The following is a 55,553-nucleotide window of genomic DNA, read 5'->3' on the forward strand; positions in this document are numbered from 1 at the left end:
CGCTCCCGCGACAGGGCTGCAATCAGCGTCCTCCAGCGTCGCGGACAGCTGCCATGGACGACGCCACCTCAGTGCGCTTCGGAGAGCTGATCCAGGATCGCCGGGTTCTCCAGCGTCGATATGTCCTGGGTGATGGCTTCGTTCTTGGCCACGGAGCGCAAGAGCCGACGCATGATCTTTCCGCTGCGTGTCTTCGGCAGGTTGTCGGCAAAGCGGATGTCCTTGGGCTTGGCGATAGGGCCAATCTCTTTTCCGATCCAGTTTCGCAGCTCGATGGCCAGCTTGCGCGCCTCCTCCCCGGTGGGCCTTGCACGCTTGAGCACGACGAACGCGCAGATCGCTTCGCCGCTGGTCTCGTCGGGGCGCCCCACGACAGCCGCCTCGGCGACCAGATGGGTACAAGCCACAAGTGCGGATTCGATCTCCATCGTACCCATGCGATGTCCGCTGACGTTCAGCACGTCGTCGATGCGCCCCCCAATGGTGAAGAAGCCGGTTTCCGCATCTCTGGCCGCACCGTCACCCGCGAGGTAGTAGCCGCGCAGTTCGGAAGGAAAGTAGCTTGCGGCGTAGCGCGCATCGTCGCCCCACACTGTTCTGATCATGCTTGGCCAGGGCTTCTTGATCACCAGCAGCCCGCTTTGCCCGTTGGGCACGTCACCACCGGTTTCATCCACGATCGCTGCCATGATGCCCGGGAAGGGAAGCGTGCATGAACCCGGCACCAATGTCGTGGCGCCCGGCAGTGGCGTGATCATCTGGCCGCCTGTTTCAGTCTGCCACCAGGTATCGACAATGGGGCAACGACCGCCACCGACGTGCTCGTGATACCACTCCCAGGCTGCCGGGTTGATGGGCTCGCCGACAGATCCGAGCACGCGCAGACTGCTCAGGTCGCTATTGCGCGGATGCACGTCTGGATGGCCCTCCGCAGCCTTGATCAAAGACCGAATGGCCGTCGGCGCCGTGTAGAACACTGTCACCTTGTGGCGCTCGATCATCTTCCAGAATCGTGCGGCATCCGGGTAGGTCGGAATTCCTTCGAACACCACTTCCGTCGCTCCAATAGCCAATGGTCCATAGGCGATGTAGGTGTGCCCAGTGACCCAGCCGATGTCGGCCGTGCACCAGAACACATCGTCGTCATGGATGTCGAAGGTCCATTGCGTGGTCACGGCCGCATGCACGAGATATCCGCCACTGCAATGCTGCACCCCTTTCGGCTTGCCCGTCGAGCCGGACGTGTAGAGAAGGAAGAGCGGGTGCTCGGCCCCCACCCACTCAGGCTCGCAATGCAAAGGCTGCGCCGCAGTGATTTCATGCATCCAGTGATCGCGGTTTTGCCACGAGACCGCGCCGCCGGTACGCCGGTAGACGATCACCTCGCGCACGGTCTCGCAACCGCCCAGTGCCAGTGCCTCGTCGACCAGCGCCTTGAGCGGCAGAGCCTTGCCACCCCGCATCTGCTCGTCCGCGGTGACCACCGCCACTGCGCCGGTGTCCGCAATCCGGTCATGGAGCGATTGCGCGGAGAAGCCGCCGAAGACGACAGAGTGCACCGCACCGATGCGGGCGCATGCCTGCATGGAGATCACGGCTTCGATCGACATCGGCATGTAGATGACCACGCGATCGCCCTTGCCAACGCCCAGCGCCTTTAGCGCGTTGGCCATCCGGGCCGTTCGCGCAAGCAGTTCAGAGTAGGTGATGCGCGTCACGGCACCGTCGTCCGCCTCGAAGATGATCGCCACCTTGTCACCGCGGCCGGCTTCCACGTGGCGGTCGATGCAGTTGTACGACACGTTCAGCGTGCCGTCGGCGAACCATTCGAACATCGGCGCGCGGCTGCTGTCGAGCACCTGCGTGAAGGGCTTCTTCCAAGCCACGAACTCCCGCGCCAGCCGGGCCCAATACCCCTCGTAGTCGGCATCGGCCTCCGCTGCGAGCGATTCGTATGCCGCGCGGCCAGCGACATGCGCCGAGCGAAGAAGCCGCTCCGGCGGCGGGTACTGCTTTGGGGCCTTGGATACGTCGAGCTGACTCATGCATTTCTCCTTGAAGGGTTCGCGGATGTTGGAGGCACTTCAGGCTGCGAACCTTGAGCTAGCGCAAGCTCACGGAAATATCCCTGGCTTCCAATCGCATCGGCCCCCAGTCATTTGCAGGAGACCCCATGGACGACAAACTGGTTCGACGAATCGTCAGCCAACCCAAGTACAAGGAGTTGAAGGCCAAGCGCACGCGCTTCGGCTGGATGCTCACGCTGCTCATGCTGATCGTCTACTACGGCTTCGTGCTGCTCGTGGCGTTCAACAAGCCATTCCTCGCTCAAAGGCTGGGTGAAGGCGTCATGACCGTCGGCATGCCGATTGGCTTTGGGGTGATCGTGTTCACGATCCTCATTACCGCCTACTACGTCCGTCGCGCTAACGCCGAGTTCGACGTGCTCTCAGAAGCCGTTCGCAAGGAGGTGCTGTGATGAACCGGCACACCCATGCACTGCGCGCCTTGCTGGCTCTGGCTGCGCTGCTCGCGCTGTCTTCCGGGGTGATCGCCGCCGGCGCCGACCTCGGCCAGGCGCAAAAGCAGGCAACGAACTGGACGGCCATCGGCATGTTCGGCTTGTTCGTGGTCGGCACTCTTTTCATTACCAAGTGGGCCGCGGCGAAGACGAAGTCGGCCTCGGATTTCTACACCGCCGGGGGCGGCATCACGGGGTTCCAGAATGGCCTGGCGATCGCAGGTGACTACATGTCCGCCGCCTCTTTCCTCGGCATTTCGGCGGCGGTCATGGCAGCGGGCTACGACGGCCTCATCTATTCGATCGGCTTCCTCGTTGGCTGGCCGATCCTCACCTTCCTGATGGCGGAACGCCTGCGCAATCTTGGCAAGTTCACCTTCGCGGACGTGGCTGCGTTTCGTTTCAAGCAATCTCCCATCCGCATCTTCGCGGCTTCGGGCACGCTGGTCGTGGTGGCCTTCTACCTGATCGCGCAGATGGTGGGCGCTGGGCAGCTCATCAAGCTGCTGTTCGGTCTTGAATACTGGATCGCGGTGGTCATCGTCGGCTCGCTGATGATGGTGTACGTGCTGTTCGGCGGCATGACCGCCACCACGTGGGTCCAGATCATCAAGGCCGCACTGTTGCTGGGCGGCGCCACCTTCATGGCGCTGTCGGTGTTGTGGCACTTCGGCTTCAGCCCGGAAGCCATGTTCGCGGGCGCCGTCAACATCAAGACCGACCTCGCACTGAAGGACGGGAAGACCGCGGAAGCGGCCGCGGCGGTCGGACAGTCGATCATGGGCCCGGGCAATTTCGTCAAGGATCCTGTCTCAGCGATCTCGTTCGGCATGGCTCTCATGTTCGGCACGGCCGGCCTGCCGCACATCCTGATGCGGTTCTTCACGGTGCCCAGTGCAAAGGAAGCGCGAAAGTCGGTGATGTGGGCAACGGGCTGGATCGGCTACTTCTACCTGCTCACCTTCATCATCGGCTTCGGTGCCATCAGCTTCGTGCTGACGAATCCACGCTTTCTGGACGCCGATGGGCTGCTACGCGGCGGTGGCAACATGGCGGCCATCCATCTGGCCAGTGCGGTGGGCGGCAACGTGTTCCTCGGGTTCATCTCGGCGGTGGCTTTCGCGACGATCCTCGCGGTCGTCGCAGGACTGACGCTGTCCGGCGCATCGGCGGTTTCGCACGACCTGTTCGCGACCGTCGTGAAGAAGGGAAAGGCCGACAGCAAGTCAGAGTTGCGCATGTCGAAAATCACGACGGTGGCACTGGGCGCGCTGGCAGTGTTGCTCGGCATCGCGTTCGAGAAACAGAACATTGCCTTCATGGTGTCGCTGGCATTCGCGATTGCCGCCTCCGCCAATTTCCCGGTCCTGTTCATGTCGGTGCTTTGGAAGGGCTGCACAACGCGCGGCGCCGTCATCGGCGGCTTTCTTGGGCTCGTCTCTTCGGTCGCGCTCACGGTGGTCTCTCCATCGGTATGGGAAGCGACGCTCGGTCATCCGGCCGGGTCATCCCTGTTTCCCTTCGCATCACCGTGCCTGTTCTCCATGCCCATGGCCTTCCTGGGCATCTGGCTCTTTTCGATTCTGGATGCCAGCGATCGCGCGACCATCGACAAGAACGGCTTTCTGGCGCAGCAGGTGCGATCGGAGACCGGAATCGGGGCGTCAGGCGCCAGCGGGCACTGAGTGGGCGGCGCCCCCGGAGCGCACTGCTGCATTGCGATTGCGCGGTATCCACGACTAACATACCGGGGTGATATCTCCCATACATTTGGCCGTTCTCGATGACGAAATCGAGATCGCCGTACTTCTTGCGACTTATCTGCAAGGCCAGGGCTTTCGGGTCAGCCAGCTGCATTCTGGAAGAGAGCTTTTCCGGCTCATGGAGCGCGACGCCCCGGCACTGGTCCTGCTTGACCTCGGCCTGCCGGGGGAAGACGGATTCTCCATTGCTCGCCAATTGCGCGAACACTGGCGATGCGGGCTGGTCATCGTCACCGGTCGAGGCGATGCGGTCGACAAGGTGGTCGGACTGGAGGTGGGGGCCGATGACTATGTGACCAAGCCTTTCGACCTGCGGGAGCTGGTGGCGCGGATCAAGGCGGTTCTTCGGCGTCTTGCGCCGACCGAAGCGGCCGTTCCCGCCGCCACCGCCGCCGCGGCGCCAACCCATCTGCAGTTCGGGCCATGGGCGCTCGACACCGCAGCGCGGCGCCTGCTGAATGCCGAGCGAGGCGAGGTCTCGCTCACCTCCGGCGAATTCGATCTCTTGCACATCCTGCTCACGCATCCTGGCCGCGTCCTGTCGCGCGACTTCCTGCTCGGACTCACGCGAGGCCGGGAAGCCGGGCCGTTCGATCGCACCATTGACGTTCAAATCGGACGGCTGCGCCGAAAGATCGAAACTGATCCCGAGAATCCCCAGATCATCAAGTCAGTGCGGGGTGCGGGCTACATCCTCGTTCCCAAGGTCGAGGCGGCTTGACCATGGGCGGATTCAATGTGCCAAAGCTCGACGATGGCGCCGTCTTCCGCTCGCTGTTCCTCGCCTACCCCGATGCATTGCTGCTGGTCGATTTGCAGGGCGTCATCGGACTTGCCAATCCGGCAGCGCTCGCATTGCTGGGTTACACGGAATCCGAACTGATCGGCCTGTCGGTCGACGAGCTGGTGCCCAACGCCATCAGGCCCCGCCATTCCGCCTACCGCAAAGCCTATGCGGAATCTCCCCGCGCCCGCCCCATGGGTACGCAGATGGACCTGGTTGCAAAGCGGCGGGACGGCAGCGAAGTGATGGTGGAAATCGCCCTGAGCCCTTTGCAGGATCATGGCCTCCCCTACGTTGTCGCGGCGATCCGCGGCGTCGGCGCCTATCCCCGCGTGAAGCAGGCGCTGCAACGCGCCCGCTACGCCGAATACCTCGCCCAATTCGGTCGTGATGCGGTCGATGCGCCCCATTCGTCCACGCTCGCCGAACTCGTTTCCAGGATCGCCGCCGAAGCCTTGCAGGTCGAGATGGCGAAGGTCCTTCTTCTCAAGCCGAGCGGTCTCGAACTGCGGATCGCCGCCGGTGTGGGCCTGTTGCCGAACGAGCAGATCGGAGACCCTCTTCGGATAGAGCCTGGCACACCCACCGGCTGCGTGGTTGCCGAGGGCAAGCCCATCCTGATCAGCGACTACGCCCACGAGCAGCGCTTCAGAATCCCGGAGCGGTACGTCGGGGCGGGAATGGCTTGCGAGCTCTCCGTGCCGCTGGCTGACCGTGGCCGCACGATCGGTATTCTGGTGGTGCGCTCGCGCACGCCCGGGCGCCTGGGCGACGAAGAGACGCGATTCCTCGAATCTCTTTCGAGCATGCTGGCTACCGTCTTTCAGCGGGAACGAAGCGAAGAGGCGCTGGATCATGCACAGCGGCTCGAGACGGTCGGGCAACTCACGGGCGGTGTGGCGCACGACTTCAATAACCTGCTGACCATCATCTCCGGCAATCTCCAGGTCCTGGAGGACTCCCCTCAATATGCGGGCGATGCATTTCTTCAGCAGCTCGTGGGTGCCGCTTCACGCGCCACGAAGCGCGGCGCCGAGTTGACGGGCAAGCTGCTGGCCTTCTCGCGAAGGCAGGTTCTGCAGCCCACCGTCGTCGACGTGACAGCGCTGCTGAGTTCGCTCAGGGACATGTTGCGCCGCACGCTGGACCAGCACATCGTCATTTCGCTGGAATCCGAGCAAACACTTTGCATGGCGGACCCGATGCAGCTCGAGTCCGCACTGCTGAACGTGGCCATCAACGCCCGTGACGCCATGCCCCGAGGCGGCTCGATTGCATTCGTCTGTCGCTCGGTGGCTTCCCTGCCCGACGGGCTCGACATCGAGCACGAGCAGCCTCCTGAGGACGGATTCGTCGCCATCTCGGTTTCGGACACGGGAGACGGAATGTCCGAATCCGTCAAGGAGCGCGCGTTCGAGCCCTTCTTCACCACGAAGGAAACCGGCCGCGGTACGGGCCTGGGTCTCTCGACGGTCTACGGATTCGCGAGGCAGTCCCATGGTGCCGTCAGCCTCGCCAGCGCACCCGGCGTGGGGACGACGGTGACGATCTACCTCCCGCGGGTGGGCCTGGACCTCGCCGCAGACGACCTCGACCCGACAACGCTCGACGAACTGCCTCCGGGCCTGCGCGTCTTGCTGGTGGAAGACGATGCCGAAGTCCGCGACGTCGTCCGCCAGTTTCTGACTTCGCTCGCTTGCGAAATCGCGGTTGCCAACAACGCCGAGGAAGCGATGCGCGTGCTTGCGCAGAATTCAGGCATCGACCTGTTGCTCACCGATGTCCTGCTCGGCGCGGGCAAGCGCGGCACCGAACTGGCCGATGCTGCCCTCGCGTCTCACCCGGGCCTGCCGGTCTTGCTCATGTCCGGTTTCTCGAGCGAACTGCTCAACGAACCCAGCGGCCGGGAACTGCTTCGCAAGCCTTTCACACGTGCAGAGCTCAGGCAAGCATTGGCACGGGCGCTGGTTACAGTGCCATAGCTTCGCGGTTCGAGGGGCGCCGGATTTGACGGCGGTCAACATCGGCCCGCGGCATGTGCCATACCGTCGCCGGTGTGAAAGGCGCTTCTCCCGCTCTGTTGCATCGTTTGCCTTTTGACAGTCTCTCGGACGCGAGCCCGATTCTGTCGGTGTTCGCGTTCGCCAGGTGCCTGCGCGCCGAAGCGCGGTCGGGTTCGATCCGCCACGCGCTGCAAGGAAAGAATCTCTCATTGCTGGTCGAGACGCCGGGACCGAAGAGTTCGCCGCTTCAACGGGCGGCGATCGACCTCGGTGCTCGCGTCGCCGAGGTGCCTTTCGCCGATGCTGACGGCTCCGTACCTCGCGACCTCGGCGCCCTGGCCCGCATCCTGGGCCGCATGTATGACGCGATCGACTGCGGGTCGCTCGCAGCGCCGGTGGTCGAGCGCATCGAAAGGGAAGCCGGCGTGCCGGTCTATGCCGGGCTCGGCCTGGACGACCGGCCCGCCCGGGCGTTGGCGGATCTGCTCACGCTCTCGGAAGCCGGGCCACCCACCGGGGCCCCGCCAGGCATTGTGTTTCTGGGGGACACGCAGACTCTGCGAAGCCGCGTGTTCCTCGCGTCCGCGCGGCAGGTGGGCTTTGTCGTCAAGCCTGGCAAGCCCGGCCATGAGTCGGCAGCCAGCGAAGCGGACTTCGTGGTCGACGCGACCCATCCCCCCCGATGGTCCCTGCGCAGGGCCAACGTGCCTCTGGACGAGGAACAGCGTTCGGAGAACCACAAGTGCTTGATGCAAACCGTTCTCATGGACACGATGGCCCGAGCTTGAGCCGCTGCATCCGCGTTGGCAGCATCCGGCAACGAATTGCGCTCGTTGCCGGCTAGACTGATCGCCTTCTCACTGGCTCTCGGGAACGGCACTATGCGGCGGCTTCGCTTCCTCACCAACCGGCACCGGGCTCCGTCGACGAACCGGACCCTGGGATTGCTCCTCGCGTTCAATGCCGGCGCCGTCAATGCCGGAGGATTTCTGGTCCTCCACTTCTATACGTCGCACATGACGGGCTTCGCCTCTCAGCTCGCCGACGGCCTGGTGCTCGAAAACTCCACGTTGTTGATGAACGCCCTCGGGGCCATCGTGTCGTTCATGTCGGGGGCTGCGCTCTGCGCCGTGCTTGTCAACTGGGGCCGTAAACATCATCTTCATAGCGTCTATGCCCTGCCGCTCATTCTCGAAGCCGTGTTGATGTTTCCGTTCGGCCTGATGGGCTCCGTGACGCTCAACTGGCGTACGCCTTTTGCGGTGCCGCTCACCGTGCTGCTCCTCTCGTTCATCATGGGCTTGCAGAACGCCGTCGGCTCCAAGACGTCCGGCGGGAGCATCCGAACGACGCACATGACGGGCAACATCACCGACCTCGGAATGGAAATCGGCAAGATGATCTACTGGAACCGCAGCGGAAGGCCCGCTCAGATGTTCGTGCGCGCGGACCGGCAGCGCATGCGCATGGCAGGCGGTCTCGTCCTGATGTTTGTCGTTGGCGGCATTGCGGGCGCGTTTGGATTCAAGAACCTGGGATTCGTCTGCGTGATTCCACTGGCGGCGCTTCTGCTGCTCCTCTCGGTGCCGCCCTTCCGGCGCGACCTTGAAAAGCTGCATGCGCTGGGCTTCACATTCGGTTTCCTGAACCGCCGCGGGCGATGAGTCGTCAGCAATGCTCAGTCCGGCGTGAACTTCTTGTTGAAGATGTCGACATCGGAGGCAAGCTCGAAGGTCGCCACCTGTCCCATCTTGCCGTCACTGAGACGGCATGCCGAGAACAGGCTGTAGCGGCCCTTGAAATAGAACTCGTCCATCACGATGAGCGCATACGGGTACGGCACGAAGACCTGGTGCTCGAACACGATGCGATGCACGTTCCTCGGTGAGGGAAAGAGCTTGTAGTCGGCTGTGTCAATGGATTTTGCGGTGGCCATGGTTTGCTGGCTCCTTCATTTCAATCTGCAAATGCAAGAAAAGCCTTCAATTTAAGGTACCGTTTGCCCGAAACTGGAGGTCCTGATGCGTCGCTTGTTTGCCAACCGGCTTGCTACTGCCACGGGCATTGCGGTGGTGCTGATGTCAGCCGTTTTCGCGCTCGTGCGCGTGCTGTAGAGGCCGTCACGCGAGTTCTCAAAACGTGCGGGGTGCGGCAACGCTCGCACTGAGCCCGGTGCCGTGCTTCAGGCTTTCCTGTTCCTGATCCTGGTCCTGGCTGTCTTCGTCTTGTTGCTGGCTGCAGGCGTTCATCAATGGCCCGGGGCACTCCGAGCGAAACTGCATGAACCCCAGTGTGCTGCCAGCAACTGTCAGGCAGGCGAATAGAAGCCATGCCGCAGCGGAGAGCCCACGGCGTGCGCCCCAGCGACGTCCGAAGTGTTTCTGCAAGCCGCCGCCAGCGACTTGGCCTTCCAGCTCCCGGAGATACCCGCCCACCGCGGCGATGTGCCTGCGGATCGCCAGGGCCTTCAGGCCCCCATACGCGGCAATGGCGACCGGCACCCACCACACCAGACCCGCAAAACCAACCAGCGACTCCGCGTTTGTCGCCACCCAGGCGAAGATCGCTGCGGCGCCGATGACGCATGCACGTTCGAGCATTGCAAGCTCAGACATGCAGCTCGTCGCCTCTTTGTGAAGTGCTGCGTACTCATCGTTCTGCAGCGTGGGCTCAGGCATACATTGCTCCCGTCGTCTTTATCTTTGTCTTTGTCTGCATGCGCATCTATCGCAAGTAGGCCTGCGCCAGCGAGACCCAATAGCTCGCGGTGCTGGGCAGGATCTCATCGTTGAAGTCATAGCCGGTGTTGTGCACCATGCAGCCCGGGCCGCTCCCCGGCTTGCCATCGCCGTTGCCGACAATGAAGTAGCTGCCCGGCACGGCGTTCAGCATGAAGGCGAAGTCGTCGCTGGCCTGCAATGGCGCCATGTCGGGGATGAGCGCCTCCTCGCCCATCGTTTCCAGGGCCACCTGGCGCGCGAAGGCCGTCGCGGCAACATCGTTCACGCAGGGCGGCATCTTCCACTGGTAGTCCACTGTCGCGCTGGCGCCATGCACGGCAGCCTGGGCTTGCGCCATGGCAATGATGCGGTCGCGCAGGAAGGCGCGCACTTCAGCTCTTCGCGCCCGGATCGACAGCTTGAGCTCGGCGCTTGTCGGAATCACGTTGGGCGCCTTGCCCGCGCTCATGGCGCCGACCGTGACGACAGCCATGTCGTTGGGGTCGACTTCGCGCGAGACGAGCGTCTGCAACGCAAGAATCAGGTGCGCCGCGACCATCACCGGGTCCACCGTCGTATGCGGCATAGCGCCGTGGCCGCCCTTGCCTTCGATGGTGATGATGGCCGTGTCCGAAGAGCTGTAGATCACGCCCGGCAGGAACCCGAACTGCCCCGCCGGGAAACCGGGCTCGTTGTGATATGCGTACACGGCATCGCACGGAAAGCGCTCGAACAGACCCTCCTCGACCATCTTCTTCGCGCCCATCAGTCCTTCCTCGGCGGGCTGGAAGATGACGTTCAAAGTGCCGCTGAAGCTCTGGCTGACTGCCAGCAGTTGCGCCGCGGCAAGCAGCGTCGCCGTGTGTCCGTCATGGCCGCAGGCGTGCATGGCGCCGGGCTTGCGGCTTGCCCATGAGAGGCCGGTGGTCTCCGTCATCGGCAGCGCATCCATGTCGGCGCGCAGGCCCAGGCGCCTGGAACCGTCGCCGAGCTTGAGCGTACCGACCACGCCCGTGCCGCCGAGGCCGCGATGGACCGTGTAGCCCCATCGTGCCAATCGCTCGGCCACCAGGTCACTGGTCTGGAACTCCTCATAGCCGAGCTCGGGATTGGCGTGGATTTGCCGCCGCAGTTTGACCATTTCCGCGGTCGAGGCCCGGATGCCGGGATGGATGGGTACTGAAATCATCAAGAGGCCGCCTTCAACGCACTGGGTTCGCATTTTCCACGCCAATAATGCGGGGTGCCGCGATGGCCTCGATATTGCTTCCGAAGCGGCTGCCTCCGAAGGCTTCAACTCCGACGATGACTCACCACTTGCAGACCCCCACCCTCCCCCTCCTGACCCGTCGCCAGCTGACGCTCGGCGCGCTCGCCGCAGCCGGCGGACTCGCGACCACTCGCTACGGCCGCGCCGCGACCGGCAAGGGCACCGCGGTGCTCGCCATCGATGCCGATCCGCCGACGCTGAACCTCGGCACCACCACGGATTTCGCCGCCGGCGACGTATCCGCCAAGATCCTGGAGGGCCTGGTGTGGCTCGACCCCCAGTACAACCCGAAGCCCTCCCTCGCCACGGCCTGGACGATCTCGCCGGATGGCAAGACTTACCGCTTCGCGCTGCGCAAAGGCGTGAAGTGGCACGACGGCAAGGACTTCACGAGCGCCGACGTCAAGTTCACGTTGATGGAAGTGGTCGGCAAGCTGCATCCCCGCGCGGCGCCGGTGTTCAAGAACCTCGGCATCGAGGTCGACACGCCCGATGCCCTGACGGTGGTGGTCAGGCTGCAAAAGCCCTACGCGCCACTGCTCTCGCAGATGACGGTGTTCGACGCACCGATGCTTCCGCGCCATCTCTACGAAGGCAGCAACATCGGTACCAATCCGGCCAACCAGAAGCCCGTGGGCACCGGCCCCTTCAAGTTCGGCGAATGGAAGCGCGGCGCCAGCATCAAGCTTGTGCGCAATGACCAGTACTGGGATGGCGACAAGCCCTTTCTCGAATCGATCATCTTCCAGGTGATTCCGCAGGCAGCCAACCGCGTGCCCGCCTTGCAGACGGGCGAGATCGACGAGTTGCTCGACTTCTACACGCCCAAGCCCGACGTCCCGCGCATCCTCGCGGACAAGAGCCTCGCGCCGCGTCGCGGTGTGAACATCCCGGCGATCTATTTCCTGATGTTCAACACGCAGTCGCCGATCTTCTCGAAACTCGAAGCGCGCCATGCGGCCGCCCTGGCGATCGATCGGCAGCGCCTGGTCAAGCAGGCCATGAACGGCATTGCGCGGCCGGGTGCGGGTGCCTTCGGCGACGGCTTCAAGTGGCTTTTCGACGAAGACGTGAGCTACGCGAAGAAGTACCCGCTCGAGCCGGCACGCGCCAAGGCTCTCTTCGAGAAGGCCGGCGCCAAGCCCGGCACCACGACCTTGCGAATGCCCTTCGACGCAAGCCGTGCGCAGATGCGCGCGCAGGCGCAGATCATCCAGGACAACCTGCGCCAGATGGGCATCGAGGTGAAGCTGGAGCCGTTGGAACGCTCGGTGTACTACGACCGCGTGTTCGCCAAGCGCGACTACGACATGATGCTGGGCTCGTACTTCTCCGCAGGCGACCCGGCCATCGGCTACACGCGCCTGTACAGCACCTACACCGGCACCGCGCCCAATACCAATGCGAGCGGCTACTCGAACCCGAAGGTCGACGACCTGCTGAACCGCGCCGCCACGGCCACCGATCGCGAGGTCCGCGCCAAGCTCTACAAGGAGTTGCAGGTGATCCTGAACGAGGACCTGCCGACGCTGGTGCTGTTCGACGAAGAGACGGTCGATACGGCGAGCAAGAAGCTCACCGGCGTCTTCCCCGCGCTCGACGCACGCGACCAATGGGCCGGCGTGAAGCTCAGGGATTGAAGGGGGCCGCAAGGCGCCTTGGCCTGATTCCACATGTCCTCTTTCATCCTGCGGCGTCTGCTGCACGCGATTCCGCTGCTGCTTGCGGTGGTCGTGCTCAACTTCCTGCTGATTGCCTTCACGCCGGGCGATCCGATCACGCTGCTGGTGGGCGATTTCCCCGCGCCGCCCGAATACCTCGACCAGATGCGCCGCGAATTCGGGCTCGACCAGCCCGTGTGGATCCAGTTGCTGCGCTATCTGGGCAAAGTGCTCCAGGGCGACTTCGGCTACTCATTCGCCAATCAACAGCCCGTGGCGACGCTGATTCTCGAACGGCTCGGCGCGACGCTGGAACTCACGCTGACCGCGCTCGCTTTCGCCAGCGTCCTGGGGATCATGCTCGGCGTGGTTGCCGCGCGTTCGGCAGCGCGCTCCGGCCGCGCTCTGGTTGATTCGGCCATCCAGGGCGCCTCGTCGGCAGGTTATTCAATCCCGGACTTCTGGCTTGGCCAGTTGCTGATCCTGGTGTTCGCGATCGGGCTGGGATGGCTTCCCTCGCAAGGCAACAACCCGGTCCGTGGCACGCTGCCAGGCTTTGATGGATTCGTTCAGCATCTGTCGTATCTGGTGCTGCCGGCTTTCGCTTTGTCGCTGCGCTATCTCACGCTGATCACCCGCATCACGCGCGCTGCAATGCTGGAGGTCATGAATGCCGACTTCATCCTGGCATCGCGATCGCGCGGCGCTTCGGAGTGGACGGTCGTCGTCGTGCACGCCTTGCGCAATGCCGCAGCGCCCGTCCTCACCGTCATTGGCTACAACGTGGGCTTCGTGCTTGCGGGGTCGGCATTGATCGAAGCGGTTTTCGCGTGGCCCGGAATCGGCCGCCTGCTGTATGAATCGATCTCCAAGCGCGACTATCCCGTGATGCTGGCGATCTTGCTGATGGTGTCCGTCACGGTGGTGATCGCGAACCTTGTCACCGACATCGTCCACAGACTCATCGATCCGAGGATCGAACGCGCATGAACGACGCAACGCAAGTCCTGATCGCGGTTCCGACGGCGACTACGGCATTTCGCAAGGCCGGGTTCTGGCGGCGCCTGCTGCGACGGCCGACGACGCTGCTTGCAGTGTCCTTCCTTGTGCTGCTGTTTGCGCTGGCGCTCTTCGCACCGATGGTGACTGCCTACGATCCGCTCGGCGGCGGCGACAGTTCGCTACTCGAACCGCTCTCCCCCGGCCACTGGCTCGGCACCGACGACCTGGGGCGTGACATCGGGTCGCGCGTGGTCTTCGGCACACGCATCTCGCTCACGGTCGGCGTCATGAGCGCCTTGTGCGCAGTCGTTGCCGGCGTGATCGTCGGCGCGCTCGCAGGCTACTTCGGCGGATGGCTCGACACGCTGTTGATGCGCATCGCCGAGTTCTTCCAGACCCTGCCGCGCTTCGTGGTGGCGCTCATCGTGATCGCGCTGTTCGGCACCAGCGTCTTCAAGATGATCGTGGTGATCGCCGCACTTTCATGGCCGCAGCTTGCGCGGGTGGTTCGCGCCTCGGTCGCGACACTCGCGCAATCGCAATTCGTGGATGCGGCACGCGTGGCGGGCATGGGCCATGGCGCCATCATCATGCGGGAGATCTTGCCCAATGTGGCCGCGCCGATCATCGTGCTCGGCTCGCTGGACATTGCCATGGCCATCCTCATCGAAGCCAGCCTGAGCTTCTTCGGGCTCGGCGATCCCAATCATGTGTCGTGGGGGGCGATGCTGAACGACGCACAGCAATACCTGCGCAGTGCCTGGTGGATGTCGGCCTTTCCCGGCCTGGCCATTGCGCTCACGGTGCTGTCGTTCAACGTCTTCGGCGATGCGCTGAACGACGCGCTCAACCCGAGAGGTTCGAAATGAGCGCCACTGCCGAACATCTCTTGGACATTCGCGGCTTGTCGGTCGACATCCGCCAGGGCGCGACTGCCCTGCGCGTGGTGAACGACCTTTCGCTCACCGTTCGCCGCGGCGAGGCGGTAGGCCTCGTGGGTGAGTCAGGCTCGGGCAAGTCGATGACGGCTTTCGCGATCATGAATCTCTTTCCCTCTCCGCTGGCGCGCGTTGCCGCGGGGCAGATCCTGCTCGAAGGCCACGACCTGGCGCAACTGAAAGCGTCCGATTTGCGTGCCGTGCGCGGCGCGCGCGTGGGCATGGTTTTTCAGGACCCGACCAGCTACCTCGATCCGCTCATGCCTGTCGGACGGCAGATTGCAGAACCACTCCGTGCGCATGGGCGAACCGACGGCATGCAAGCGCGCGTGCTCGAATTGCTGGACATGATGGAACTGCCCAACGCACAGCGGGTCGCGCGTCAATATCCTCACGAGCTCTCCGGCGGCATGCGCCAGCGCATCCTGATCGCAACGGCATTGGCGATGCGGCCGGCACTGCTGATCGCCGACGAACCCACGACAGCACTCGACGTCACCGTGCAGGCGGGCATCCTGAAGTTGCTGATGCGGCTTCGCAAAGAGCTTGACCTGGGCATCCTGTTGATCACCCATGACCTCGCGGTGGTCGCCGAGACCTGCCAGCGCGTCAACGTGATGTATGCGGGACAGGTGGTCGAATCGAACGAAGTCGCGGCGCTCTTCGCGGCGCCGCGCCATCCCTACACGCAAGGGCTGCTCGGGAGCATCCTGAGTCCGCAGTCGCGCGCGCATTCGCTGTTCTCCATTCCGGGGAGCGTGCCGATTGCGGGGCATTGGCCGCAAGGCTGCCGCTTTCATCCGCGTTGTCCGATGGCGCGCCGAGGCCTCTGCGACAGCGTCGCACCCGCACTGACGGCGCATGGACTCGGCGCCGACCGCTGCCTCCTGAGCGATGAGCCGCTCGCCGCCGACGCGTGGCAGCGCAACAAGGCGACATCGCCATGAACGCAGCCACGACCACCCCGCTGCTCGAAGCGCGCGACCTGAGCCGGCTCTTTCCAGTGCGCGGGAGCGGAGGATTGTTTCGCGCCCGGCAGATGCAGCGCGCGGTAGATCGCGTGTCGCTCTCCATTCATCCCGGTGAAGTGCTGGCGCTCGTCGGTGAAAGCGGCAGCGGCAAAACCACACTGGGTCGCATGCTTCTGGGCCTCACGGCGCCGAGCGAGGGAAGCATTCTCTACAAGGGCATGGACCTCGCCACGCGGTCCGGCGAAGCGGCGCGCATCTTTCGCCGCGAAGTTCAAGTGGTGTTCCAGGACACCGGCGGGTCGCTCAATCCGCGCCGCACCATCGGCCAGAGCGTTGCACTCCCATTGACCTATCACCGCAGCCTCGACCGTCGCGCCGCCGCAGCTGAAGTCGATGCGCTGCTCGATCAGGTCGGCCTGCCAGCCGCGCACTTCCGCGATCGGCTTCCGCATGAGCTCTCCGGCGGCCAACGCCAGCGCGTGGGCATTGCACGTGCGCTGGCGTCCAATCCTGCGCTGATCATTGCCGACGAGCCGGTGTCTGCGCTCGATGTCTCCGTGCGCGCGCAGATTCTGAAGCTGATGTTCGATCTGCAGCGCGAAAGGAAACTGTCTTACCTCTTCATCACGCACGACCTGGGCGTCGTGCGCGCCATGGCCGATCGCGTGATGGTGATGCACCAGGGCCGTGTCGTCGAAAGCGGCGATGCCGACGCAGTGCTGAACTCACCCCGCGACCCCTACACCCAGCGCCTGCTCGCCGCCACGCCGGTGCCCGATCCTTCGCGCCAGCTCGAAGTGCAATGAGTCGGCGACGACATGATCATGACCCGTCATTTCACTGAAGCCACCACCGACTACTGGCAGCGCATCGTCGCAGCGGATGCGGTTGAACAGCCCGAAGCACCATGGCAGTTCGCCTATCCGGCACGCCTGCCGGACGGCCGCGTTCTCATGCTGCCCATCCGGCAGTTGCCGAGCGAGCCGTCGCACGCCGTTGCTTCGCTGCTGGTCAACCACGCTTCGCTCGAAGTGGTTGAAGCGCTGGGCACCATGCTCGCGCAAGGTCTGTCTGCGCATGCGCCCGATGTGGTCATCGGACTGCCCACGCTGGGGCTCACGCTCGCACCCGTCGTCGCCCATGCGCTGGGCCACACGCGCTACGTGCCGATGGGCTACTCGCGCAAGTTCTGGTATGACGAAGCGCTGTCCGCGCCCGTGCATTCGATCACCTCTCCGACGCCGGGAAAGCGCATCTACCTCGACCCGAATCTCCGCCCCCTTGTCCAAGGCAAGCGACTGGTGCTGGTCGACGACGCGATCAGTACCGGAACCACACTGCTTGCGGCATGGGACCTGATCGAATCGCTCGGGGGCCATGTGGTGGCCTGCGGAGTCGCCATGCTGCAGGGCGGCCGCTGGGTTGACCGGCTCGGCGCAGAACGCGCAACTCGAGTGGTCGGCGTGTTCGAGAGCCCCCTGCTGAAGGCCGTCCCCGAGGGATGGGTCCTGCGGGACTGATCAGCCCGCGGCGCGCGCAAGAGCTTCGAGCACCACGCGCCGCAGCAACGCCTCGTCCGCGACGCTCGCCACCTGCGCATTCGGCGAAGCCCGTTTCGGCACTCGCCATTCAACGACCGTCATGCCGCGCGTGTGCTCCCCCTTGCATTCGGCCACCACGTGCGCCGGCCTGAACGTCATCCCTTGGGGAGCCACCAGCGCCGCCGCGACCGTCGGGTCGTACAGCGACATCGGCAGCGTGCCGGCCGGGCTTGCGATGCGAACATAGCCGAGCAGCAGGTCGGCCAACACTTGCGCCTTGTCGGAGCCGAGCGCGCGCAACGCTTCGGCATCGCTTGCATGTACGCGCACCTGCCGGCAGGCGTCGAGACCCACCATGTGCAGCACCACGCCCGCTTCGAGCACCACGTTGATCGCTTCCGGATCGACCGCCGCATTGAACTCCGCCGCTGCCGTGTGATTGCCCGGCCCTGCGCTGCCACCCATCCACATGAGGCGCCCGATGCGCGCTGCAAGCTCGGGTCGGCGTTGCAGAACGGCGGCGATGTTGGAGAGCGGACCCAGCGCCAGCACAGTCGCCGGATCGCGTGACGAATCGAGATAGTCAATCAACGCAGCCACGGCATCGCGCGATGCCAACGAGCCGCGAGCCATCGGCAAGCTGCGGCCTGCTGACGCCATGCCATCCATGCCGAGGATGTTCTGCGCTGTCACCAGTTCACTGGCCATCGGCCTGGAGCTGCCCGCGTGAATCGGAAAGCCCCACTCGAAGAATGCCGCAGAACGCAGCGCGTTGTCGATCACCACTTCGAGCGGTGCGTTGCCCGCGACAAGCGACATGCCGTCCACACGCCAACCGGGCGTCTGCGTCACGGTCAGCACCGCCGCGAGGTCATCGAAGCCCATGTCGGTGTCGATCCAGATGCTGTTCATTGAGTCAGTCGCGAATCCAGGTGGAACGCATATTGTGCTGGACTGACCTCATACCCATCCGCCTGTGCCAGCAGCCGGGCCGTGGCAGCAGCAGCCATCTCCAGGCGTCTCACGTCGCGCTCGCCCAGATGAGGACACGCTTCACGGCTGAACCCGCACAAGACGCCGTAGAGCGTGCCGTCGGCGAACCGTACCGGCACACCGATGTGCGCACCGATGTTCTTGAAATACTCGGGCATGCCGTACATCATCCGCACCCCCGACAGGTCATGCAGGAGATGGGGCAGCCGACCGTCGACGATTCTTTGGCACACGCTTTGTTCGAGAGGATGAGACTGCCCCACCTGGAAGAGTTCGCGTGCGCTCGATGAGATCTGACGGAACACGCGATGGCCGTCGACGAACTCTCCCACGAACACGACGTCGAGCTTGAGCTGCTCGCGCACGATGCGCAGAAGACTTCCGATGGAGCGCTCGACGATTTCACTGCCGGGACGCGTGCTCGCTCCGGCTGCGATGCTGGCCACGCGCGCCGCCCATTCGTTCAACCCTGCATCCCTGTTTTCAGACGAAGAATTCATCGCCAGTCACCTCGAATTGCGGAATTCAGATCACCCAATCGAATGGAGCAACGGGTGCCGCGGCCGACGACCGATTGGAGGCGAACCTCCGACTGGAGCGTCTTGGCGAGGCGCGAGACGAGTGACAGGCCCAGCCCGACGCCGTCGCTCGACAAGGCCGCGCCTTCGGCCACCTTGTAGAACTCGTCGAACACCTTGTCGATCTGGTCGGCGGGAATGCCGATGCCCTGGTCCCATACTTCGATGCGAACACCGGTCCTGAGAACGCGCGCAGCCAGGAGAATCTGCTTGCCTGGCATGCTGTATTTGATGGCGTTCGAAAGGACATTGCCGATCATCCTTTTCAGGCGCACGCGATCGGAATGAATCAATGCGTCGCAGGCGCGGACACGCAGCTTGATGTTCTTGGCGGTGGCCAAAGGTTCATGTTGAAGCTGCAAGTCGCGCATGACTTCGGCAATTTGCACAGGCTGTACTGTCAGGCGCACACGGCCACTGTCGAGGCTCGACAAGTCGAAGAGAGAGTCGAACAGATGACTCACCGCGGCAGTTGCGTTTGCAATCTTCGGCGCCAGTTCGTGGCTCGCCTCCGGATCGTCATTGAGAAAATCGACGTAGAGCCTCAATGCCGCAACGGGTTGCCGAAGGTCGTGTGTGGCGACGGCCAGGAAGCGGCTCTTGAGGTCGAGCGATTCGAGGGCCTGGCGCTCTTTTTCGGCCAGGTCGTATTGAAGCCCGAAATGCTCGGTCTGGTTCCGGAGGAAGGATTTCGCTTGATATTGGATAGAGAACCACTGGAAAAGAATCAGCGCGACAAACCAAAGATGGAAGCGATGATCGTCCGGATACGCCACGAGCGTGTATGCAATGCCCGAAAGCGCGACCGCGAAGAGAGTGCCGATGTATCCCTGCATCAACCGGGGCACGAAAGCCAGTCTCGTGAGCGGGCCAACGACTTGAATCGTCAGGATGACCCAGCACCCGAACTGGTCCACGACCGGAATACGCTGGAAGAATATCCAAACCGATATTCCCCAGAAGGCGCCCTCCACCATCGCCAATGGCAGCAACCGACGGACGAATTCCGCCTTGATCTCCGCAGGTGCGTCGCGGTATGTCCGTCTGTAGGTCCGACACACGAAGAGCCTCGCCACGGTGATCGGAAGCGCAGAAAAGAGCCAAAGGATCAATGCCATTCGATTGGCGTTGTCCCAGCAGAAGCCGACCATGAGCGGGATCAACGTCACGCTTATGACGCCCCTGCCCGGCGTCACATTCATCAGGCTCTTCATCAGTTGTGCGCCGATCCACTGCGAACGCTCGACGGTCAGATCCAACTGCCGCTTTGGCTGTTCGACGGCAGTACCCGTACTGCCCTGCCCTTCATTTTCGGTTTCCATAGCAACAAGTTCGAGACGACGTCAGCGGTGGCGTCGAACTGTTATCGGCAGGCGGACAGGATTTCTGAAGGGTTCTTTTCGAGCACGGTGCGCAGCGCTTGAACCAGCAACTGCACTCCCGCGCTGGATTCGCCGGCACGTCGAACGGTCATGCCCACGGGCCCTTCAGTGCTGCTTGTATCGAATTGGAGGCGGCACAGGTCGCCGAGCGCCAGCGCTGCTTCGGCCGCTCCTTTCGGCGCAAACCAGACGGCGTCGGTTCGACCCAGCAGCGCCAATGCGAAGGTCGTATCGGTGGCCTCGATCAGTTGCCGGGGCGGCGCGACGCCCCGTGCGTAGAGAAAGCCGTCCGCGGTGTCGCGAACCAATGTGCCCTGCACCGGCAAGATGAGCGGAAAGTCCGCCAACGCATCGAGCGTCGGTTCCCTGGACTCGGCCAGGGGGTGATGGGCCCGGGCGACGAGCATCAGAGGCTCGCTGTAGAGCTGCTCGAAAGCCAGGTCCACCATGGCCGAAGCTTGCGCGAGGCGTCCGAGCACCACGTCGATCTCCCCCTGACGAAGCTGCGTCATCAATTGCGCATTGGTGCCGCTGACCACGCGCACGCGCAGGACGGGATGCGAAGCAGTCAACAACGCAATGGAGGCGGGCAGCAGGCTCGCCGCCATGTTCGGCAGCGCGCCAACGGCGAGGCGGACATGGTCCGTTTCCGGCTGGTCGAGCGCGAGCGACAGCCCCTCCCGCAGTCCACGCAGCATCACGACCGCGTGCCGCACGAGCACTTCGCCTGCGGGCGTCAGATCCACGCCGCGGCGACGGCGCACGAGCAATGGCCGCCCGACGATGTCCTCGAGTTCGGCAATGGTCTTGGACACCGCAGGCTGCGTCAGCGCGAGCGCCTTGGCCGCGCGAACGAGGTTGCGCTCCTGGCCGACGATGGCCAGGCACTGGAGGTGACGCAGTTTCAGGCGGGAGAAATTCATGGCTTGTTGCGCGGCGCTTGAGCAGAGCTGAGATCCAAATATAACGATCAGGAATACCACGCAGAAGAGCTTTCATTTGTGCGGCGGCCGTCGCGCTCCTAGAGTGGCCGCATGTCGACGCCGCCTTCCGAGCGTCGCGAACGGACCGGAGACAAAACGAATGAACCTGCACCTTCGCCAAGCGCGCAGCGCGCCACGCCGAGGCGGCCTGATTGCGAAGGCCGCCCTCGTCATTGCCGCCAGCCTTTGCGCGGTCACGGCCGCCGCCCAGGCGGGATTCCCTGACAAGCCCGTCAAACTCATCACCAACTTTCCGGCGGGCGGCCCGCTGGACATCCTGGGGCGTGCGCTTGCCGTACCGCTTCAACACGAACTCGGGCAGCCTTTCGTCGTCGACAACCGCCCTGGGGCAGGCGGCAACATCGGCGCCGACGCGGTTGCCAAGAGCCCCGCAGACGGCTACGCCGTGCTGCTGAGCATCGACACCACCTTCACGATCAACCCGCATCTCTACAAGAGCATGCCTTTCGCGCCGAAGGACCTGAAGCCGCTGATGATCTTCAGTTCATCCGGGCTCACGTTTGCCGTGAACCCTGCCGTCCAGGCCAAGGACTTCAACGACTTCGTTGCCAAGAGCAAGACACGCGAGATCACCTTCGGCTCTGCCGGGAACGGCAGCCCCGGCCACATCGCTTCGGAAATCTTCTCGACCGTCACTGGCGCGAAGGTGGTCCACGTGCCCTACAAGGGCAATGCGCCGGCCGTGATGGCGCTGCTGTCGAACGAGGTCCAGGCGGGCATCCTCGCGACGCCGGGGCTGCTGCCGCAAATCCAGACCGGCAAGATCACGCCCCTGGCCGTCACCGGACGCCAGCGTGCGCCGCTCCTTCCGCAGGTGCCCACAGTGGGCGAACTGGGCCTCAAGGACCTGGAGTTCGAGGTGCTCTACATGGCGATGGTCCCGGCCGCAACACCGGAGCCTGTCATGGCAACGCTGCGCAAGGCGCTGCAGACTGCCCTCGCGACGCCGGAGGTCAAGGCACGCCTCGCCGCGCTCGACATGGTGGCGCTCGGCGAAACCGGCGATGCAGCCGCGCAGCACCTCGAGAGCGCCCGCGCCCGCTACGGCAAGATCGTCAAGTCGACCGGCATGAAGCTGGATTGAAGCTGGCACGACATGATGTGCGCACCCGTTGCTGCTCAATCCGCCTTGGCGCCGCGCCGCCGGCGGTCCGCCTTGGGCAGCACTGCCTCGGCAACCATCTGTTCCGCATGCAGTTGCAGGCGTGCGAGCGATTGGTTGAGTTGCGTGGCGGCGTCGGCGTCGAGTGCGCCGAGCAGGTCGGTGTTGATGCGGGTCACCAGCGGGAACAGTTCGTCGTACACCTCCCGGCCGCGCTCGGTGAGACACAAGAGCACCTGCCGCCGGTCACCCGCCGGACGCGAGCGAGCGATCAGTTGTTTGTCCACCAGCGAACCGATGGCTTTCGATGTACGCGCGCGATCGAGCTGCGCATGCTCGGCGAGACCGGACGAACTCAGTTCGCCATGGCTCGCCAGCGTGGCAATCAGCCGCCACTCGCGCCGCGTGATGCCGAAGCGCCCCTCGCAGATCCTGATGACCATGCTGCCCGCGACCGAGAGAAGCCGCGACAGCCGATACAGCAGCAGGTCGTCGAGCGGTCGGCGCGGTGCTGGCGTCGGGTTCATCTGGGGTTCATCTGGGGTTAGTCCGGAGAATGGTTGATTAGATCAATCGAGTGTCGCAAATCTAAAGTGATCCGAGGCCGGTTCCTCCCGAAGGCCTGCAGTTCGAACCCATTCCAGGAGACATTCATGCCCCGCACCGATCTCGACCGCCGCAGCCTGGTTGCCGGCCTCTGCGCCCTCGCGCTCTCGCCCCTGGCAAGCGCCGAAGCGGCCTTCACGCCCGGCCAGCCGATCAAGGTGCTGATCGGCGTTCCGGCCGGCGGCACGCAGGACGTGCTGACGCGCGCCATCGCCCAGGAGGTGCGCGACTCGCTCGGCCCGCTGATCGTCGACAACCGTTCGGGCGCATCGGGCCGCATTGCGGTCGAGGCGGTCAAGACCGCGCCGCCCGACGGACGCACCCTGCTGCTCGGCACCGCCAGCATGATGACGATGTACCCGAGCGCGTACGCGAAGCTGTCGTACGACCCGATCAAGGACTTCGTCCCGATCGTCAATGCAGCGCGCTTCGAACTCGCGCTGGTGGTGAGCAAGGACGTGCCGGCCAACACGCTGGCCGAGTTCATCACGTGGGCCAGGGCGCAGGGCGACAAAGTCAGCTTCGGCTCGTACGGCGCGGGCACGCCATCGCATTTTCTCGGCGAGATGCTCAATCGCTCGGCGGGGCTCAAGATGGTCCATGTGCCTTACCGGGGCTCTACTCCTGCGCGGCAGGACGTGATGGGCGGGCAGATTCCGGTCTACTTCGACACCGTCGGCGGTGCGCTCCAGATGCAGCCCGGCGGCCGCGTGAAGGTGCTCGCGACCAGCGGCGAGAAGCGCTCGCCGCTGATGCCCGATCTTCCGACTTTCGTCGAGGCCGGGCTGAAAGATGTGGTCGCGACCGCATGGTTCGCCTACTACGCGCCCGCGAAGACGCCGAAGCCGATCGTCGAGAAGCTGCGCGCCGAATTCACCCGCGCGGTCAATTCGCCCGAGGTGAAGCAGCAACTGCTGCAGAACGGCATGTATGTCACCGGCGACGACGCGAACGCACTCCTGAAGACAATGCGCGAAGACACCGCCCGCTGGGCCGTGATCATGAAGGCCGTGAATTTCCAGGCGAATGACTAATGAAATCCGGCTACCAACCCTGAAATCCATGCAACGACCCAACATCATCTTCATCGTCGCCGACGACCTCGGCTATGCGGATCTCGGCTGCTACGGCGGTCGCGAGGCCGACTTCGGGCCTGTGTCGCCGGTGCTCGACCGGATGGCAGCGCGCGGCATCAAGTTCACGCAGGGCTACTCGAACTCGCCGGTGTGCTCGCCCACGCGCTTCGCGATGATCACGGCGCGCTATCAGTACCGCCTGCGCGGCGCGGCCGAAGAGCCGATCAACAGCAAAAGCCGGGGAAGCACGACGCTCGGGATGCCCCCGGAGCACCCGACCTTGCCCTCGATGCTGCGCGACGGCGGCTACCGCACTTCGCTCATCGGCAAATGGCACCTGGGTTCGTTGCCTTCATTCGGGCCACTGCGCTCGGGCTATGAGGAGTTCTTCGGGCCGATGTCGGGGGGCGTCGACTACTTCACCCATTGCGACTCGACCGGACGGCACGATCTGTGGCTTGGCGAGGACGACTGTCAGCAGGAGGGCTACTTGACCGACCTGCTCTCGCGCCGTGCCGTCGACTATGTCGACCGCATGGCGCAGCAGGACGCGCCGTTTTTCCTGAGCCTGCACTACACCGCGCCGCACTGGCCCTGGGAAACCCGCGAAGACGCAGGCCGGGGGCCCCAGGTGAAGGACAACCTGTTCGATCTCGCCGGGGGAAACATCCACGTTTACCGCCGCATGATCCATCACATGGACGAAGGCATCGGCTGGATCATGGATGCGCTCGACAAGCACGGCATGGCCGACAACACACTGGTCGTCTTCACCAGCGACAACGGCGGCGAACGCTTCTCTGACAACTGGCCGCTGGTTGGCGGCAAGATGGACCTCACTGAAGGCGGCATCCGCGTGCCGTGGATTGCGCATTGGCCGGATGTCATTGGCCCCGGCGGCGAAAGCGCGCAGCACTGCATGACGATGGACTGGTCGGCCACCATGCTCGATGCAGCGGGCGTCTCGGCGAACCCGGCCTATCCGCTCGATGGAATCTCGCTGATGCCTGTTCTTCGTGACGCGGCCTCCAGCTTCCGGCGGCCTCTCCATTGGCGCATGAACCATCGCGGCCAGTGCGCAATGCGCGACGGCGACTGGAAGTACCTGCAGGTGGACGGCAACGAATATCTCTTCAATATCCCGGCCGACGAGCGCGAGCGCGCCAATCAGGCCAAGCGCGACCCAGAGCGGCTGGCCGCGATGCGTGCGGCCTGGCAGGCATGGAATGCGACCATGCCGCCCATTCCGGAAGACGCGACGGTCAGCCTCGGCTATTCCGCCAAGGACATGCCGCAGCGCTGAAGTGCTCAGGTGCGAACGGCAGGCCCGGAGGTGCGGCGCGGCCGCTCGATGTTCGGCAGCAGCACGGCGACGACGCCCAGCAGCGGCAGGTACGCGATGACACGGTACACGTAGTCGATGCTGGTGTGGTCCGCCAGGAGCCCCAGCAGCGCAGCGCCCAGGCCACCCATGCCGAAGGCAAAGCCGAAGAAGAGCCCCGAAACCATGCCCACCTTGCCAGGGATGAGTTCCTGCGCATAGACGAGGATCGCCGAGAACGCGGACGACAGGATCAGCCCGATCAGGATCGTCAACGTCGTCGTCCAGAACAGGTCTGCATGCGGCAGCAGCAACGCGAACGGCGCCACACCCAGGATGGATGCCCAGATCACCGGCTTGCGTCCGATGCGATCGCCGATCGGCCCGCCGGCGAGCGTGCCCAGCGCCGAGGCAAAGAGGAAGACGAACAGGTGATATTGAGAACTCTGAACCGAGAGCCCGAAGCGTTCTATCAGATAGAAGGTGTAGAAGCTGCTGATGCCTGCGATGTAGAAGTACTTCGAAAAAATCAGCAACAGCAGCACGCCGATGGCGCCGAGCACTTTGCCGCGCGGCAGTGGCGCGGCCGCGGGCCTTCGCGCAGCGCGCGCGCTGGCTGCGGCGTGATGCGCGGCATACCAGCGGCTCACCTGGGACAGCAGCACGATACCCAGCAGGGCCGCCAGCCCGAACCAGGCCACGCTGCGCTGGCCGAAGGGAACGATCACCGCCGCGGCCACCAAAGGTCCGAGCGCGCTGCCGGTGTTGCCGCCAACCTGGAACAGCGACTGCGCCAGCCCGTGCCGCCCACCGGACGCCATGCGCGCCACGCGGGATGACTCCGGATGAAAGATCGACGAGCCGGTGCCCACCAGCGCGGCCGCCAGCAGCAGCATGGCGTAATTTGGCGCAAACGCCAGCAGCACCAGGCCGCACAGCGTGAAACCCATGCCAACCGGCAATGAGTACGGCACCGGCTTGCGGTCGGTATAGAGCCCGACCAAAGGCTGGAACAGCGAGGCGGTCAGCTGGTAGGTCAGCGTGATCAGCCCGATCTGGCCGAAGCTCAGGTGGAAGTCCCCCTTCAACACCGGATAGATCGCGAGGATCAGCGACTGCATCATGTCGTTGATCAGGTGAGAGGCGCTGATGGCTCCCAGGATGCCGAAGGAGACACCGCTCGATGTCGATGCCGCGGAACCGGGTGATGTGTGGGCAGTAGCTGTCGAAGACATGGTGTGGGCGCGAAATTTCGCGCGAGGCTTGCGAAAAAAGCGGATCGTAACGCTAGCATCAGAGCCTGTCGCACGCCATTCGGGCTGCGATCTTCGCGAAAAGGACACCCGCATGAGCCGCACCGCCCGGGCACCGGACCCGGACTTCCTGGCGCAAGTCGACAGCCACCCGGCACCCGTGAGCTGCAGGGCCACCGACTATCCGGCTGGTCACATGATCGCGCCGCATGCGCACACCAAAAGCCAACTGATCTATGCAGTGCACGGGGTCATGATGGTGAGCGCCGGCAAGGGGCGGTGGATCGTCCCACCCACGCGCGGCATCTGGATGCCGGCCGGCCTTCCGCACGCCATTCGTTGCATCGGCGAGCTCCGCATGCGCAGCATCTACGTGCGTCCGGAAGCGGCACCGCAGCTGCCCACGCATTCGCATGCGGTCGGCATTTCGCCGCTGCTGCGCGAATTGATCCAGGCGGCCACTGAAGTGGCTCCAGGCTATACGGAGAATTCGCGCGACGGTCGGGTGATGCGCTTGCTGCTGGATGAACTGCACGCGCTGCCGGTGTTGCCGCTGCACCTGCCACAGCCCACCGACGCACGCCTGCACCGCATCTGCGCGCGCCTGCTGGCAGCGCCCCACGACGCGACAACGCTCGGCGAATGGGCCGGGCTGTTGTCCGTCGACGCCAAGACCTTGCAGCGCGTCTTCGCGCGCGAGACCGGCATGACCTTCAGCAAATGGAGGCAGCAGGCGCGCTTGCTGCACGGCCTGGAGCGGCTCGCCACCGGCGCCAAGGTGGTCGACGTCGCGCTCGCACTGGGCTACGACAGCCCGAGCGCTTTTGCGACCATGTTCAAGCGTCAGTTCGGCCTTCCGCCGAGCGAATTTTTCCGCTGAAGTCGGCCCTTATTTGCCCCTTGCTTTTTTCGCGCTCAGACGGTCATAGCCACTCAACTCCAGGAACCCCTCGCCTTGCAGATCGCCGGTCACCTTCACTGGCCCCTCCCAATAGACATTTCCGGTCGTTCCGCCCGAATCGAACTCGCTGTTGGACGCGAAGGGCTGCACCTTCAGGACGCCAGCCGGAAGCTTGATGTTCCAGTCGAGCACATACCTGATGTTCGTCTTCGGACTGGTCCACGCCGCGCCCGGCATGAGTTCGATCTCACCCGGCTTGATCGGCACCGATCCCTTGGCATTCGACAAGGTGCCTGCGGTCATGACTTTCCGCTCGTCCATGTCGAAAAGCTCATAGAGCATCAGGTCCGACCCGTCCGAGAGATGAAGCGCGAACCAGTTCCAGCCCAGGGACAAGACGTCGAATTCACCCCACTGGTGATCGAACCACACTTCGCCGGACACCGGGAGCGACTTCGCGCCGACGGCGACGGTGCCTTGCGCCGAAAGCCGGGGGCGCGAGTAGTAGTAGCTGATCCCGCTGTTGCCGAAATCGAGCACGCCCGGCGTTTCAGAGCCGGGGGCACGATGCGCGACTGTCGGGCCCGACTCCTTCAGCTCGACCGAGATGGATGCACCGTCGAAGTCAGCATGCAGCATCTGCGACGAAGGCGACGACGACGCCTGCCATCCTTCCTGCTTGAAATCGAAACCGTTCGGAACGCTCGTCGTGGGGACGCCAGCGGTGCGGGTCTGGCTTACGTAGCGTTTGCCGGTCTGAAGGTCGGTCAGCGCCGCATGCATGGCCGTGTGCTTGACCAGGCCATTGGCCACGAAGACAACCATGTGGAACGCATAGCGAGGGCCGCCCTTCGCTCCGAGAAAGCCGTTGTAGTACCACCATTCCATGGCCGAGCCGTGGGGTGCATCGTCGGCGGGCAGGTTGAGCGGGGGAAGTGCGGAAGTCCGCTCGGCGGGTTTTCGGGTTTCGGCCGTTGGCGCGATGGCTGCGGCGGCAACCGGACTCGGTTCGGTGTCCGAGAGATACAGCACGCCCGCTGCGATGACCGCTCCAACCACAATGACCGTCGCGAAGAAGGCCAGCAATCCCTTCTTGTGCGATCGCTTCCGATAAGAGCGCGGACCGCCGGAGGTGGAGTGCCTACGGCGTCTAGGAGCGGGATCGTTCGCGTTCATGCTCGGGCGTCCTTTCGTCTTGCGCGTCCTGCGCGTCTTTTGGCGTGCACTCGATCGGCCGACATCTTAGCCAAGCACTGAGGAAAATCGCCCTGGCGGCATTCTTGCGCGACCATAGACACCCATGACCAGCCTCGACGCCCCTGCTCTTTCGCTCATCGAAGCCTGCACCCAGGCATCGCTCGATCTCCTGACACGCAACCTCACGCGGCACGGCATTCTTGCGGCAAGCCGCACGGAGGCAGCCGAGGCCAGGCGCTATACGCGCATCTTCGGCCGCGACGCCGCAATTTGCGTGATGGCCATGTGCGGCAGCGGCGTGCCGGCGCTGGAAGACGGCGCTGCCGCCAGCCTGGATGCGCTCGCGGCGCAGCAGGCGGGCAACGGGCAGATCCCCAAGTACGTCGATCCGGAAGGTCTGGACGCGGACTTCTGGTACCTGGGCTGTATCGATGCAACTCTATGGTGGCTCATCGCCGTGGACCATGTGCGGCGCCATGGCCGAGTCGAGTCGTCACGCTGGGATGGCGAGGTGAATCGCGCGATCGGATGGCTGCTCGCACAAGAGCACCAGCATTTCCGATTGCTGCAGCAGAACGAGGCCAGCGACTGGGCGGACATCATGCCGCGCTCCGGCTACGTTCTCTATACGAATGCGCTCTGGTATGACGTCAAGCGCCGCTATGCGCTCGACAACGCCGAGGCCACGCAGCGCCACTCCAATCACCTGTTCAATCCATTCCAGCGCGACCTGCCTGAATACCACCGCGCGCGACTGCTTCGGCACTATGCGCGCCGTGGGCGGCGGGACCCGGGGCTCTATCTCAGCTTCGTCAATCTCTCGTTCGTCGGCAACGAAGGCGACGTGTTCGGCAACATCCTCGCAATCCAGAGTGGGCTGGCCGATGCTTCCATGGCAAAGCGCATCGTCAAGTCCATCGTCGCCGCGCATGCATGCGAACCTTATCCGGTGCGCGTGGTGCTGCATCCGATGTCGCATCACCACGCGCTCTGGCGGGCCTACATGGCGCGCCACCAGCAGAACCTCGTGCACCAGTATCACAACGGCGGCATCTGGCCTTTCGTCGGTGGCTTCTGGGTGATGGCTCTGGCTCGGCTGGGAATGCACGAGATGGCATGGGCCGAGCTTGCCAAACTCGCGCGCACGAACGAACTGGACGGCTGGCGCTTCACCGAATGGTTTCACGGGCGCACGCTCGCGCCGATGGGCATGGCCGGCCAGAGCTGGAATGCGGCGACCTTTCTGCTCGCCAGGCGGGCTCTTCTCGGCGAGGGAACGGCTTGGTGAGATCCCTTTCTTTGAGCTTCGTGGAATTTTCCCGTTGTACAGGACGTATCTGAAGGCACTCAGAGCTTTCCCATTTCGGTTGCGACGGTGGCCGCAAACAATGGAGTCAACCGGGCGAAGAGCGCATATCCAACGTCAACGAGAGATATAGCGCCCTGATGCCCTCTCATCCATCTAGGGAGGGTCCTACATCGGCCTTCAATGATTTCTTGGAGGTTTGTATGCAGGTCAGCCGCCTGTCCGAATTCAAAACTGGTAGCCATCTGCATCACCGACCTCTTCGCGCGGCAAGGCGGCGCCGGCTGCTGACGATTGCCATGTTGGCAACCACAGGAATCTCCGCCATCGCCTTTGCAGCAGGGATCGCGATGGGCATCAGGCTCGCCCACACTGAACTCGACGAACTCGACCATCATTGCTCGCACCACGCTGATCATCAGGACAGCGGCGGTCCCGAATTGGCGGCCAGAGATACCCTCGACGCGATGCTGCCCATGCGCAAGCTCAAGGCCAAGGCACAGACCACCGTCGCCTGGGAATCAACTCCAGGACGCCCGCCGGTTCACGACGCACGCATTGGTTCTTCATACGGCAATCGAGTCGATCCATTCAAGCGCCGCACACGCTTTCACTCGGGCATCGATTTCGTCGCCAACAAGGGCACGCCCATTCGCGCCTCCGCAAGCGGGCGTGTCAGCTTCGCCGGCAGAAAGCCCGGCTACGGCAAGCTCGTCGAGATCGATCATGGCAACGGGCTTGTCACGCGCTACGCGCATGCTTCGCGCCTGGTGGTGCGTCGGGGTGATGAGGTGACACCGCTCCAACATGTCGCCGACGTGGGATCCACCGGTCGATCGACCGGACCGCATCTGCACTTCGAGCTTCTCGAAAACGGGGAGCACATCGATCCCGCCGCCTACCTTGAAGCCTTTGCCAAGGACGCCAACAGCCGCGAGCTTTCCGCGTGACGAAAGTCGATCGGACGGGCTGCAAGTTGACATTGCCGCCCCGCCGATGCCAACTTCGGATCCATGAGAATCATCGACGAACAGACGGTGCACCGGCTCTTGCGCATGGACGCGCTGATCCCGGCCATGGAGAAAGCCTTGCTGTCGCTGTCGGCCGGACATGCCGTTCAGCCATTGCGCAATGTGCTGCCCATTGATGCGCACCACGGATTTTTCTTCTCGATGCCCGCGTATGCATCCGGCCAGCTTGGCGCCAAGCTCGTCACCTTTTACCCGCAGAACCGGGGCACCCCAACCCATCACGCCTTGATCATGCTGTTTCGGCCAGAGACCGGCGAGCCCCTGGCCGCCATGGATGGCCGCCTGATCACCGAGATGCGCACGGCAGCGGTCTCGGCTGTCGCGACCAAGCTCCTTGCGCGCCCGGAGGCCTCTTCCCTGGCCATTCTGGGTTCCGGCGTTCAGGCCCGAAGCCATCTGGAGGCCATAAGGATGGTTCGGCAGATCGACGATGTCCGCGTCTGGAGCCCGCACAACGCTGCGGCCTTTGCGCAAGAGCATGGGGCCCGTGCAACAGCATCCGCGGAGGACGCTGTCCGCGGCGCCGACGTGGTGGTCGTCGCGACCACCTCCAGCAGACCGGTGTTGTCGGGGCGGTGGCTCTCACCCGGCACGCACGTGAATGCAGTGGGCGCACCGCGCCCTGAATGGCGTGAACTCGATGATGAAGTGCTGTCGCGCTGCAGGCTCTATGTCGAGTCGCATGAAGCGGCGTCTCGGGAATCGGGCGACGTGATCGCCGCCGGCAGCATCTTTGCTGAGATTGGCGAAGTCATCGCCGGCACCCACCCAGGCAGACAGCAGGCCGACGACATCACCCTTTTCAAATCGGTCGGCGTCGCCGTCGAAGACATCGTCAGCGCGGGCCTCGTGTACGAGCGCTTGATGGATGCAGAGAAGGTACCCTCCGCGACGTCTTGAAACGCAGGTTCGGTCCCCGCATCAATCCTCGATCCAACGCACGGCTTCTTCGAGGTCGGCGCGCGAAGTCCGGAAGCGGTTGGCCGGATGCTCTGGGTCCTCGTAGCCGAACGATATGCCGCAAACGACTTGCCGATCGTCCGGAATGCCGAACCAGCGATGCAGGAACTTCGAGCGTGAAGCGACGGCCGCCTGTGCAATGCAGGCCACGCCGCGGCTGCGCGCCGCGAGCATGAAGTTGCTGACGTAGGCGCCGCAATCAAGTACGCCGTACGCACCCAGTGCGGATTCCGTCGTGATGAGCGCCATGTGCGGCGCGCCGAAGAAGCTGAAGTTCAGTTCCGCCTGTCTTGCGGACGCAACCCGGTCACCATGCGCGATGCCTACGCTGTCATAGAGGCCGAATCCGCATTCGCGTCGCCGATCGCGATAGACGCCGCGGTATTCAGCCGGCGGCGCAATGTCGAAGCCCTGATCGGCCAGACCTTCGGGCGATGCCATTGCCTCTCGCAGCCGATCGGTGGCACTCGGGCTCGTCACGGCGACCTGCCAAGGCTGGGAGTTGCACCAGGAAGCCGTACGTTGGGCGCTGCGCAAGATCGCTTCGATGGTGTCACGAGGCACTACCGCGGACAGGTAGCCGCGGCAGCTGTAGCGCGCATCGAGTACGGCATCGAAAGCCAACGCAAGGGACGGGTCGGGTATCGCTGTGTTCATGTCGGAGCCTGATTGGACCTTGGCCGACCATTCTAGGGAGCCCATCGAAACACCTTGCTTCACCAACGCATGCGGCGCGCGTAGGATGAGCCTGGCCTCTTTCGCCTGCGCTTCCATGCTTCCATTCATCCATGATCAGGAGCCGACATGAGCAACGTACGGATCGAACACGACCTGCTCGGTGACCGCGAGGTTCCCGACGATGCCTATTACGGCGTGCACACGCTGCGCGCCAAGGAGAACTTCCAGATCTCAGGCACCACGGTTTCCGCTTACCCTGAATTGATCAATGCACTGGCCTCTGTCAAGCAGGCGGCGGCAGCGGCCAATACAGAACTCGGCCTGCTTCCTGACAAACTGCGCGACGCGATCGTCGGCGCCTGCCGCGAGATCCGGCGCGGCTCGCTGCATGACCAGTTCGTGGTGGATGTCATCCAGGGTGGCGCCGGCACCTCGACCAACATGAACGCCAACGAGGTGATCTGCAATCGCGCGCTTGAAATCCTCGGCCATCGGCGCGGCGAGTACCAATACCTGCACCCGAATGAGCACGTCAACATGGCGCAGAGCACCAATGACGTGTATCCGACCGCGATTCGCATTGCCACCTGTTTTGCGATCGAACGCCTGCTCAAGGCCATGGAACATCTGCGTGGGGCGTTCGCCGCCAAGGCCGAAGAGTTCGCGCATCTTCTGAAGATCGGGCGCACGCAGTTGCAAGACGCCGTGCCGATGACCCTCGGGCAGGAGTTCTCGACTTATGCCGTGATGGTCGAGGAAGACATCGCACGGCTGAACGAGGCCTCGAAACTGATCCTCGAAATCAATCTGGGCGCCACTGCCATCGGCACGGGCATCACGGCGCATCCGCAGTACGCCGGCAAGGCACTCGCCGCCCTGCGCGAGATCACGGGGCTGGACCTTTCGACCGCGCCGAACCTCATCGAAGCCACGCAGGACTGCGGCGCCTTCGTGCAACTCTCGGGTGTGCTCAAGCGGGTGGCGGTGAAGCTGTCGAAGACCTGCAACGACCTGCGGCTGCTCTCCAGTGGTCCGCGCTCGGGCTTTGGCGAAATCAATCTGCCGCCGATGCAGGCGGGTTCGTCGATCATGCCGGGCAAGGTSAAYCCGGTGATCCCCGAGGTCGTCAACCAAGTGGCTTTCGAGGTGTTCGGCAATGACGTGACGGTGACCTTTGCGGCCGAAGCCGGGCAATTGCAGCTCAATGCCTTCGAGCCGATCATCGCCAACTCGCTGTTCCGCAGCTTCAAGCATCTGACCAATGCCTGCACCACATTGGCTGACCTGTGCGTGAAAGGCATCACGGCCAATCCGGATCGCCTGAAGGAAAGCATCGAGCGATCCATTGCGCTGGTCACGGCACTCAATCCGATCATCGGCTACAAGGAAGCGACCGAAGTGGCTGCTGAAGCCTATGCCAACGGCACCAACGTGCGCGAGGTCGTGCTGCGGCGCAAGCTCATGACCGAAGCGGAACTGGAGCACGCGCTTCGCCATGAGGTCCTGACACAGCCGCGGATTTACGAGGAAACCCGGCGCGCGAGCTAAAGCGCCAAGCCTTATGCAGGCTTCATGCCGGTAGACGACACTGTCGTCATGAACGACAGCGCGCAAGAAAAAGACGATTCGACCGGCTCCGCTTCCTCCCGCATCGCGCTCACAGTGGCCGCGGCGTTCTTCATGGAAACGCTGGACTCCACCATCATCGTCACGGCGCTCCCGGCCATCGGCGCGGGATTTGGCGTCGACACGCTCGATGCCAGCATGGGCGTCACCGTCTACCTCATCGCAATGGCGATGTTCGTGCCTGCCGCAGGTTGGTGCGCAGCGCGTTACGGAGCGCGCACGGTGTTCGCCACTGCCATTGGGATCTTCACGCTCGCGTCGCTCGTCTGCGGCCTCGCGCCGTCTTTTGCAGCATTTATCGCCGCGCGCGCGTTGCAAGGATTTGCGGCGGCATTCATGTCTCCCGTAGGGCGCCTGGTGGTCTTGCGCGAAACGCCCAGGCACCGGCTCATCGAAGCCATCGGCATGATTACCTGGCCTGGGCTGATCGCACCGGTGATTGGCCCGCCGCTGGGAGGATTGATCGCCACGCATGCATCGTGGCGTTGGATTTTCCTGCTGAACGTGCCGATCGGGATGTTGGGTATATGGCTGATCCTGCGTTTGTTTCCACGCCGGGCGGCCGACAGCAAGGCACGTTTCGATGCGCTGGGCTTCTTTTTGACGGCGCTGGCCCTGGGAATGCTGGTCGAAGGCTTCACGCGCTTGGGCGAAGTCCACGATGGCAACGGCTTCACCGCCGCCCTTCTTGCCGTCGGCACCTTGGCCGCGATAGCGTCCGTACGCCATGCCCGACGCGCCACGCATCCGATGCTCGATCTGCGAGCGCTCAGTGTCCCGACCTTCATGCTCTCCTCTGCGACGGCCGGGTTCATGTCGCGAGTGGCGATCAACGCTTCGCCTTTTCTGCTTCCTCTGATGTTCCAGATCGGCTTCGGCATGAATGCCTTTCAGGCGGGCTCGATGCTGCTGGTCTACATGGCCGGCAATCTCGCGATGAAAAGCGCGACCACCACCGTGCTCCGGCGTTTCGGCTTCCGGCGCGTGTTGTGGGTCAACGGCGCGCTGTGCACCATCACGCTGTTTGCATGCGGACTGATATCGCCCGGCGATCCGCTCCCAGTGGTATGCGTGCTGTTGTTCGTTGCGGGCATGGTCCGATCGATGAACTTCACCGCCATCACCACGCTTGCCTTTGCCGACGTGCCGGACGACCTGCGCGCCGGCGCGAGCGCTTTGGCCACCATGCTGCAGCAGGTGTCGATGGCACTTGCGGTGGCGTTGGCCGCTTCGGTGCTCGGTGCATCGCAGGCATTGCGCGATGCCTCCACCCTGGCGCTCGTCGATTTCCGGCACGGCTGGTTTGCGATCGGCCTCCTGATGGCCGCCGCCACGCTCATGACGATACGGCTCGACCCTCTCGCAGGAGTGGCCGTGTCGCGGCGAAACTGAGTGAATGCCACTGTCGCCCTCTGGCAAACTCAGGCGACTGTTCAGGTTTTAACCAAAATGACTAAAATCCCCAAATTGGGTAAACCAGACGTTCATCGGAGCTTCTCATGTCCAGCAGTGCAGCCATTTCAAGACCCGAAGCCATTGATCGCTTCACGCGCGGCCTGCCCGCCTTCTCGGCTACGCGGTTGGTCGCCGGCATGCAAAAGGTAACCAGTGCCGTCATGGCGCATGGTGCCGTGGTGGTCACCCGACATGACGAGCCGTCCATGGTGCTCATGTCCATTGACCGATATCTGGCCCTGGAGCAGGCGGCCGAGCCCGACCTGGATGCCCTCACAAAACAGTTCGACGACATGTTTGCCCGGATGCAGGGCGACGCAGCCGCCCAGGCAATGGAAGACGCATTCTCGATGCCTCCGTCCGAACTCGGCAAGGCCGCCGTCCGCGCGGCCGGCGGCAAGCCGGCCAAGAAGTAGCTGTTGGACGTCGCTCGATAGATGGTCGCCCGCATCTTCGTTCTCGCCGGCGTGAATGGCGCCGGCAAGAGCAGCATCGGCGGCGCGGCGCTCCAGGCTCGCAAAGTCCCCTATTTCAATCCCGACTTGGCAGCACGCACGCTGCGGGACGCCAATCCGGCGCTCACGCTCGAGTCGGCCAACGGGCAAGCGTGGGAAATGGGCCGCATCGGCCTCGAACGCGCGCTTGCCGAAGGGCTCAACTTTGCCTTCGAGACGACGCTCGGCGCCCGAACCATTCCCGATCTGCTGCTCGCAGGGGCCCGCAACGGCGCCGAGGTCCATATCTGGTATGCGGGCCTGAGTTCGCCCGAAAAGCACATCGAGCGCGTGCAGGAAAGGGTGAAAGCCGGTGGCCACGCCATTCCCGAAGCCAAGATCAGGGAGCGCTACACGAGCAGCCGAGCCAACCTGATCAGGCTGCTGCCGCACCTGGCGAGCCTGCGCGTGTACGACAACAGCATCGACGGCGACCCGAAAGCGGGGATCAGACCGCAGCCGGTTCTCGTGCTGCACATGGAAAACGGCGGGATCGTTTCGCACGCGGAGCTCGACAAGGTCCCCCATTGGGCAAAGGCCATCGTTGCTGCGGCCTTCGAGCTTGCCGACAGAAAGACCAAGGCGCCGAATCCACGGCGCTCCTGAAAAAACCGGACATCTTCAGGCGGCAAGGCAGTTGTCGACGGTCCAGCCATACAGCCACTCCATGGCGTCGTAGTAGCGCTCCGGGGTGCGGCCCTTCCAGAGGTCGTTGCGCACGAGACGCTCGACGCCCTTCGCATGGAAGATGCGCCCCATCTCGCGCGCGGACAGCACGACCCGAGCGGTGCGTGCGACACGCGAGCGCTGGTAAAGCTCGAAGGCCTTGCCGAAGTCATTGCCGCTGACGCGCAGAGCCTCGCCCAGAGTGACCGCATCCTCCATCGCCATGCAGGCGCCTTGCGCCAGGTATTGCAGCGTGGGGTGCGCCGCGTCACCCAGCAGCGTGGCGCGGCCGAAGGTCCATTGGCCGATCGGCTCGCGATCGGCCGTCGCCCAGCGCTTCCAGTCCTTGGGGAGATCGATCAGTTGGCGCGCCTTGGCGCAGATGCCCTCGAAATAACTCTGTACTTCCTCACGACTGCCTTCGCGCACGCTCCACTCTTCTTTCTCGCGGCTGTGGAAGGTCACGACGACGTTGTATTGCTCGCCGCCGCGCAGTGGGTAGTGCACGAGATGGCAGTTGGGGCCTACCCAGATGCTGGCGGCGTTCCATTGCAGGTCGGCCGGGAAGTCTTTCTTGTCCGCGACCGCCCGGTACACGACATGGCCCGACACGCGCGCCTCGTCGCCCACGTACTGCCGGCGCACCGCGGACTTGACGCCGTCCGCGCCGATCAATGCAATCCCGCGGTGAGTGTTGCCCCTGGCGTCATGCACGATCACCCCATCCGCATCCTGCTCAATGCGCTGCACCGAGGTTGAAGTCAGCACCTCGATGCGCTCGGACGCCTCCGCGCCTTCGAGCAGCGACTTGTGAACGTCTGCCCGATGGATCACCGCGTACGGGTTGCCGAAGCGCTGCCGGAACGCCTCGCCCGTGGGGATGCGCCCGACCAGCGTCTCGTCGAGCGCGTCGTGCATCACCATTTCATCGGTATAGACCGCGCGAGTCCGGGCGATCTCGCCAATGCCCAAGGCATCGAACGCGGCGAAAGCATTGGGGCCGAGCTGGATGCCCGCCCCGATCTCGCCAAGCTCACTGGCCTGTTCCAGCACCTTCACTGAAAAACCTTGCCGTACCAAAGCCAAGGCAGCCGCGATGCCGCCGATACCGCCGCCGGCAACCAGTACCGGAAGCGTGGACTGCCCTGCATTCATGTTCATCTCCTGATCTGGTGTACTGATCATCAGCACACTGATCATTAGTGTAGACATAGAATAATTTCGACCATTAAAGGGTTAACCCTAAGCCTCTTGCCCATTTCAATTGCATGAAAAAAACCGACGCGGCACCTGTTGATCTGGAGACTCTTCCCGGCCACTACATCCGACGGCTGCAACAGATCGCCGTTGCGATCTTTCTGCAGGAAACCGAAGCTCACGGCATCACGCCGGTTCAATACGCCGGACTTCAGGCCGTGCGCAGATCGCCCGGCATCGACCAGCGAACGCTGGCGCGGTCCATCGGGCTCGACACTTCAACGGTTGCCGGCGTCATCGACAGACTGGAAGCCCGGGGTTTGATGATGCGCAGTGCGTCCCCCGACGATCGCCGCGTGCGCCTGCTGACCCTGACGGACGAGGGGTTGGCGCTGCTCGACGACGTGCAGCCAGCAATGATGCGCGCCCAGCAGCGCATCCTGGAGCCCTTGTCAGAGAAGGATCAGCAGGAATTCATGCGCATGATCAGGTCGGTCGTCACTGCCAACAACGAGTTGAGCCGCGCGCCCAGCGACGGCTGACGAAGGCTCCATCCGGCGGAGCTAGGCCGTCGCTGCCATGCGTTCGTGCAGCCGCATGGTCAAGCCAACGGGCGTCATCGTGAACGAAAGACGTTCGCGCGCCGGCTGGCCGTCGGGCGTGTCGATGCGCTCGATGTCGAAACGGCTGAGCAGGAGCGCCATCGCCATCTTCATTTCGAGCAACGCCAGGTAGCGCCCCGGGCAGATACGAGGCCCGGCGCCGAAGGGCATCGACGTTCGCTTGGCACTGCTGGCGAGGGCGCCGGGGCCAGCACCGTCCAGCCAACGCTCCGGCTTGAATGCAGCCGCGTCGGGCACGTGGTTGTCGCTCACGCTGTCGCGCCGCATGAGGCTGAAGATCGGAGTACGCGCCGGCACCTCCACGTCGCCGATGACTGTGTCATTCACGGCCTGCAGCCCGATCAACGGTGCCACCGGTTTGAGCCTCATGGTCTCGTGCGCGCAAGCCTCGATGTAGTCGAGTTCCCCGGCCTGTTCGAAGGTCGGGATCCCCGAGTCGGGTACGACACGGCGCACCTCGTCAGTCGCGCGCGCCAGCGTTGCCGGATGGCGCCACAGCAGATCGATCATCCAGGCGATGGTATTGGCGGTGGTGTCCTCACCCGCCAGCAACATCGTCATGACGTTGCCGGCGACCTGCATGTCGCTGATGCCGCTGTCGGGCTCGTCCGCCGCAGCGATCATGGCTTCCAGCAGGTTGCGGGGATGTGCGCGGAGATCGGGATTCGCTTCCATCCGGCGCCTCGCTTGAGCGATGAACCCGTCCACCGCCTTGTTCACTGCGACCACGCCTCGCGCCAATTCACGATCGGCGGCTGTGGGGAACACACGCCACAGCGGCAACGGCGCCGTCAGCCGCCTCAGCAAGGCCGGGAAGATCTTGTCGAGGTGCTTCTGGATCACGTCGCCATCGGACTCCAGCGTCTTGACCTCCGCACCGAACGCCAGCCCGGCGATGGTATCGACCGTGTAGCGCATCAGGTCGGACTGCAAGTCGATGACAACGCCATCGCGCGCTGCTTTCGACCAACGCCTGCCGAGCCGCTCGGCGACTTTCTGTAGCGATGGAAAGTAGTCCCTGACGTGCGCCGGATCGAAGCCGGACATCACCATGCGCCGTTGGCGGCGCCAGTCGTCACCCCGGGCACCGAAAAGGCCGGGCTTCAGCCCCATCTCCTTGGCAATGCCCTCGAGTTTGCTGGTGCGATGAAATCCGTCCGGCCGATCGCGGAGCATCGTGGCGACCACCTGATGGTCGCCGACGATGAGCATCGTCGCCTTTCCAAGCTTCAGCTTGAAGAAAGGACCGAACTCGGCGCACCAGTCTTCGAGCTGCCGGTGCATGCGGGGCGCGTCGATCTGCAGGAGATTGCCAAGCAGCGGAATGCCGCGCGGACCCGGCAAGTCTTCCAGGCGACGGGTGGCACCTGGCATCGCAGACTTCGGCGGCGCAGTGCGATCAAGCGTGGTGCGTTCCATGATCCGGGCAGCATAGCGCGATCAACTCTGACTGCCTATGCTCCGGACGGCACTCACAAGGCCACGCTTGAGGCCTGACGGCGCCGATATTGCGGATACCAGTTCGTGAACCAGATCGCGCCTGCCATTGCCGCCACCGTCACCGCAATGCCAATCCACAGAGGTACCGACGGCACGCGAGCCATCACGAAATCGGCGAGCGTCATTACCAGGAAGGCCAATGCCCAGACGCCGCTCAGCAGATAGTTGATGGTCTTGAACTGCGGCAGCGCGGCGACTTCGGGCGGAACGCGCTCGCGGGCATATTGAATGGTGAAGGGCTGGCCGATCAGGATCGAAATGAGCACGATCGCGAAGAGGCCGCCATCCACGGCCAGTCGCACTTCGATGATGTTCCAGTCCCCGCCCATCCCAAGCACATAGAAGCCCAAGCCGGCGAAAAGAATCGCGGTGCCCACTTCGAGGATCTTGATGCTGCCCGCATGGCGAAAGCGGTCGCGGACGATCATGGCAACGGCTACAGCGGCGGCCACGAAGAGGGCCGTGGTGACCGGCACCTGCCGCGATAACAGCGCGAAGACGATGAAGGGCGAGAAGCTCCAGAGGATGCTCATGATTTCTCCTGAAAAGAGCAAACGGCTCAGTGGTCAGCCGGGAGCCAGCTGCCGTGGAATCCCGAGGGCACGCGATGCGAAAGCTGAACGGTCGCAATCGGTCCATCGGCCAATGATTGCGCATCGAACACCGCCAGGTCGCTGCGGCATTCGGCGCCGCGGTAGACGGTCGCCAGCAACCAGCCGTCGCCTTCTTTCGCGTCTGGGCTGCGGGGGACGAACACCGGCTCCGAGGCGCGGTCGCCCGGCGGAAGGTAGTGCAGCGTGCGGCGGCCGGTGACGGCGTCGAAGTGCGCCAGACCTTCGTTTCCCGCGCCGTAGATGGGCTCGCGCTGGCAGGCATACCAGCCGTGGCGATACGGCAGGCCGGCGCGGCGGTCGTCGATGCGCGGAAACTCGCCCGCGAGATCATCGAGTTGCCGTTGCTCGAAGCGGTTGCTTGCGCCAGCCAGATCGAAGGTCCAGCGGCACATTCGTGCCACGCTGCGCCGCGGGTCCGTCGGTCGGCCGTCCGGGTGCGGAAACAGCGGCGGCTCGTCGTAGCGCATCACGTCGGCGACGATGCGGGTGCCGCCCCGCGCATCCTGCTCTTCCCAGGCGTTCATCACGTGGAAGGCATAGCCGGCCTCGCCTTCGAACCACCGGATGTTTTCGATGGGGTCGTTGCGCGACAGCACGCCCACGCGCGCGCCGAGTTCCGGCTCCCACGCAAACGGCGGCATGCCGCGTTCGGCGCGTGCCATGCTTGCCGTCAGAGGAAGCACCGGGAACAGCACATGCCGCGCCGTCACTGCAAAGTCATGCACCATGCTCGCGAAGGGCGCCTCGAAGCGATCGAAGCGCGTCACGGTACCCGCCGGATCGATGGTGCCGTAGGTCATGCCACTGGAGAGCGGGCCGCTCGTCCCATAGCCGAAGAAAACCAGTTCACCGGTCACCGGATCGGTCTTCGGGTGCGCGGTGAAAGGCCCCTTCAACCCGCCGCCGAAATCGAAAGGCCCGCGCGTTGCCAATGTGCCGGGCTCGATCTCGACCGGGAGGTGCGCCTCCTCCAGCGCGAGCAAACGCCCGGCGTGCCATGCAACGTGCGTGTTGGCGACACCTTCGTCAGCCACCCCGGCGGCGGGCCCGCCGTCGGGCATCGGGCGGCCGAATCCATCGAACAAGCGACGGCCGGCGGCATGCTCGGCTTTCCAATGGGCGGTGCGGATCCAGCGGTTGCGATAGCTGGCGCGGCCATTGCACAGCTCAAAGGCATGCAGCATCCCGTCGCCGCCGAACAGGTGTGCATCGGCACTCGGGAACTGCGGATTGGGGCCGTTGCGATACAGCGTGCCGTTGAGTCCTGGAGGCAACTCGCCAACGATCGGGAGGATCGCGGCATCGGCTTCAAAAGAAATAGGACTGCCGTTCACGCGGCGCGGCGGCGTGAAGACATTGGTGCGTGCGGGACTCTCAGCGGACATATCGACTCCTCGAAATTCATATTGACGCTGTCAATACCGGGTATTGAAAGACGATCGAAGATAAAAGTCAAGTAAAATTGACGGCGTCAACATCTGACTTTTGACCTTCGAGAACTCCATGCCTGCATCGCCAAAGCGCCGGAACGCCGCCCCACTCGCCTCACGCAGTCGCCGCAAGGCCGCCGCCGAAGCGCCTGCACCCTATCACCACGGCGCGCTGCACGCCACGCTGCTTGCGGCCGCACAGGACATCATCGAAAGCCAGGGACTCGAAGCGCTCACGCTGCGCGCCGCGGCACGCGCCGCAGGCGTCTCGCATGCCGCGCCCAAGAATCACTTCGGCGATCTGACCGGCCTTTTGAGCGAGCTCGCCGCGGTGGGCTTTCGGCAGTTTGCCGAGGCCCTGCGCGCCGCGGGCAACGAGGGCTCGTCGCCAGGCGCACGCTTCGACGCGGCCGGCCTCGCCTATGTCACCTTCGCGCGGGAGCACCCCGCCCTGTTCTTGCTCATGTTTCGCGGCGAACGCCTCGACATGACGCGCCCCGCATTGCGCGAGGCCGCCGACCAGGCCCGCGCGGCACTGGCCGGCGCGGCAGCGGACCGGCTGGGCCTTGCGCCGACAACGGATGCCGAAGTCACGCCCGAACAGGGAGCCACGATGATTGCCGGATGGGCGCTGGTGCATGGCTTTGCCATGTTGCTGATCGATGGCCGCCTGGACGCGGTGATGTCGCGTTGGCCGGACGAGACCAACTGGCAATCGCTGCTGAGCGCCGTATTCAATGCGCGCCGCCCTCCTCAATGATGAAGTGCACCGCCCTCAGTCGACCACGCGCACCGGCAACTGCGAGAACCCGTGCACGAATGACGATCGCACGCGCGTCGGCGGGCCGACCACTTCGATCGCGCTGAACCGCTCCAGCAACTCTTCCCACAAGATCTTGAGCTGAAGTTCGGCGATCCGGCTGCCCACGCAGCGATGAATGCCGAAGCCGAACGACAGGTGCTGGCGCGGGCGTTCGCGATCGATGATGAAGCGCTCCGGCTCGGCAATCATTTCCTCGTCGCGATTGGCCGAGAGATACCACATCGCGAGCTTGTCGCCTTTGCGGATCTGCTTGCCGCCGAGTTCGGTGTCTTGTGTCGCGGTTCGCCGCATGTATGCCAGGGGCGTTTGCCAGCGGATGATCTCCGGCACGAGGCTGTCGATCAAGGCAGGGTTGGCGCGCAGCTTGGCCATTTCCGCGGGATGCTCGTGCAGTGCGAGCAGGCCGCCCGTCATCGAGTTGCGCGTCGTGTCGTTGCCGCCCACGATGAGCAAGACAAGATTGCCCATGTACTCCATTGGCCCCATATTGCGCGTCGTCGGGCTGTGGGCCAGCATCGACACCAGATCGGGCCGCGGCGGCGCGTTGACGCGCTCGTTCCAAAGTCCGGTGAAGTAAGCGAGCATCTTGCGCAACTCGGCCATGCGCACGTCAGGCTCAGGCGCATCGGGGTTGGTGCGCTTGTTAGCGGTGGACATGTCCGACCAATGCGTCAGCAGACGCCGATCCTCCAGCGGAAAATCGAAAAGCGTTGCCAGCATCAGCGTCGTGAGTTCGATCGACACGCGGTCGACCCAGTCGAAGGGCTCGTTGCGTGGCAATTCATCGAGCACCTTGCGCGTGCGTTCACGGATCAGGCCCTCCCAGGTCTCCAGGTTCGACGGAGCGGCGATCGGGCTCACGACCTTGCGTTCTTCGTCGTGCCGGGGCGGGTCCATGGCGATGAACATCTGCAACTGCTGCTCGCCGGGCGGGAAATCCATCAGTGTGATGCCGCCCTTGGACCAGTCGGACGAGAAGATCTCGTGGTGCGTCTCGACATGCATGATGTCGCGATAGCGCGTCACCGACCAGAAGTCGCCAATGCCTTCGATGCCACTGTGCGAACGGTGCACCGGCGCTTCGCGACGAAGCCGCGCGAAGACGTCGCCGATCGTGTCGTCGACGAACAACTGCGGATCCGACGGATTGAGCGCATCGAGCGGCATCGACATGATGCTCGCTCGCGATGTTTTCGCCGCACAGGCGATTTCCGGTTTCTCCTCCATCATCGACCTCCATGTGCCCTCAATCAGGGTCATGCCGAGAATCGGCCGCACCCGGGCGCTTGTCAAGACTTCGGCGTCGCGCGAGGGCTCATCCTTCTTGAGGAAGACATGGCCGCACGCCGTCGAGCGTGGGGGAGTCACGCGGAATGACGCAACGACTGGCCAATCTCGGTGTTGACAGTTCGCGGCGCTTTTGCACGCGAGGCGTAGTCCTTGTACGCAGGCATCGCCAGAGCGGCAAAAATGCCAAGGACCATCGACAGACCGAGCACGCAAGCGACGATGAGCACGACGCTGCTTGTTCCACCCTTTTGGGCGACGAGCACAAGCTGCCCTTCCTGGCTCCGATTCACGGCCCGCGCATTCTCGATCACGCGCTCGCAATGGCGGTAATAGGCCGCATCGGCAAAGAGCGGCGGCAAGATGAAGATGGCCAGCACATAGACGAAGTAGCCGACGATGACGACCACCGGCACCGCCCGCCCGAGGGCTGCCGCTGGAACCAACAGCATGTAAGGCAGGAAGAAGTAGATGGCGGCCTTGCCCCACATCTTTCGGTAGAGCAGCCAATAGAGCGTCACGAAGAAAGCCGGCCAGTGCCAGCCGGCCGATGTCTTGCGCCGGTGATCGAAGAGCGCGAACCTGGCGAGGTAGTGTTCCCGGTTCTTCGGCCCGACCGCAGCGGCGTAGAGTTCCTGCAGACCCTCTTGGGCATCGCGGTCGCTGTCGAGCCGGCCGAGCAGGCTTGGACGTTGCGTCGTGCCGCCGCGCCCGATGGGCTCCTTTTTGACGCTGATGCCGCAACCTGGACAGAGGGCATGCATGGGTCCGTTCAACGTGCCGCATTCAGCGCAAAACATGGATGGCGGTCCTTTCGGGATCAGGCAAAAAATGAGCCCCGAAAGCGTAACAGGGAGTTAACTCGCTGTGAATCCCGACTTGCCGTGGAGCGCGAAAGGGAAAGGGAAAGGAAAAGGGGCCGGTCCGATCTCGCCTGATTCGAAGGCAGAAATTTTCATCGCAGGCTCTCGCCGCCGTTGCAAAATCGCGTGATCATGATGACCGAGCCAGGAAAACTTTCCGACGAAGACCTCCTTGACCGCGCACACCAGTTGCGCCTTCTGGCGCTGCGCGGGCACGCGGAAGCCCGCGGACCTGCACACGTTCATGAACGGGAAGTCCGGCGACGATTTGGCAGCAGCACGACGATGAATGCTTCGCTGGAGCCTGCTCAGCGCAAGCGCCCCTTCTGGCGGTTCTGGTAGGCGCGCAGATCCGACAAGCGCGAGTTGCCGGAGCCGAGAGCGAATTCACGCATCCCTATGCCAGAACCCCCGGTGTGGCACGGACGCTTCATCTTCAAGTAGCGGCCCGATCACTTCCACGCGGCGTTGCCCGCGCGCAAGGACCTCCCGGCAGGGCAGCGAAAAGGTCGGGTTCTCTGGATGGTCCCCCGTGAGCCCGAGCAGCGAATGCTCGGACAGCGCATAGACCACGCGACCAATGCCGGTCCAGTAAACCGCGCCGGCGCACATGCAGCAGGGCTCGGCACTGGTAAACAAGGTGCATCGCGCGAGTTGCTCAGGCGTGAGTCGGCGGGCGGCCTGGGCGGCCGCCACGAGCTCGGCGTGCTGTGTCGGATCACCTTCGGGAGGCATCGAGTTGTTGCCGGCTGTCGTGACGACCTCGCCATTGGCGTCGGCCACGAGCGCTGCAAAGGGATGGCGCCCGCGTTCACGGGACTCGTTGGAGAGTCTGATCGACAGGCGAAGCAGTTCAATGTCGCGCGCCGACAGTGTTTCTGGCGTAGAGGAATTCATTGTCGAGGAGAGGGATGGCTTCATGTTGCTTGAAAGAGGTGGGACAGGGCGCTCAGGCGCTCGCGTTTTCCACTGGCGTGCGCAAAGAGGGGCGGAAACGACATCGGCAACACACCCACACTGACCGACACTGCCACGATGATCGCATTGCGCGTACCCTCGAATTTGACGCGCGACAGCAACTCAATGCCGGCCACGGTGGTCATGCCAAACATCACGATCGCACAGCCGCCCAGAACAGGGCGCGGCACCGACGCGATCAGCGCCCCGAGCTTGGGAAACAGCCCCATCAGACAGGTTGGCGCGATGGTGATGCGCGTCTGGAGCGGTCGCTGGACCGACCGCCGGAAGAACAGGCCCGCGTACCTGCGCGTGTGCGGCGTCTTGGCCGCGCTGCTGTTCGCGGCGCTGGGTGCCGCTGCCACGTTGGGCGAGGATCGACTTGTCGGCTCTTCCTTCTTTCGTTCGGGACTGATGGGCCTGCTGGTCATCAGCGGCGTGTGCGTGTCCGCCTGGCACGGCGTCGCCTACACGGAACTGGCGGTGCTGTCCGGTGCGGGACGCACGGGCACTGCGCTCGGCATGGCCAATACAGGTGTCTTCGTGGTGTGCTTTTTGACACCGCTCTTGATCCCGCACATGCTGGCGATGCAGGGATGGGCGCTGGTATGGTTTGCGGCAAGCGGCTGCGCCGTGCTTGCCGTGCCGCTACTCGTACCCGCGAACCCCCAGCTTGCGCTGCCGGCAAAAGCGCGCCAAGTAATCTCCGTAAAGAAGTCCTCGATCATTGAATGACGACGTGCGCTCGATTTGCATCCGCGTCGAAGTGAAGCGTGCTCGGCCAGGCTGGCCACTTCGCCCCGATCGCTGCTGCATGACTCGGATCGCCACTGCGGGCGAAAGCTCCCAACGCGCCCTGCATCACGCCTGAAAGCGCCAGCCGCCCGGGCTCATTCGCGTGCGTGAACGAGATACGCGAGTACAGCGACGGCCCAAAATTTCCGAACACGAACGGCAGGTCGAATGTGTGCGCAGCGCCGAATATCTTGTCGAATGGCGCTGGCAGTTCATCCCAGTCAAACTCGTAGGCCCAGACCGAAGCTTGTTGCGTGCGCAACGCGTTCAACGCATCGTCCCGAATCGCCTTGAACCAGATCCGATTGAGTTCGGCGGCACGCGAATCGAAGCCGGTGGCGGGCGTCGCCGCGGGCAGATAAGCTGGCGGCACCCATTGCTGGATTGAGGTCTGCGGTGCAGCTTCCGGATCGTAGTGCGCCGCAAGCGCAAAGACTGCCGCATCGTCGAGGAGGCGGCCGCTTGTTCCGCCGAGATCCGGACGCAACGCGAACAACTGGGGAAAGAGCTTCGTTTCGTCGCGGGCGAGGCCTGCGAGTACCGGCACATGAACGTAGCGGCCCGCGCGGATTTCAGCGATCGGGTCCTTGGCGACGACCCAACCGTCCGGAATCGGATTTGAAGCGGCCATGCCGCGGTGGGCAAGGCGCGCGCGAACCACCTCCAGGATCGAATCGGCCGAACTGGAGCGCATCCAGTCCGCCATGGCCGCCGCACCAGTCTTCGAAACCAGCTGACGTGCATCCGACTCGTCGGTTGCACGGCCTTGCGACATGAGCATTTCATCAAGCAGCGCATCGCCGCGCTTCGCCCACAGCGCCGCCGGCAACACGCCGGGAATGGCACCCTTCGGCAGGGATGCCGCTGTGGAGATACCGCCACTGAGGACGACCGCCCTCTGGAACGGCGGCTTGTCGCGCGCCAGCAGCATCGGCGATGTCAGCAATGCATAGACGTTCACGGCACCTGCCGACTGGCCCATCAGCGTCACGCGGCGAGGGTCGCCGCCGAATTCCGCGATGTTGGCGTTCACGAAATCCAGCGCCTTGACGATGTCGAGCAGCGCGAAGTTGCCCGAGTCTTCCTCGCGTTCTCCGGTCTTCAGTTGAGCCTGATTCAGGAAACCGAAGACGCCGAGCCGGTAGTTGACTGTGACCACGACAACATCTTCGTTGCGCGCGAGCGCGGCGCCGTCGTAGACCGGGTCCGCCGTGTAGCCGGTGATGTTGCTGCCTCCATGAACGAACACGACCACAGGCCTGGGCTTGGCGGCCGGCGAGGCAGGCGTCCAGATATTGAGGTACAGACAGTCTTCCGATCCGACAGTTTTGCCGAGCGCAGTGCCGATCGTGTCGTCGTAGCGGTTGTGCAGGCCGGGACCATAGAGGCGCCCGGTCTGAACGCAGGCGGACGCGAACGCGGTGGCGGACCGCGCGGAGGTCCACCGCTCGGGCTCGCGCGGCGGGCGCCAGCGCAGATCGCCTACAGGGGCTCGTGCATACGGAACGCCCTTCCAGTTCCAGGTTCCGCTGCCCGTCGCATCGTCACTGCCGATCACGGGGCCCGATGTGGTGTTGCGCTGCATGGCTGGCTTCGGTCCGGCGACCATCGCGCATCCGGCCATCAGCACCATGAGGAAAACCACTCCCGCGCGTGCGAGCCCGCACTTGCCTCGTGGCATCGCGCTCATCATTCGGCCGTGATGTTGGCAGCCTTGATGATCTGCGCCCACTTGCGCGTCTCGCTGGCGATGAACGCACTGAACTCGGCGCTCGTGCTTGCACGCAGCTGCAGTCCGGCGGCCTCGGCCTTGCGACGGACATCCGCGTCGGCCACCGCGGCATTGATCTCGGTGTTCAATCGCGCGACGATGTTCGCCGGTGTTCCTGCGGGCGCGAGCATGCCGTACCAGCCATAGCCGACAACGGAAGGCAGTCCCTGCTCGCGGAAGGTCGGCGCTTCCGGGTAAAGCGGCGTGCGCTCTTCGGTGGCGACTCCCAGGACTCGCAGCTTGCCGGCCTGAATGTGAGGTACGGCCGTGGTGATGGCTGTCAGGGTGGCGTCGATCCGCCCGGCAAGAAGCTCGGTGTAGGCAGCCGCATCGCCGCGGTATTGCACGACGATGCCTTTCGCGCCTGCGGCACGCAGCAGGAGTTCGGCCGTCAAATGAGGCGCGGAGCCGGCGCCAGGCGATCCGAACGTCGCTCCGTTGGGATTCGCCTTTGCATGCTTGATGAACTCCGCAAGCGTCTTGTAGGGCGCGTTGGCATTGACCACCAGGAACAAGGGAGCGATGGCCGTGCTGGAGATGGACGCGAAGCTCTTGTGCACGTCGTAGGGCAGATCCTTGTAGAGCGCCTCGCCGATCGCAATCGGTGCTGCCGCATGCAGGAGCGTGTAGCCATCCGGAGGCGCCTTGGCCACGAATTCGTTGGCGATGCGCGTGCCGGCACCGGCCTTGTTCTCGACCACCACGCCCTGCCCGAGTTTGTGGCCGAGGAATTCGCCGAGCACGCGCGTCAGGATGTCGTTGGACCCGCCTGCGCCATAGGGGGAGATCATGCGGATCGGCCGTGCTGGCCATGCTTGCGCCTGGCTCGGCAGGCACCAGGGCGTTGCAAGGCCGGCTGCGGCCAATGTGAGAAAGTGTCTGCGGTTCGTTGTCATGTTTGCTTGTCTCCGTTGATTTTGTCTTTGCGTTTTGTCTCAGCAATCAGATCGGCTCGATAGGCTGGATCGGCGGATAGTCGAACCGCAACTCCAGGTGGTCGGCATGCGGTTGATAGAGCCGCAGCACGACGTAGAACAAGTCGCCTTTCGGCGCGGGAAGCCAGTTGACGCCCGGCCCTGGATCCTCCGCCTGGAGCCGTATCGCAAGACCCCCGTCGGCGTCATGGCGCAGGCCCGGCGTGCGATCGCCGATCGAATACCGGTTGATGGCATTCGCAACGAAGAGGCAGTCGCTGCGGCGGTACATCGTGAGCGACCAGAAGGCACCCACTTTCAAGCCCCTGCCCGGCGCGAAGCGCAACTCGTAGCACCGCGATCCATCCAGCGGTGCGCCGCGCGCGTCCACTTCCGCCGTGGGGTACATCGCTTCCTCTACGCCGAGCGCGCCGATGAAGTTGCGGGCGATACGGGCGCGCGTCAGATAGTCGTCGCCCCAATGGGTCTTGACCATCACCGGGATAGCCCAGCCTCCGCCCAGATCGTGCGGCTGGTTGCTCGTGCGCAGACGCTCGTAGACCATGGCGAGCGTCGCCGCGAACCCGATCGATTCAGGAGGCCATGCCAGGGCTTCCCCAGGCAGCGGCGGATTGCGCCGCAATGCTGCGCTCACGATGGACAGGTACAGGTCGGCAGCCGGTGTGCCCGCATCGCGGCCGTCCATCCATGTGTCCACGCGCATGGCCGCATCGGCGCCATCGGGGCGGACGAGCCGCATCGAGCGCTGCGACTCGCGGACGCGATCGGCGTCTTCGCCATCGTCCTCCACCAGATGGCGCCCGATCAGCCATACGTCGTCGCCGGGTGCGGCAATCGTCAGCGTGATACCGGGCGGAACAGTCCCGTGCCAGCCGGGTCCGTGCACCAACGTGCGTTGGGCCCTGTTGCCCGTGGTCCGGCGTCCCACATAGGCAAACGGGTTCGTCCACGCATCGAGCAGCCCCAGGGTCCAGTAGCGTTCGCCCATGTCGGGCGTCTCGATGATGACCGGTCCTTCAGAGAGGTCCAGCCACGCGTTGCTGTAGACCGTGTCATTGTTCGGGCTGACCACTTCCTTGTCGTTCGGACCGAGCCGACGGTGGGTGTGAGTGAACTGATTGACCCATCGCATGGTCGATGCAGGGTCCGGCGCAGCAAAGCCGAGAACCGGGTGGCGGCGCGCGGTTGTCGCGGCGCGCATGCGCATCATCTCGAACAGCGGCAGCGTCTGGATCACCGCGTCTTCGCAGGCGTCGGTGACCATGGGGGTGCGGGTGGTGAAGGTCGTCTTCGAATCCATGGTTTTCTCGTTGATATCAGGCCAATCAGGCCACCGCACCGGCGCGGCGAAGTTCGTCGATCTCGTTCGCAGCGAGTCCGAGCTCACCCAGGAGCAAGTCCGTGTCGGCCCCGCACGCCGGAGCCGCCGGCGGTTTGGCGCGCGGCGCGTCACCGAGCCGGTAGGGCAGCGCCAGTGACGGGTAGCTCTGACCGTCCGTGCCAATGGCGTCGACCAACAGTCCGCTCGCCTGAACGTCGGCACTCTGCAGCACCTGCCGGTAACTGCGCACGAAGCCGACGACGATCTGGTTCCGGCTCAACAGCGCCACGCATTCTTCGCTGGTCAATGACGAGAGGCATTCACGCAGCACGATGCGAAGCTCGCTGCGATGCTGCACCCGGAGCGCATTCGTGCGAAATCGAGGATCGGTCGCGAGCGACTCGCGCCCCATCACGCGGCAAAACCGCGCCCAATGTTCGTCTGCATAGGCGGACAGCACGATATGCCCGTCGCGCGTCGGCACCACCTCCGCCGCGGGGGCGTTGTTCGGCTGGCCGTCGCCGATGCGCGTCGGCTCGGGCGCGCCGCCCAGGTAGTCGCACCACGTGGTGGCCTGCAGATGCATGGCCACTTCGAGCAGCGACGTGCGCAGCGTCTCGCCCACGCCGGTCTGCGCGCGGCCGTACAGCGCGGCGAGCACCGCTTGCGCACCCAGGTGCGCCGCGGCAGCATCGATGATCGGTACACCCACCTTCTGAGGGAGGCGGTCCGGCTCACCCGTGACCGACATCAAGCCACTCTCCGCTTGTGCAGCGATGTCGTAGCCGGGGCGTTCGCTCGACGGCCCCAGGTCCCCGAAACCCGAAATCGACAGATAGATGACCCTCGGAAACCGCTCGCGTACGGCCGAAGGCGCCAGACCCAGCGCCTCGACGGCACCCGGGCGCAGGTTCTGGATCACCACGTCGCTGTGGGCGATCAGGCGCCAGGCGATCTCCCGACCCGCCTCGCTCTTGAGATTGAGCGCAATCGACTGCTTGCCGCGACTGTAGGCGCGGATCATCGATTCGCCATAGCGGCCGATGTGTCGGGCCTGGTCGCCCGCCAGCGGTTCGATCTTGATCACCTGTGCGCCGAGTTCGGCCAGCACCATGGCTGCGCCCGGTCCGGCGATGTACTGCCCCATGTCGATCACGCGCACGTTTTTCAACGGCGCCGCGGGCCCGGATGTCTCTCTAGGTTCTGAGTTCATTGGCAGCGACGTTATCGAGTTTCGCGATTCTTGAAAATTCGATAATCGTGAAGGAGTGATCACGGATCGCTATACCCCACGGAACCTGGAATGCACACGAAAACCGACCGCTTGATCCGCACGCTGCGCCTCAGACACCTCGAACTGCTTGTCGCACTTTCCGAAGCGCCCACCATGCGCGGCGCGGCGGCACGCCTGCATTTGAGCCAGCCGGCGATCAGCAAGATGCTCGGCGAAATCGAGAGCTGCTTCGGGGCCAAACTCTTCGAGCGCAGTCATCAAGGGATCCACGCGAACGCCGTGGGATCAAGCGCCGTCTTCCGGGCCCGAGCAGTGCTCAATGAGCTGGCCCGCGCCACCGAGGACGTCGATGCCATGCAGAGCGGTATCACTGCGGTGCTGCGCGTGGGCGCTCCGTCGGTCACCGCGACCATTCCAGCGGCCATCGTCGAGCTGCGGCGGCGAATGCCCGGCGCGGCTGTTCAGTTGCGGGAGGGTCGCGTCCATGAGCTCATCCATCGCCTGCTGGACGGCGAACTCGACTGTGTTTTTGGAGCCATCACTCCTGAGCTCATCTCCAGTGACGTGATCGGCTTGCTGGAACCTGTCGTGCTGCTGGAAGATCAGCTGTGTGTGCTTGCGTCCAGTGCGAACGAGAGCGTGACCGGCCGCCGGTTGCGATGGGCCGACCTGCAAGCCGCGCCGTGGGTGGTGCCACCCAAGGAAACGCTGGTCAGGCAGGCATTCATGACCGCCTTCCTCAACAGTGGCGTGACGCCGCCCGTGCCGGTCATCGAGGCGATGTCATCGGTGACGATCGGCACCGTGCTTCGCAAGGATCCTTCGCTGGTGTGCGCGGTGCGACTGGAACATGCGCTGGACGAAACGGCCCGAGGTRGTGTGCAGAGGCTCGAGGTGCTGCCCCGGATGATCCTTCCCTCGTTCGGCCTGTTCTTTCGACGAGACGGAACGGAAAGGCCTGCGATCGTCACAGAGTTCGCGGATGCAATACGCCGCGTCAGCGGGAACACGGTGCCGAAGAGGCGACTGACCGGGAAGTAGTGCCAGCGATTCAGTGGGCGCTGCGGAGCTTCAGATTGCCGAAGTCCATGAAATCGGTCGGCGCAAAGCCGATGTCCGCACGCACCGGCGCCTGGGCCTGACGCTCCCTCGACTTCTCGCGCAGACGGGCCAGGTCGGCTCGCACCTCTTCCAGGGTGCGCATCGGCTTGGCGGATGCGGGTGCGACCGATTCGCGAACTGCAGCCTTCACCGGATCGGCCGAAGGCTCCTGGACCATTGGAGCCGCCGCGGCAACAGATGCCGCAGGTGCAATCCGCGCCGCCGGCGCCGCAGGCAATTCACTTCGCCGGGTTTCGATTCGCGACGGCATCGGAACCACCCTTCGCGCCGCGGCTCGCGGAGCTGGACGCATCGGCACAGGCTTCGTCAGCACAGCCCAAAGGCCGTGAAGGATTCGAGTGAACGTGCCGAAAGATAGGGATGCTTCCATGGCGGACCAGCTGAAAAAAGATGGCGCGATTGTGTGACTGGGTCGACTGAATCCAAATGACCTACAACCGCTCGCGATGCGCGAATTGCGCAAAACTGCACGCTGCGTTGATTTGGGTGATCCCGCCTTTGTGGACCTCCCTCGCACCCTGCGATGCGTTTTCAGGGCGCCGAGGGACCGGCCTTCAGATAGGGCATCGGATCGACGGCATGSCCCCCGCGCCGAACCTCGAAGTGCAGCCGGGTCACGCTCGAATCCGTGTTTCCCATCTCGGCGATCTGCTGGCCGGCCTGCACTTGCTGGTTCTCCCGAACCAGGATCTTGCGGTTGTGCGCGTAGGCGGTCATCAAGTCCTTGTCGTGCTTGACCATGACGAGATTGCCGTAACCCCTGAGCGTCGAGCCCACATACACCACCCGCCCCTTGGCCGCCGCTACGACCGGGTCGCCAGGATTTCCGCGAATGTCGATGCCCTTGTTGGAGCCGCCATTGAATCGCCCGCTGACCTGCCCCGCCGCCGGCCACAGAAAGGTTCCCGCCGCGGCGCCCGGGCCCGGCGAGGCTGTGACCTTGGCAGACTTGGTCGAAGCGCCCTTGCCCGCGGCCGCAGAACGTGTGGGCGCCTTGCGCTTCGCCTGGCGCTGCGCCTTGCGTTTGGCCGCGGTCGATGGGGCCGACGACGCTTTGGACGAAGAAGAAGCGCCGTCAGCGCGCGTGGTCGACGAGGTCGACGGCGGCGACGCTGTGCGCGTCCTCGATGTTTCCTTGGGCGATGTACCGCATGCAACGACAAGGGCGCAAAGCATCGCGCCAAGGCCGAGCCGGCCGAGCCGGCCGATCAACGACCCGCGGGCGGAGGGCTGAAGCGCGTCTCGGCGCCCATCATGCTCGAGCATTCCTTCAACAGCGCCAATGAGCGCGTGACTTGGTGCGTCATGCGATCGTTGAGACTCTTCGCGCTGCGAAACATCGGCAGCACCACCAATGAGCCCACGCCTGCGACGACGATGGGGATGACCACGTAAATCCAATGCAATTCCAACTTCGACTCCTTGTTCCAGTTCGGAGTCAGTCTGCATGCTCCCCCGCTGCATTGCCAATCCGCTGTTTGGACCGGTCTGCACATCGGAGGGCGATCGAATGAGTGCAAATTTCACGAATCGTGCCGCGGTCTCGCATGCGCGTCCCGCTCGGCGAGATTGGCGGCGCGCACCCAGTAAAAATCCTTGCCCGCCCGCGCAGGGCCGACCCGAAGCACCTGCCGAGGCACCGACCGGATCTCTTCATCGGCTCCGCAGTACAGCGGCAGGCTTCTCTCGGTCCTGTGGTGAGCCTCCAGCAGCTCGCGCAAAGGCACCTGGATGCTTTCGACCGACTTGGACGACGACCGCACCTTCACGAATTCCCGCGACACGACGAGCTTGCTCGGCGCCTCGAATTCGACCGTTTCCAGCAGTCGACGGGTCTTCCAGACGGCAGTGACCGCCGGCGCCATCATGACCGCATCGGGTGTCGAATAGCGAGGAAGATGCGCGCTATCGGCAGCGGCAAGACATGCCAGCAAGTGCGGCGTGAGTTCGATGCTGACCGAACCGGAATCCGTCGTCGGGGAAGGCCGGATTTCGATGATTGCCGTTCGGACAGTGTGCCTCGCGCTTTCCGCGACCATGGCGCGAGCACGTCGGCGCCGGGCTTTGACGTGTGCGAAAGCTGCAAGCCCGGCCACCGGCGAAGCAGCTGCGAATACCTTGATCGCGAAGAGATCGTCGCCCGTAAATATCAAGACCGAGTCCTCGGGCAACGAAAGCGGCGACAGGCCGTGAAGAGAGGGTCGGGGTCGGAGTCGGAGTCGGTCATCGAAAGTCGTTCAAGCGCGAAACGTATAGGTGCGAACGTCTCGCGGAACGC

General features: G+C 64.0%; 55 protein-coding genes and 1 pseudogene. 28 read left to right on the forward strand and 28 right to left on the reverse strand.

Going from position 1 to position 55,553, the window contains the following annotated elements:
• Positions 1 to 68: 68 nt before the first annotated feature.
• Complete coding sequence (gene acs, locus AC1DMA_RS05160; RefSeq protein ID WP_478143481.1) at positions 69 to 2,045, reverse strand: acetate--CoA ligase; 1,977 nt, start codon at positions 2,043 to 2,045, stop codon at positions 69 to 71.
• A gap of 128 nt (positions 2,046 to 2,173) precedes the next feature.
• Between acs and AC1DMA_RS05165 the strand changes: the two genes are divergently transcribed.
• The 6 genes from AC1DMA_RS05165 to AC1DMA_RS05190 all read left to right on the forward strand — a co-directional run bounded on the left by AC1DMA_RS05165 (position 2,174) and on the right by AC1DMA_RS05190 (position 8,735).
• Positions 2,174 to 2,479: a DUF485 domain-containing protein gene (locus tag AC1DMA_RS05165; protein ID WP_478124045.1), complete on the forward strand. Its 306-nt coding sequence runs from the start codon at positions 2,174 to 2,176 to the stop codon at positions 2,477 to 2,479.
• A complete protein-coding gene (locus AC1DMA_RS05170) occupies positions 2,479 to 4,206 on the forward strand; it encodes a cation acetate symporter (RefSeq protein ID WP_478143482.1) in 1,728 nt (575 codons plus the stop codon). Before AC1DMA_RS05165 ends, AC1DMA_RS05170 begins: the two co-directional genes overlap by 1 nt.
• 67 nt (positions 4,207 to 4,273) lie before the next feature.
• On the forward strand, positions 4,274 to 5,005 hold the full coding sequence (locus AC1DMA_RS05175) for a winged helix-turn-helix domain-containing protein (protein ID WP_478143483.1): 732 nt from the start codon (positions 4,274 to 4,276) through the stop codon (positions 5,003 to 5,005).
• 2 nt (positions 5,006 to 5,007) lie between these two features.
• Positions 5,008 to 7,050, forward strand: coding sequence for a PAS domain S-box protein (locus tag AC1DMA_RS05180; RefSeq protein WP_478143484.1), 2,043 nt, complete (start codon positions 5,008 to 5,010; stop codon positions 7,048 to 7,050).
• Positions 7,051 to 7,199: 149 nt separating this feature from the next.
• The gene (locus AC1DMA_RS05185) at positions 7,200 to 7,859 is read left to right on the forward strand and encodes a Rossmann-fold NAD(P)-binding domain-containing protein (protein WP_478143485.1); all 660 of its coding nucleotides are present in this window, start codon (positions 7,200 to 7,202) and stop codon (positions 7,857 to 7,859) included.
• Between the two features lie 93 nt (positions 7,860 to 7,952).
• Positions 7,953 to 8,735: a YoaK family protein gene (locus AC1DMA_RS05190; protein ID WP_478143486.1), complete on the forward strand. Its 783-nt coding sequence runs from the start codon at positions 7,953 to 7,955 to the stop codon at positions 8,733 to 8,735.
• 14 nt (positions 8,736 to 8,749) lie between these two features.
• On the opposite strand, the gene AC1DMA_RS05195 is transcribed toward AC1DMA_RS05190, so the two are convergent.
• The 3 genes from AC1DMA_RS05195 to AC1DMA_RS05205 all read right to left on the reverse strand — a co-directional run bounded on the left by AC1DMA_RS05195 (position 8,750) and on the right by AC1DMA_RS05205 (position 10,980).
• Positions 8,750 to 9,007 (reverse strand): hypothetical protein, encoded by a 258-nt coding sequence (locus AC1DMA_RS05195; protein WP_478124051.1) that lies wholly within the window; start codon positions 9,005 to 9,007, stop codon positions 8,750 to 8,752.
• Between the two features lie 196 nt (positions 9,008 to 9,203).
• Positions 9,204 to 9,686 (reverse strand): hypothetical protein, encoded by a 483-nt coding sequence (locus AC1DMA_RS05200; protein WP_478143487.1) that lies wholly within the window; start codon positions 9,684 to 9,686, stop codon positions 9,204 to 9,206.
• 109 nt (positions 9,687 to 9,795) lie between these two features.
• Positions 9,796 to 10,980 (reverse strand): M20 aminoacylase family protein, encoded by a 1,185-nt coding sequence (locus AC1DMA_RS05205; RefSeq protein ID WP_478143488.1) that lies wholly within the window; start codon positions 10,978 to 10,980, stop codon positions 9,796 to 9,798.
• 128 nt (positions 10,981 to 11,108) lie between these two features.
• Between AC1DMA_RS05205 and AC1DMA_RS05210 the strand changes: the two genes are divergently transcribed.
• The 6 genes from AC1DMA_RS05210 to AC1DMA_RS05235 are packed head-to-tail and all read left to right on the forward strand — an operon-like array spanning position 11,109 to position 17,153.
• Positions 11,109 to 12,701 (forward strand): ABC transporter substrate-binding protein, encoded by a 1,593-nt coding sequence (locus AC1DMA_RS05210; RefSeq protein WP_478143489.1) that lies wholly within the window; start codon positions 11,109 to 11,111, stop codon positions 12,699 to 12,701.
• A gap of 33 nt (positions 12,702 to 12,734) precedes the next feature.
• A complete protein-coding gene (locus AC1DMA_RS05215; RefSeq protein WP_478124055.1) occupies positions 12,735 to 13,712 on the forward strand; it encodes an ABC transporter permease in 978 nt (325 codons plus the stop codon).
• The gene (locus AC1DMA_RS05220; RefSeq protein ID WP_478143490.1) at positions 13,709 to 14,593 is read left to right on the forward strand and encodes an ABC transporter permease; all 885 of its coding nucleotides are present in this window, start codon (positions 13,709 to 13,711) and stop codon (positions 14,591 to 14,593) included. The genes AC1DMA_RS05215 and AC1DMA_RS05220 overlap by 4 nt, the downstream gene beginning before the upstream one ends.
• Complete coding sequence (locus AC1DMA_RS05225; protein WP_478143491.1) at positions 14,590 to 15,609, forward strand: ABC transporter ATP-binding protein; 1,020 nt, start codon at positions 14,590 to 14,592, stop codon at positions 15,607 to 15,609. Before AC1DMA_RS05220 ends, AC1DMA_RS05225 begins: the two co-directional genes overlap by 4 nt.
• Positions 15,606 to 16,439: an ATP-binding cassette domain-containing protein gene (locus tag AC1DMA_RS05230; protein WP_478143492.1), complete on the forward strand. Its 834-nt coding sequence runs from the start codon at positions 15,606 to 15,608 to the stop codon at positions 16,437 to 16,439. Before AC1DMA_RS05225 ends, AC1DMA_RS05230 begins: the two co-directional genes overlap by 4 nt.
• Positions 16,440 to 16,451: 12 nt before the next feature.
• Positions 16,452 to 17,153, forward strand: a complete 702-nt coding sequence (locus tag AC1DMA_RS05235; RefSeq protein ID WP_478143493.1) for a phosphoribosyltransferase — start codon at positions 16,452 to 16,454, stop codon at positions 17,151 to 17,153.
• Here the strand turns inward: AC1DMA_RS05235 and AC1DMA_RS05240 are convergent, their stop codons facing one another.
• The 4 genes from AC1DMA_RS05240 to AC1DMA_RS05255 are packed head-to-tail and all read right to left on the reverse strand — an operon-like array spanning position 17,154 to position 21,050.
• Complete coding sequence (locus tag AC1DMA_RS05240) at positions 17,154 to 18,086, reverse strand: nucleoside hydrolase (RefSeq protein WP_478143494.1); 933 nt, start codon at positions 18,084 to 18,086, stop codon at positions 17,154 to 17,156.
• The gene (locus tag AC1DMA_RS05245) at positions 18,083 to 18,667 is read right to left on the reverse strand and encodes a GAF domain-containing protein (RefSeq protein WP_478143495.1); all 585 of its coding nucleotides are present in this window, start codon (positions 18,665 to 18,667) and stop codon (positions 18,083 to 18,085) included. The genes AC1DMA_RS05240 and AC1DMA_RS05245 overlap by 4 nt, the downstream gene beginning before the upstream one ends.
• Positions 18,664 to 20,067, reverse strand: a complete 1,404-nt coding sequence (locus tag AC1DMA_RS05250; protein ID WP_478143496.1) for a sensor histidine kinase — start codon at positions 20,065 to 20,067, stop codon at positions 18,664 to 18,666. Before AC1DMA_RS05250 ends, AC1DMA_RS05245 begins: the two co-directional genes overlap by 4 nt.
• A gap of 41 nt (positions 20,068 to 20,108) precedes the next feature.
• Positions 20,109 to 21,050, reverse strand: a complete 942-nt coding sequence (locus tag AC1DMA_RS05255) for a LysR substrate-binding domain-containing protein (RefSeq protein WP_478143497.1) — start codon at positions 21,048 to 21,050, stop codon at positions 20,109 to 20,111.
• Positions 21,051 to 21,210: 160 nt separating this feature from the next.
• On the opposite strand from AC1DMA_RS05255, the gene AC1DMA_RS05260 reads away from it, so the two are divergent.
• Complete coding sequence (locus AC1DMA_RS05260) at positions 21,211 to 22,215, forward strand: Bug family tripartite tricarboxylate transporter substrate binding protein (RefSeq protein WP_478143498.1); 1,005 nt, start codon at positions 21,211 to 21,213, stop codon at positions 22,213 to 22,215.
• Positions 22,216 to 22,250: 35 nt separating this feature from the next.
• On the opposite strand, the gene AC1DMA_RS05265 is transcribed toward AC1DMA_RS05260, so the two are convergent.
• Positions 22,251 to 22,760, reverse strand: coding sequence for a MarR family winged helix-turn-helix transcriptional regulator (locus AC1DMA_RS05265; RefSeq protein WP_478124065.1), 510 nt, complete (start codon positions 22,758 to 22,760; stop codon positions 22,251 to 22,253).
• 126 nt (positions 22,761 to 22,886) lie between these two features.
• On the opposite strand from AC1DMA_RS05265, the gene AC1DMA_RS05270 reads away from it, so the two are divergent.
• Both AC1DMA_RS05270 and AC1DMA_RS05275 read left to right on the forward strand, forming a co-directional pair.
• Positions 22,887 to 23,873: a Bug family tripartite tricarboxylate transporter substrate binding protein gene (locus AC1DMA_RS05270; protein WP_478124066.1), complete on the forward strand. Its 987-nt coding sequence runs from the start codon at positions 22,887 to 22,889 to the stop codon at positions 23,871 to 23,873.
• Positions 23,874 to 23,901: 28 nt separating this feature from the next.
• Positions 23,902 to 25,218, forward strand: a complete 1,317-nt coding sequence (locus AC1DMA_RS05275; RefSeq protein ID WP_478143499.1) for a sulfatase family protein — start codon at positions 23,902 to 23,904, stop codon at positions 25,216 to 25,218.
• Positions 25,219 to 25,223: 5 nt separating this feature from the next.
• Here AC1DMA_RS05275 and AC1DMA_RS05280 read toward each other — a convergent pair whose 3' ends face one another.
• Entirely contained in the window at positions 25,224 to 26,471 is a 1,248-nt protein-coding gene (locus AC1DMA_RS05280) for an MFS transporter (protein WP_478143500.1), read from the reverse strand.
• Positions 26,472 to 26,583: 112 nt separating this feature from the next.
• On the opposite strand from AC1DMA_RS05280, the gene AC1DMA_RS05285 reads away from it, so the two are divergent.
• On the forward strand, positions 26,584 to 27,369 hold the full coding sequence (locus AC1DMA_RS05285) for an AraC family transcriptional regulator (RefSeq protein ID WP_478143501.1): 786 nt from the start codon (positions 26,584 to 26,586) through the stop codon (positions 27,367 to 27,369).
• Between the two features lie 9 nt (positions 27,370 to 27,378).
• On the opposite strand, the gene AC1DMA_RS05290 is transcribed toward AC1DMA_RS05285, so the two are convergent.
• A complete protein-coding gene (locus tag AC1DMA_RS05290) occupies positions 27,379 to 28,566 on the reverse strand; it encodes a lipocalin family protein (protein ID WP_478143502.1) in 1,188 nt (395 codons plus the stop codon).
• A gap of 124 nt (positions 28,567 to 28,690) precedes the next feature.
• On the opposite strand from AC1DMA_RS05290, the gene AC1DMA_RS05295 reads away from it, so the two are divergent.
• From AC1DMA_RS05295 to AC1DMA_RS05305, 3 genes are all read left to right on the forward strand, one after another.
• On the forward strand, positions 28,691 to 29,875 hold the full coding sequence (locus AC1DMA_RS05295; RefSeq protein ID WP_478143503.1) for an amylo-alpha-1,6-glucosidase: 1,185 nt from the start codon (positions 28,691 to 28,693) through the stop codon (positions 29,873 to 29,875).
• 317 nt (positions 29,876 to 30,192) lie between these two features.
• Positions 30,193 to 30,843, forward strand: a complete 651-nt coding sequence (locus tag AC1DMA_RS05300) for a M23 family metallopeptidase (RefSeq protein ID WP_478124072.1) — start codon at positions 30,193 to 30,195, stop codon at positions 30,841 to 30,843.
• 63 nt (positions 30,844 to 30,906) lie between these two features.
• Positions 30,907 to 31,824: an ornithine cyclodeaminase family protein gene (locus tag AC1DMA_RS05305; RefSeq protein WP_478124073.1), complete on the forward strand. Its 918-nt coding sequence runs from the start codon at positions 30,907 to 30,909 to the stop codon at positions 31,822 to 31,824.
• 21 nt (positions 31,825 to 31,845) lie between these two features.
• On the opposite strand, the gene AC1DMA_RS05310 is transcribed toward AC1DMA_RS05305, so the two are convergent.
• A complete protein-coding gene (locus AC1DMA_RS05310) occupies positions 31,846 to 32,541 on the reverse strand; it encodes a nitroreductase (RefSeq protein ID WP_478143504.1) in 696 nt (231 codons plus the stop codon).
• Between the two features lie 147 nt (positions 32,542 to 32,688).
• Here AC1DMA_RS05310 and aspA point away from each other — a divergent pair, with 147 nt between their 5' ends.
• From aspA to AC1DMA_RS05330, 4 genes are all read left to right on the forward strand, one after another.
• A complete protein-coding gene (gene aspA / locus AC1DMA_RS05315) occupies positions 32,689 to 34,110 on the forward strand; it encodes an aspartate ammonia-lyase (protein WP_478124075.1) in 1,422 nt (473 codons plus the stop codon).
• Positions 34,111 to 34,134: 24 nt separating this feature from the next.
• Positions 34,135 to 35,580: an MFS transporter gene (locus AC1DMA_RS05320; RefSeq protein WP_478143505.1), complete on the forward strand. Its 1,446-nt coding sequence runs from the start codon at positions 34,135 to 34,137 to the stop codon at positions 35,578 to 35,580.
• 107 nt (positions 35,581 to 35,687) lie between these two features.
• Positions 35,688 to 36,059 (forward strand): hypothetical protein, encoded by a 372-nt coding sequence (locus AC1DMA_RS05325; RefSeq protein WP_478124077.1) that lies wholly within the window; start codon positions 35,688 to 35,690, stop codon positions 36,057 to 36,059.
• A 21-nt stretch (positions 36,060 to 36,080) separates the two neighbouring features.
• On the forward strand, positions 36,081 to 36,743 hold the full coding sequence (locus AC1DMA_RS05330; RefSeq protein WP_478124078.1) for an ATPase: 663 nt from the start codon (positions 36,081 to 36,083) through the stop codon (positions 36,741 to 36,743).
• 15 nt (positions 36,744 to 36,758) lie between these two features.
• Here the strand turns inward: AC1DMA_RS05330 and AC1DMA_RS05335 are convergent, their stop codons facing one another.
• Positions 36,759 to 37,958, reverse strand: a complete 1,200-nt coding sequence (locus tag AC1DMA_RS05335; RefSeq protein ID WP_478124079.1) for a 3-hydroxybenzoate 6-monooxygenase — start codon at positions 37,956 to 37,958, stop codon at positions 36,759 to 36,761.
• 113 nt (positions 37,959 to 38,071) lie between these two features.
• On the opposite strand from AC1DMA_RS05335, the gene AC1DMA_RS05340 reads away from it, so the two are divergent.
• The gene (locus tag AC1DMA_RS05340; RefSeq protein ID WP_478143506.1) at positions 38,072 to 38,542 is read left to right on the forward strand and encodes a MarR family winged helix-turn-helix transcriptional regulator; all 471 of its coding nucleotides are present in this window, start codon (positions 38,072 to 38,074) and stop codon (positions 38,540 to 38,542) included.
• A gap of 21 nt (positions 38,543 to 38,563) precedes the next feature.
• Here AC1DMA_RS05340 and AC1DMA_RS05345 read toward each other — a convergent pair whose 3' ends face one another.
• From AC1DMA_RS05345 to AC1DMA_RS05355, 3 genes are read right to left on the reverse strand one after another with little or no spacing between them, the layout of a single operon-like run.
• Positions 38,564 to 40,042 carry a cytochrome P450 gene (locus tag AC1DMA_RS05345; RefSeq protein WP_478143507.1) on the reverse strand — a complete coding sequence of 493 codons (1,479 nt, stop codon included), beginning with the start codon at positions 40,040 to 40,042 and terminating at the stop codon, positions 38,564 to 38,566.
• 53 nt (positions 40,043 to 40,095) lie between these two features.
• Complete coding sequence (locus tag AC1DMA_RS05350) at positions 40,096 to 40,656, reverse strand: hypothetical protein (protein ID WP_478143508.1); 561 nt, start codon at positions 40,654 to 40,656, stop codon at positions 40,096 to 40,098.
• Between the two features lie 26 nt (positions 40,657 to 40,682).
• Positions 40,683 to 42,122, reverse strand: coding sequence for a carotenoid oxygenase family protein (locus AC1DMA_RS05355; RefSeq protein ID WP_478143509.1), 1,440 nt, complete (start codon positions 42,120 to 42,122; stop codon positions 40,683 to 40,685).
• A 118-nt stretch (positions 42,123 to 42,240) separates the two neighbouring features.
• Here AC1DMA_RS05355 and AC1DMA_RS05360 point away from each other — a divergent pair, with 118 nt between their 5' ends.
• Positions 42,241 to 42,927 (forward strand): TetR-like C-terminal domain-containing protein, encoded by a 687-nt coding sequence (locus AC1DMA_RS05360; protein WP_478124084.1) that lies wholly within the window; start codon positions 42,241 to 42,243, stop codon positions 42,925 to 42,927.
• Positions 42,928 to 42,942: 15 nt separating this feature from the next.
• On the opposite strand, the gene AC1DMA_RS05365 is transcribed toward AC1DMA_RS05360, so the two are convergent.
• Together AC1DMA_RS05365 and AC1DMA_RS05370 are read right to left on the reverse strand one after the other, a co-directional pair.
• A complete protein-coding gene (locus tag AC1DMA_RS05365; protein WP_478143510.1) occupies positions 42,943 to 44,163 on the reverse strand; it encodes a cytochrome P450 in 1,221 nt (406 codons plus the stop codon).
• Between the two features lie 191 nt (positions 44,164 to 44,354).
• A complete protein-coding gene (locus AC1DMA_RS05370) occupies positions 44,355 to 45,077 on the reverse strand; it encodes a DUF2628 domain-containing protein (protein ID WP_478143511.1) in 723 nt (240 codons plus the stop codon).
• 189 nt (positions 45,078 to 45,266) lie between these two features.
• Between AC1DMA_RS05370 and AC1DMA_RS05375 the strand changes: the two genes are divergently transcribed.
• Complete coding sequence (locus tag AC1DMA_RS05375; RefSeq protein WP_478143512.1) at positions 45,267 to 45,482, forward strand: hypothetical protein; 216 nt, start codon at positions 45,267 to 45,269, stop codon at positions 45,480 to 45,482.
• A gap of 45 nt (positions 45,483 to 45,527) precedes the next feature.
• On the opposite strand, the gene AC1DMA_RS05380 is transcribed toward AC1DMA_RS05375, so the two are convergent.
• Positions 45,528 to 46,061, reverse strand: coding sequence for a nucleoside deaminase (locus AC1DMA_RS05380; RefSeq protein ID WP_478143513.1), 534 nt, complete (start codon positions 46,059 to 46,061; stop codon positions 45,528 to 45,530).
• Positions 46,058 to 46,327, reverse strand: a complete 270-nt coding sequence (locus AC1DMA_RS05385) for a solute carrier family 23 protein (protein ID WP_478143514.1) — start codon at positions 46,325 to 46,327, stop codon at positions 46,058 to 46,060. Before AC1DMA_RS05385 ends, AC1DMA_RS05380 begins: the two co-directional genes overlap by 4 nt.
• Before the next feature lie 4 nt (positions 46,328 to 46,331).
• On the opposite strand from AC1DMA_RS05385, the pseudogene AC1DMA_RS05390 reads away from it, so the two are divergent.
• Positions 46,332 to 46,832 (forward strand): annotated as a pseudogene (locus AC1DMA_RS05390) (MFS transporter); the annotation flags it as partial.
• On the opposite strand, the gene AC1DMA_RS05395 reads toward AC1DMA_RS05390, so the two are convergent.
• Genes AC1DMA_RS05395 through AC1DMA_RS05410 form a run of 4 tightly spaced genes read right to left on the reverse strand, consistent with a single transcriptional unit; the run spans position 46,822 to position 52,132 of the window.
• Positions 46,822 to 48,573, reverse strand: a complete 1,752-nt coding sequence (locus tag AC1DMA_RS05395; protein WP_478143515.1) for a carboxylesterase/lipase family protein — start codon at positions 48,571 to 48,573, stop codon at positions 46,822 to 46,824. The pseudogene AC1DMA_RS05390 and the gene AC1DMA_RS05395 overlap by 11 nt on opposite strands.
• 8 nt (positions 48,574 to 48,581) lie before the next feature.
• Positions 48,582 to 49,559, reverse strand: coding sequence for a Bug family tripartite tricarboxylate transporter substrate binding protein (locus AC1DMA_RS05400; RefSeq protein WP_478143516.1), 978 nt, complete (start codon positions 49,557 to 49,559; stop codon positions 48,582 to 48,584).
• A gap of 46 nt (positions 49,560 to 49,605) precedes the next feature.
• A complete protein-coding gene (locus AC1DMA_RS05405) occupies positions 49,606 to 50,898 on the reverse strand; it encodes a DUF1254 domain-containing protein (protein WP_478143517.1) in 1,293 nt (430 codons plus the stop codon).
• A gap of 25 nt (positions 50,899 to 50,923) precedes the next feature.
• Positions 50,924 to 52,132 carry a CoA transferase gene (locus AC1DMA_RS05410; RefSeq protein ID WP_478143518.1) on the reverse strand — a complete coding sequence of 403 codons (1,209 nt, stop codon included), beginning with the start codon at positions 52,130 to 52,132 and terminating at the stop codon, positions 50,924 to 50,926.
• Between the two features lie 90 nt (positions 52,133 to 52,222).
• Here AC1DMA_RS05410 and AC1DMA_RS05415 point away from each other — a divergent pair, with 90 nt between their 5' ends.
• A complete protein-coding gene (locus AC1DMA_RS05415) occupies positions 52,223 to 53,194 on the forward strand; it encodes a LysR family transcriptional regulator (protein ID WP_478143519.1) in 972 nt (323 codons plus the stop codon).
• A gap of 10 nt (positions 53,195 to 53,204) precedes the next feature.
• On the opposite strand, the gene AC1DMA_RS05420 is transcribed toward AC1DMA_RS05415, so the two are convergent.
• The 4 genes from AC1DMA_RS05420 to AC1DMA_RS05435 all read right to left on the reverse strand — a co-directional run bounded on the left by AC1DMA_RS05420 (position 53,205) and on the right by AC1DMA_RS05435 (position 55,428).
• Positions 53,205 to 53,525 (reverse strand): hypothetical protein, encoded by a 321-nt coding sequence (locus AC1DMA_RS05420; RefSeq protein WP_478143520.1) that lies wholly within the window; start codon positions 53,523 to 53,525, stop codon positions 53,205 to 53,207.
• 281 nt (positions 53,526 to 53,806) lie between these two features.
• The gene (locus tag AC1DMA_RS05425; protein WP_478124101.1) at positions 53,807 to 54,541 is read right to left on the reverse strand and encodes a murein hydrolase activator EnvC family protein; all 735 of its coding nucleotides are present in this window, start codon (positions 54,539 to 54,541) and stop codon (positions 53,807 to 53,809) included.
• Complete coding sequence (locus AC1DMA_RS05430) at positions 54,484 to 54,687, reverse strand: hypothetical protein (protein WP_478143521.1); 204 nt, start codon at positions 54,685 to 54,687, stop codon at positions 54,484 to 54,486. Before AC1DMA_RS05430 ends, AC1DMA_RS05425 begins: the two co-directional genes overlap by 58 nt.
• Positions 54,688 to 54,798: 111 nt before the next feature.
• Entirely contained in the window at positions 54,799 to 55,428 is a 630-nt protein-coding gene (locus AC1DMA_RS05435; protein ID WP_478143522.1) for a hypothetical protein, read from the reverse strand.
• Positions 55,429 to 55,553 lie beyond the last annotated feature (125 nt).

The organism is Variovorax sp. 05N34, assembly GCF_056397405.1.

Coding starts and splice junctions, on each gene's coding strand:
- acs (WP_478143481.1), bottom strand. CDS start 2,045: ATGAGTCAGCTCGACGTATCCAAGGCCCCAAAGCAGTACCCGCCGCCG.
- AC1DMA_RS05165 (WP_478124045.1), top strand. CDS start 2,174: ATGGACGACAAACTGGTTCGACGAATCGTCAGCCAACCCAAGTACAAG.
- AC1DMA_RS05170 (WP_478143482.1), top strand. CDS start 2,479: ATGAACCGGCACACCCATGCACTGCGCGCCTTGCTGGCTCTGGCTGCG.
- AC1DMA_RS05180 (WP_478143484.1), top strand. CDS start 5,008: ATGGGCGGATTCAATGTGCCAAAGCTCGACGATGGCGCCGTCTTCCGC.
- AC1DMA_RS05190 (WP_478143486.1), top strand. CDS start 7,953: ATGCGGCGGCTTCGCTTCCTCACCAACCGGCACCGGGCTCCGTCGACG.
- AC1DMA_RS05195 (WP_478124051.1), bottom strand. CDS start 9,007: ATGGCCACCGCAAAATCCATTGACACAGCCGACTACAAGCTCTTTCCC.
- AC1DMA_RS05200 (WP_478143487.1), bottom strand. CDS start 9,686: ATGTCTGAGCTTGCAATGCTCGAACGTGCATGCGTCATCGGCGCCGCA.
- AC1DMA_RS05205 (WP_478143488.1), bottom strand. CDS start 10,980: ATGATTTCAGTACCCATCCATCCCGGCATCCGGGCCTCGACCGCGGAA.
- AC1DMA_RS05215 (WP_478124055.1), top strand. CDS start 12,735: ATGTCCTCTTTCATCCTGCGGCGTCTGCTGCACGCGATTCCGCTGCTG.
- AC1DMA_RS05220 (WP_478143490.1), top strand. CDS start 13,709: ATGAACGACGCAACGCAAGTCCTGATCGCGGTTCCGACGGCGACTACG.
- AC1DMA_RS05225 (WP_478143491.1), top strand. CDS start 14,590: ATGAGCGCCACTGCCGAACATCTCTTGGACATTCGCGGCTTGTCGGTC.
- AC1DMA_RS05230 (WP_478143492.1), top strand. CDS start 15,606: ATGAACGCAGCCACGACCACCCCGCTGCTCGAAGCGCGCGACCTGAGC.
- AC1DMA_RS05235 (WP_478143493.1), top strand. CDS start 16,452: ATGATCATGACCCGTCATTTCACTGAAGCCACCACCGACTACTGGCAG.
- AC1DMA_RS05240 (WP_478143494.1), bottom strand. CDS start 18,086: ATGAACAGCATCTGGATCGACACCGACATGGGCTTCGATGACCTCGCG.
- AC1DMA_RS05245 (WP_478143495.1), bottom strand. CDS start 18,667: ATGAATTCTTCGTCTGAAAACAGGGATGCAGGGTTGAACGAATGGGCG.
- AC1DMA_RS05250 (WP_478143496.1), bottom strand. CDS start 20,067: ATGGAAACCGAAAATGAAGGGCAGGGCAGTACGGGTACTGCCGTCGAA.
- AC1DMA_RS05255 (WP_478143497.1), bottom strand. CDS start 21,050: ATGAATTTCTCCCGCCTGAAACTGCGTCACCTCCAGTGCCTGGCCATC.
- AC1DMA_RS05260 (WP_478143498.1), top strand. CDS start 21,211: ATGAACCTGCACCTTCGCCAAGCGCGCAGCGCGCCACGCCGAGGCGGC.
- AC1DMA_RS05265 (WP_478124065.1), bottom strand. CDS start 22,760: ATGAACCCGACGCCAGCACCGCGCCGACCGCTCGACGACCTGCTGCTG.
- AC1DMA_RS05270 (WP_478124066.1), top strand. CDS start 22,887: ATGCCCCGCACCGATCTCGACCGCCGCAGCCTGGTTGCCGGCCTCTGC.
- AC1DMA_RS05275 (WP_478143499.1), top strand. CDS start 23,902: ATGCAACGACCCAACATCATCTTCATCGTCGCCGACGACCTCGGCTAT.
- AC1DMA_RS05280 (WP_478143500.1), bottom strand. CDS start 26,471: ATGTCTTCGACAGCTACTGCCCACACATCACCCGGTTCCGCGGCATCG.
- AC1DMA_RS05285 (WP_478143501.1), top strand. CDS start 26,584: ATGAGCCGCACCGCCCGGGCACCGGACCCGGACTTCCTGGCGCAAGTC.
- AC1DMA_RS05290 (WP_478143502.1), bottom strand. CDS start 28,566: ATGAACGCGAACGATCCCGCTCCTAGACGCCGTAGGCACTCCACCTCC.
- AC1DMA_RS05295 (WP_478143503.1), top strand. CDS start 28,691: ATGACCAGCCTCGACGCCCCTGCTCTTTCGCTCATCGAAGCCTGCACC.
- AC1DMA_RS05300 (WP_478124072.1), top strand. CDS start 30,193: ATGTTGGCAACCACAGGAATCTCCGCCATCGCCTTTGCAGCAGGGATC.
- AC1DMA_RS05305 (WP_478124073.1), top strand. CDS start 30,907: ATGAGAATCATCGACGAACAGACGGTGCACCGGCTCTTGCGCATGGAC.
- AC1DMA_RS05310 (WP_478143504.1), bottom strand. CDS start 32,541: ATGAACACAGCGATACCCGACCCGTCCCTTGCGTTGGCTTTCGATGCC.
- AC1DMA_RS05320 (WP_478143505.1), top strand. CDS start 34,135: ATGCCGGTAGACGACACTGTCGTCATGAACGACAGCGCGCAAGAAAAA.
- AC1DMA_RS05325 (WP_478124077.1), top strand. CDS start 35,688: ATGTCCAGCAGTGCAGCCATTTCAAGACCCGAAGCCATTGATCGCTTC.
- AC1DMA_RS05330 (WP_478124078.1), top strand. CDS start 36,081: ATGGTCGCCCGCATCTTCGTTCTCGCCGGCGTGAATGGCGCCGGCAAG.
- AC1DMA_RS05335 (WP_478124079.1), bottom strand. CDS start 37,958: ATGAATGCAGGGCAGTCCACGCTTCCGGTACTGGTTGCCGGCGGCGGT.
- AC1DMA_RS05340 (WP_478143506.1), top strand. CDS start 38,072: ATGAAAAAAACCGACGCGGCACCTGTTGATCTGGAGACTCTTCCCGGC.
- AC1DMA_RS05345 (WP_478143507.1), bottom strand. CDS start 40,042: ATGGAACGCACCACGCTTGATCGCACTGCGCCGCCGAAGTCTGCGATG.
- AC1DMA_RS05350 (WP_478143508.1), bottom strand. CDS start 40,656: ATGAGCATCCTCTGGAGCTTCTCGCCCTTCATCGTCTTCGCGCTGTTA.
- AC1DMA_RS05355 (WP_478143509.1), bottom strand. CDS start 42,122: ATGTCCGCTGAGAGTCCCGCACGCACCAATGTCTTCACGCCGCCGCGC.
- AC1DMA_RS05360 (WP_478124084.1), top strand. CDS start 42,241: ATGCCTGCATCGCCAAAGCGCCGGAACGCCGCCCCACTCGCCTCACGC.
- AC1DMA_RS05365 (WP_478143510.1), bottom strand. CDS start 44,163: ATGTCGATGCCGCTCGATGCGCTCAATCCGTCGGATCCGCAGTTGTTC.
- AC1DMA_RS05370 (WP_478143511.1), bottom strand. CDS start 45,077: ATGTTTTGCGCTGAATGCGGCACGTTGAACGGACCCATGCATGCCCTC.
- AC1DMA_RS05380 (WP_478143513.1), bottom strand. CDS start 46,061: ATGAAGCCATCCCTCTCCTCGACAATGAATTCCTCTACGCCAGAAACA.
- AC1DMA_RS05385 (WP_478143514.1), bottom strand. CDS start 46,327: ATGGGGCTGTTTCCCAAGCTCGGGGCGCTGATCGCGTCGGTGCCGCGC.
- AC1DMA_RS05395 (WP_478143515.1), bottom strand. CDS start 48,573: ATGCCACGAGGCAAGTGCGGGCTCGCACGCGCGGGAGTGGTTTTCCTC.
- AC1DMA_RS05400 (WP_478143516.1), bottom strand. CDS start 49,559: ATGACAACGAACCGCAGACACTTTCTCACATTGGCCGCAGCCGGCCTT.
- AC1DMA_RS05405 (WP_478143517.1), bottom strand. CDS start 50,898: ATGGATTCGAAGACGACCTTCACCACCCGCACCCCCATGGTCACCGAC.
- AC1DMA_RS05410 (WP_478143518.1), bottom strand. CDS start 52,132: ATGAACTCAGAACCTAGAGAGACATCCGGGCCCGCGGCGCCGTTGAAA.
- AC1DMA_RS05420 (WP_478143520.1), bottom strand. CDS start 53,525: ATGCCGTCGCGAATCGAAACCCGGCGAAGTGAATTGCCTGCGGCGCCG.